Raw genomic sequence first — 57671 nt, 5'->3', positions numbered from 1 at the left:
GGTACGGACTGCGGAACAGCCGCGTCCACCCGTGGCGCTTGGCCTGCACCTCGTCGTGGATGCGCGCGATGTGCTCGTCCAGCCGCTCGTCGTAGTAACGGAATTCCAACAGTTGCGCGTTGGCGATTTCGAGCAGGTCCGGGATGTCCCCGGAGCCCGACGGCTCGTAGACGAAGGCGCTGTTCCAGTCGATGACGACCAGGTCATTCACCGTGTAGCTGAAGCGCATCTGCGTGACGGCCTCGCTCTCCCGACGCGACAGCGGCGTCTGGCCGTTCTCCCCCAGCAGCAGCCGGGCGAGGTCCGCCTCCGCGAGGATGTCCTCCGCGGACGGGTTGCCCTGGATGCTCTCCGCGAAGATGACGGTGTAGCTCTCGTTCTGGTCCCACAGGTGCGGCTCCTGCACCGCGGCGGCGATGGTGTTGCGCACGCCTTCCACCAAATCCAGCGCCAGGTCCTCCAACGCCTGGCTGTCATACAACTCGTCCGCCACGCGGATGAGCTGCTCCAGGGACGTGCCCGGCACCACGGGCACGCGCAGGATGATGGACGCGGCGCCATGGTCGAACAGGCGCGCGGTGGCATCCACCGTGACGGGCCCGTCCTTCAGCGCGAGCGGCCTTCGCCCCAGCTCATACGCGAGCGGCGGATTGGGGAGCTGGAGGTACTGGCCATTCTCGCGCGACAGCTTGAGGCGGCGGGTGTCCTCCGACACGGCCTTGCGCGCCCGCTCCAGGTTGATTTCCTCCGCGATGTCGAAGGTGCGGTAGCAGAGGATGTGGGCCTTCTCGAAGAGCAGGGGAGCCGAGGCAACCATGGTGCGCCCAGCCTAGCCCGCGCGTCCCCACACGAACGCCGCCGAATGGCTGACGCCTGGCGCCTGTCGACGAGCCGTCAGTCCTCGGGCACGGGTGAGGGATGCACCACCGGCTTGCCCGGGCCGGGCCGCGTGTCCGGCACCCCACCGACCTGGTCGGGCGGCGGCGACACAGGCTCTCCCGCCGAACGCCGAGCCTCCCGCCCGTCCTCGGGAAGCCGAGGCTCCTTCCTGGGATGGGTGACTTCATGTTCGGCCATGGCGCGCTCCCTTTGCTCACTCAAGCTAGGGCGCGCCCTGAAGCGAGCGCATGTCCCGCCCACCCGTCAGGCCGATGGGCGGACAGGGTGGCTTCCGACACCTGCCCATCCACCCCGTCACATTGTCGATGTTTCACGCCGGAAGCCTGTCACGCCGGCCCCCCGCCATTCCTCTCAATTGGCCGCACGTCAAGACTGGGGCGCAACGCCTGCCATGACGGCCAGGAGCGCGCTCATGTCGACGGTTTATGAGCCCGGGCCCCGGGGGGCGCCAGCTCCGTGCGCACATCCCACAGCTCTGGGAAGAAGCGCAAATCCAAGGCCTTGCGAAGGAAGGACACCCCGGAGGAGCCCCCGGTGCCCTGCTTGAAGCCGATGATTCGCATCACCGTCATCATGTGCCGGTAGCGCCACAGCTGGAACCGCTCCTCGGTGTCCACCAGCTTCTCGCACATCTCGTACGCATCCCAGTGCGCGTCGGTGTCCTCGTAGATGCGACGGAACACCTCCACGACGGCCGGGCTCTTCTCGTACGGCAGCCGCCAGTCGCGCTGGGCGCGGTCCTCCGGAATCGCATGCCCCATGCGCGCCAGGTACCGCAGGAACTCGTCATAGAGGCTGGGAGACTCCAGCAGCCGCTCCAGCTCGCCATGCACATCCGGCTGGTGGCGGAAGGGACCCAGGGCATTGGGGTCCTTGTTGCCCAGCAGGAACTCCACCGCGCGGTACTGCCAGCTCTGGAAGCCAGACGCGGGCCCGAGCGCATCGCGGAACTCCAGGTACTCATTCGGCGTGAGCGTCTCCAGCACGCTCCACTGCTCGAAGAGCATCCGTTGGATGTTCCCCACGCGGGCGAAAATCTTGAACGAAGGCTCCAGCCGGTCCGCCTGCACATAGCGGATGCACGCGCTCAGCTCGTGGATGAGAAGCTTCATCCACAGCTCGCTCGTCTGGTGCTGGATGATGAAGAGCAGCTCGTCGTGGTGCGGGGGCTGCGAGCGCGGAACCTGCGCCGACAACAGCCGGTCGAGCTGTAGGTACTCACCGTACGTGGTCCTTCCGGCCAGGTCGGTGATGATTCCAGGCTCCAGATCTCGTTTGTTCATGGGCCCGGGCATTCATGCCCCTGCAAGCCCCCGCGGGCAAGACTTCCCGTACGGGCTGCCCCCGAACCCTCTCCCTGCCAGGGAGCACGGTTGACGGAGGTGCGGTCACTGTCTGCCCGGGCCGGGGCCAAACGTGCCGCTGATTTAACCGTTCGCTGCTTGGGCGGCGGCGGCCAGGGCCTTCGACGCGGCGCGGCCACGGGGCAGCTTGATGTCCTCAACGCTGTTGGCGGGCGCGTAGTCGACCCACGCCGACGGGCGGCGGTTGGTCTTCTCCAGCATCCGGAGCTTCTGGTAGTGCGCGGCGCAGTAGCCCTTGGTCCGGCTGGGCTTGCCGCAGTCGACGATGGCGCACTCGCGCGAGCCATCCGCCGCCGCCGGCTTACGGCCGCGACGCTTGCCACCCGCCGACACCGACGCCGCCGCGCTCACCGCGCCACGCGCCGCCGCGGGGGGACGACCCACGGCCTTGCGGCCCGGCTTCGCCGCCGCGACCTGGGCGCCGAACAGCGGCCCCACGACCTCGGCCAGCGGGGCCAGCCGCTCCGCCACGTTGCGCAGTGCATCCAGATCCGCCGTCCCGGACTCCAGGCGGGAGACCACGTCGCGCAGCGGCTTGAGCTGGACCTCGATTTCGTTACGGATCATGTCCCGAAACGCTTTATCCACGGACATTCGTTCAATCCTCGTCTTGGCTAATCTGGTTGTTGAAGGTCTGGAAGGGGGAGTTGATTTGTGATGCTGCTCATACCCATACCTTCCAATTTAGGATTTGTCTAAAGGAAGCGATAAAAGGTGTGACTGAAGGACGTATCACCCCCCCTACCGTACCGGTCGGGGCCCCATTCCAGTGGGGCGGGAACGGCGCTCAGCCGTCCCAGCGAAGGTCTTCCAGCAGGGAGCGGGTCCCCGAAACAAAGGGCCCCTCGGCCAGGGTGCGCAGCTCCTCGCGAGCCAGCGTCAGCTCCACGCGCAGCGTCTGCTGCTCGCGGGGATCCAACGCGGTGGAGAGTCTGGGCAACAGCGAACTCTCTTCTTCTTGGAAATGCGCGACCCAGAGATCCTCGAGCGCATAGAGCCGGGCCTGCCATTCGGCATCGCCCAGGGGCAATTCCTCCAACTCATCCATCAGCTCACGCATGGCCAGATGATCCTCGGCCAGCTGACGGGCACGAGCACGCCCTTCCACCCGAGCCACCAGCGGTTGCAGACAGCGCTCCTCCAGCCAGGTGTGCAGTCGCAACAGCTCCAGCAGCTCGCGCTGCGCGCTCAGAGGCTCCTCCTCCGCGCCGGACACGAGCCGCTCGAAGCGCTCCTCGAGCTCACGGTGCTCCTCCACGAGGATGTCGAACGGGCCTCCCATACCCTCAACCATCTGCATGGTTCGGCAGGCAGACAACCAAAGCTGCGCTTCATCCTCACATTATCGAAACTCAAACGACAGGGCGAGCGAACGTTCGGCGGGGTGAAACAACGTCCCGCAGCCTGCCTCGACTGGCGGCTGAAAGCCCATGGGGCCCGGCGCGAAGCGTTGCCTACTCAAAGCAACCTCCGGGGTGGGCAGGGCGCGTCCCCCCGGGGACGGCGCGTGGGTTTGCGATGACCGACGGCCCGGAAGCGGGGGCCCGTCCGCCCGGCCGGGTTGGATGGCGATGGGCGGGGACGTCTCCATCATGTTTCCTCGTGGAAGCTTCGCTCGCCACCCTGCGGAGGACGGTGTTCCACCTCGCCGAGCGGGGCGCGGCGCTCTCCGCGCTCTACCACCGGGCCCGGCTGGTGGGCACCGAGCACCTGCCGTCGAGCGGCCCCGTGTTGCTGGTGGGAAACCATGGCGTGTGGGGTTACGAAACGCCCGCGTTCTTCCATCTGCTGCACCAGGCCACCGGGCGCCGGGTGCTGGGGTTGGCGGAGCGAGGCTTTTTCCGCATTCCCGTGGTCCGCACGGTGTTGCCCTGGCTGGGTGGCGTGGAGGGGACCCAGGACAATGCGTTGGCGGTGCTGCGCGACGGCGCGCTGGTCGTCTGTTACCCGGGCGGCGCGAGAGAGGTCTTCAAGCGGCCGCGCGGGCGCTATCAGTTGCGCTGGGAGCGGGCGCTGGGCTTCGCGCGGGTGGCCTCCCATGCGGGGGTGCCGGTGGTGCCCTTCGCGGGCTTCGGCGTGGACGACACCTTCCTCTGGCCGCCCGGCGAGGCGCGGCTGGGCGTGCACCTGACGAACGAGGCGAAGTATCGCGTGCCGCTGTTGGTGGGGCTGGGCCCTCTCCCATTTCCGGTGCGCCTCACCTTCGCGCTGGGCAATGCCCACACCCCGCCGCCCTCGGGGGCCTCCGAGCCGCGGCTGCGCGCGTTCCGCGACAGGGTGGCCACCAGCGTGCACCGGCTGCTGGTCAGGGCTCGCCATGCTTGAGACACCTCCGGGCCCGAAGGCCCGGGCTCCCGCGCCGTCGCGCGTCCCGGACGTCGAGGACATTCCCTCTGGCTACGCGCACTTGCATTGCGAGGAGCGCCGGGTGAAAGGCACACCTTCGCGGCTGTTCACCTTTCCCAACGGCGATACGGATGTAGCCCGCACCGTGGTGTGTCTGCCGGGGTTGGGTGCCAGTGGGAGGTCCTTCGCGCCCATGGAGCCGCTGGCCGGACGGTTCCGGTTGTTGCTGTGGACGCCGCCTTTGCACACCCCGGCCACCCACACCCCGCTGCAGTGGAACCTGGCCGTGCTGAACGACCCCGAGGCACGGCTACCGGAGCGCTTCGCGCTCGTGGGTTCCTCCTATGGCAGCCTGCTGTCCATCGCCTTCGCGCTGGCGCACCCGGAGCGGGTGAAGGCGCTGGTGCTGGTGTCTCCGGTGGCCAGCGTGCGCCGGGTGAGGCGGTTGGCGGTGACGCTGTCCACGCTGGTGCGCACGCCGCGCCCGCTGGCGTATCTCTTCGCACCCACGGTGGCGCGAGTGCTCGGCGGCGCGCGGTTGCCCCCGGAGGGGCGCGCGGAAATCGTGCGCGAGGCGCGGCGGTTGACCCCCGTGGAGTTGCTGCGCCGGCTGCGCGACGTGCTGGCCGCGGACTTCCATCCCCGGCTCCATCAACTGCGAGTGCCCACGCTCGTCATCCAAGGTGGCAGGGATTTGCTGGTGCCGCCCCGGGCCGCGCACGACGTGGCGGAGCACATCCCTGGCGCACGGCTGGAGCTGCTCCGCGACGCGAGCCACCTGCCGTACATGAGCCACCCGGAAGCCTTCAACGCCGCCGTCGGCGCGTTCCTCCAGGAGCACGGCGCCGACACTCCGGAGCTCGGGCCATGAGCCGCACCACCGAGCGACTCTCACGCTCTGCTGTTCCTGTCGCGCCCGGAGCACGGTGCCGGAACTCCGAGGCTCGCGCCATGAGCCACACCACCGCGCGATTCTCACGCTCCGCTCTGCGGTTCCTGTCATGCCTGGAGCAAGGCAACGACACTCCAGGGCGCGCGCCATGAGCCACACCGCCGCGCGACTCTCGCGCTCCGCCCTGCTGTTCCTGTCACGCCAGGAAGGGCTGAAGGACCGGGCGACGCGCCTGGGACCACTGCGACGCCTTTCACGGCGCTTCGTCGCGGGCGAGAGTCTGGAAGAGGCGATGGACGCGGTGAAGGCACTCACCTCGCGTGGGCTCTGGGCGTCGTTCGACCATCTCAACGAAGCGGTGCGTGACGCGGCCCAGACGCGGGACGAGGTGCGCGAGTATCGACGGCTGCTGGCGCGCATCGACCAGACGGGCGTGAAGGCCAACGTGTCGCTGAAGCTGACGCAGTGTGGACTGTTGCTCGACCCGGCGCTGGCACTGGAGAACGCGCGCACCGTCGTGGCCGATGCGCGAGCAAGAGACACGTTCGTACGCATCGACATGGAGCACGGCGCGGTGACCCAGGCGACGCTCGACATCGTCCGCCAGTTGCACACGAAGCACGGCGAGCGACACGTGGGCGCGGTGCTGCAGAGCTGCCTGCGGCGCACGGAAACAGACGCCCGCGCACTGTGCGCCGAGCGGGTGCGCATCCGTCTGTGCAAGGGCGCCTATCTGGAGGGGCCGGACATCGCCTTTCCAGACAAGAAGGACGTGGATGCCAGCTTCGTACGGTGCATGAAGGTGCTGCTCGACAGCGGCGTGTATCACGGCATCGCCACGCACGATGAGCGGATGATTGACGCGACCCTGGAGCATGCCGCGCGGCGACAGCTGCCGCGTGAAGCGTTCGAGTTCCAGATGCTCTACGGCATCCGGGAAGACCTCCAGCAACGGCTCTCCGAGCAGGGCCATCCGGTGCGCATCTACGTCCCGTACGGCCCCCACTGGTATCCCTACCTCATGCGCCGCATGGCCGAGCGTCCAGCGAACCTCGCGTTCGTCCTGCGCCACCTCGCGCGGTGAGCCGCGACCCCGGCGCACCGGGCACCCGGGCGTGGGGGAATGGACAAACGTCCCGTCCGCCAGTCCCGAGCGCTCAGGAATCCCTCACCACGCGCGTCTTTGCCTCACAGGAATACCTTGTCGGCCCGCGCGCCCCGCGCAAGCCCAATCCAACCCGGTGACGCTGTCACCCGGAGGGGGAAGCCATGTCCATGCGGTCCATTCACCACGGACTCCGGGTGTGCGCTCGGACCGTGGGTGTCGTCATCCTCGCGACGAGCCTCGCGTGCGCGTCCGGCGGCACGGGCGGCTCGGGACGCGCGGGGACGGACGAGCCTTTCGAGCACGAGGAGGCCCGTCGCCAGGAAGCGCGGGAAGTGGCCCGGCAGGTGGCGGCGCTGGCGGGTGGCGTGCGTGACGTCGGCTCGCGCCTGGAGCTCACGTTCTGGTCGGAGCGCGGCGCCCTCACGCTGGTGGGCTACCAGTCGGTGCAGCGCGGCGGACGGCCGGGACGGGGCATCGACTCGGATGACCTGCGGCGAACAGTGGCCCGGGCGCTGATGTCCACCACGAGTCACTCCGCGGGCGAGGTGGTGCTGCGGCTGCGTCGCGACGCGTCCTCGTGGGCCCTGGAGCCGAGCGCGTCCTTCTCCACCGAGCGGCCTCCCGAGGCCCTTCACCTCGCCGGACGGCGTGAGGCCTCGACGCCCGAGTCGACCTGGATGGCCGCAAGCGTCCAACGCCTGCTCATGCCGGTGCGGGTGCCCGTGGACGGCACGGTGTGGGCGGACGTGTCCGTGCACGTGCGGGACGGCCGCGTGGTGGGTTGGGAGTTGGAGGGCTGGCGCGTGGTGCGAGCGGGCCGAGGGAACACGACGCGGTCGGTGTCACGCCGGGTCGTCGAAGAGGCGGCGGCGGTGCTGCGCCTCTACTCACCAGGCACGGGCTCGCGCACGCTGCACCTGGGCCTGCGGCTCATCCACGAAGGCAACGCGCCGTCCGCGGAGGGATGGGTGGAGGAGACCCGCGTGGGCCGTCCACTCCGTCCGGGCGGGGGCGTCAGCCGCCTCACGCTGCCCTGACGAAGACGACGAAGCCCCGGCGCGCGGCGGGACACAGCCTGCCGCGCGCGGGGCCTCGAAACCGCTAGAAGTAACCGCCCACCGTGGTGCCGACGCTGAACGTCACGTCGACGTCATCACCCAGGCCGAAGGCCAGGCGAGGACCGGCGCCCACGAAGAAGTGGGACGTCACGTGGTACAGGAAGGGCGCGTAGCCCTCCAGGATGACCGTGGAGGCCGAGCCCGTGCCGTCGGGAAGCGACAGGATGTTGTCGCCGACGAACAGCGTGACGATGGCCTTGGGCCACACGGAGACCTTCTCCGTGAGGGAGATGTTGTAGCCCACGCGCGCGTTGATGCCGAAGGCGGCCGCCGTGTCGCCGTCGCCGAACACCACCGCCAGGTTGACGCCGCTACCGATGGAGAGGTTCTCCTTCAGGAAGTAATCCACGCTCGGCGCCAGGTTGAAGAAACCGTACCCCGCGCCCTCCGTCGTGTAGCCCAGGTTCGCCGACGCATCCGAGCTGACGACAATCTGCCCGGCGTTGCCGAAAGCACCGGAACCACCACCCGTCGACTGCGCCAATGCACTCGTCGACACCATCAACCCGGCCGCTACGGCCATGGCCTGCCACTGATTTGCCTTCATGAAGCGTCCCTCCGTTGCGTGTGCCCGCGGTCATTCCCGGGCGCTCGGCGGCCCCTTCTAGTCAATGCGCGCCTGCGCGCATCCTTTTTTCGTTCCCCGTGTGTCATGTACCGCATGAGCGCAACTTGAGAATTCGCTCGGCGGAGCCGTTCCTCGCGCCATCTCCCGAGGAAGAGCGCTCCCGGAGACGCGGCGCGTGAGACATCGCTGAGACATGGGCCCAGGCCTGGACACGGGCGCGCGGCGGGCCCGCGTGGGCCAGGGCTCACGGACGGGAAGGTCGGCCAGGGTGGAGGAGTCAGAGGCCCCAGCCGGCCCTCCCATGCGCGAGGTTCCGTGCCCCGAACGGCCCTGAACCGCTCGGAAGGAGCGCACGGAACGAAGTCACCGGTAGCAAGCCTCACGCCAGACGAACCGCCGGTGAAATCAATCCTTTGTCATTCGTGGAGGGCCGGGAATGAGGAGCGCGGCGCTCGAAGTCGGGACCCGCACGTCCCACAAGCGAACAGACTTGCAATGATTCGCATATCCTCGCGTTGCCGTCTGTCCGTAGGATTCCACCCGGAGCCACGTTCGTGTGGAGCCCGGGGCCGCTGGTGGGACAGCCAGCCCCGCCCGTCAGTGCTCGCGGCGCCGCCCAGGGAAGGACGGGTTGGAGGACATGCCTCGTGTGCGTGCGCCCGCGGTGGCGGGCACCTTCTATTCCTCCAATCCCACCACGTTGATGACGCAGGTAGACGCGTGGCTGGAGCAGGCGCGGGGGCCGGAGGAGGGGCTTCCCGCCGCGCTCATCGTTCCGCATGCCGGGTATGTCTATTCAGGCGCGGTGGCGGCGGCGGCCTACGCCACGTTGTGGGCTCGGCGAGCGGAGCGCACGCGGGTGCTGTTGCTGGGGCCGTGTCACTTCCACAGGCTGCGCGGCCTGGCGTACCCGGAGGTGGACCTGCTGTGTACGCCGCTGGGGGACGTGCGACTGGATGCGGACCTGCTGCGCCGGGCGACCGCGCTGGGACAGGTGAGCGCCTCGACGGAGGCGCACGAGTCGGAGCATGCGCTGGAGGTGCAGCTCCCCTTCCTCCAGCGCGTGTTGAAGCACTTCACGGTGTTGCCGCTGGTGGTGGGGCGCGCGGAAGAGGAGGAGGTCGCCCAGGTGCTGGAGGCGTTGTGGGACGAGGACGTGTTGCTCGTCGTCACGTCGGACCTGTCGCACTACCGGCCGTACGAGGAGGCGCGGCGGGCGGACCATGCGACGGCGGCGCGGGTGCTGGCGCTGGAGGGGCCGTTGGACGCGGGCAGCGCGTGTGGCGCGGAGGCCATCAGCGGGCTGCTGCGGGTGGCGAAGCGGCGGGGGCTGCGGCCCAGGTTGATGGCGCTGCGCAGCTCCGGGGATGCGGCCGGGGCACGGGACGAGGTGATTGGGTACGGCGCCTTCGTCTTCGATGCGGATGCGCCCGCGAGGGGCGCGTCCCGGTAGAAGCGCTCAGTCGTCCCAGGAGAGGGAGTACTCGCTGTCGAGCAGCGATGTCTGGCGGCCCTCGACGCGGATGTCCTGGGCGCCGACGGCCTGGAGGGCACCTTCGAGCATGCCTTCGTTGTAGGCGACGGGGGTGAAGATGCGGCGCATGTGGATGAGGCCGGCGCGGGGCGCGGTCCATTCGACCTGGAGTTCGCCGAAGTCGATGGCCATGCGGTAGGCCTCTGGGAGCATGTTGACGAGGAGCTTTGGATCTCCGCCGACCTGCTGACGGACCTCGGTGCCGAACATGGAGCGGACGAAGGCGAGCGTGCCCTGGACGCCAATCTGGCGCATGGCCTCCTCGACGCCGCCGAGCTGGGGCGCGAGCAGGTTGGCGGAGGCGAAGAACAGCCGCATGAAGGGAGGGACGGGGTAGAGCTCGGTGGGGTCAAGGTCGGGAGGGAAGTCACCGGCGTCGACGATGTGTTTCACCGCCTGCTCACCGCCCAGGAAGCGCACGGTGTCGAGCACGGCGGCGAAGTGCATGCCGCGAATGTGCTCGGAGGACTGCACGAGGGCGAGCCGCGAATCCAGCTCCCGCTGCACTGCCTCTGGCGTGTTCCAAGTGCCGCGTTCCATGAGCCGACCTCCACCGCGAAAAAGCGCGCGGAATGCTCGCACAGCTTCCTCGCGCGCGCGAACTCCTGGAGGTCATCCACACCCTGGCGCGTCCCGTTCCTGGGAATGCGGCCAATGCACTACGTTGGGTGAAATGACGCTCTCGCGCATTCCCGCACGGCTCCGGCGCCTCGCGCCGCGGTGGATTGCCTGGCTCGGTCTGCCACTCGTCATCGCCTGCGCGAGCACACGACGCTACTACCTGCATTCGGAGTTGCCTTCGCTGGACGGTGACACCTTCCTGGCGGTGGCGCCGGGACCCTGGCCCGAGGTGCCCACCGTGCTCGACACGTCGGCGGCCGTTCCGGATGACCTGGTCCTGCCCACCCTCCAGGCGTTGATGGCGCTCCCCAGTTCCATGGACGCCTGCGACGCCCGGACGGGGCGTCCCCGTCCCGATGCGACCGAGTACTGCGTCGCCATCTACCGCACGCCGGACGACTGGCGTGTGTCCTGGCCCATTCGCGATGGGGGAACACCAGCGAGCGCATGCCGACCTCCATTTGGCGGCGTGGATGACGTGGACTTCGGAAGGGACCTGCCCATCTTCGGCTATGCCCACAACCATCCCTGCGGAGCGGAGGTCAGCGCCAAGGACCTCGTCGTCTGGCCCCTGGCGAAGTCGGGCGAGGGACTCTGGGTGATGATGGCGTATGCGACCACGCCGAGCGGCAGACTGGCCCGAGATGCGCGAGGGCAACCCGTTTCGACCTGGGGATGGCTCGCCACGGGCCATCGAAGCGCGCCTCGGTTCTATAAATGGAACCCAGCGGGTGAGGTCTTTCTCTGGGACTCCGCCCGGAAGAAATGGAGCTTCCAGGCCACCTGTCGCCCTCGCCCCTCCAGCGTCATCAGGCCTCACGGCACTCCTCCTGATTGCTCTTCCGCGATGTCCCCATAGGCTGCTCGACGCCACGCCCATGAGCCCTCGCGCCACGTCCCGCCGTCCCGATGCACGTTCATCAGGTGCCACATGCTGAGACTGAATCCCCTGCTCCTGCTGGTGTCCCTGCTGACGGATGGCGGAGCTGCTCCGCCCACGCCCGACGCGGGGAGCCCGGATGCGGGAGTCGTGAGACCTCAGCCCACGACGACGAGGGATGCGGGGCTCTCTCCGACTGCAACGGGCGAACGCCCCATTCAATGGCCAGAGGAGATTCGCCCGCTGGCCACGTTGGATGGCCCCGCCGTGCTCGCCGCGCACACCGCGCTGCAAGAGGCCATGAAGCGCTTTCCGAAGCAGCACACCCAGCAGTGTGCGTTCTCGCCCCGCTCCCTGGAGCTGCGCGTCGGCTTCGAGGCCGGTATCTACTTCGTTCAAGTCGAGCGACGCGTGGACAGGTGCCCTGGCTTCGGCCCCGGCGTCACGCTCGAGTTCGATTGGTTCGAGGTCTACGCCATCGCGCCGGATGGGCGGTTCCTCGAGCGCGCCCCGTATCACCCCTGAACAGGGGCGTTCTCCTTGCGCAGCTTCGCGTCGAGCAGGAAGTTGCCGAAGGGCACCAGCGACGCGCCGAACGCCACCGCCACGCGCACGAAGGACCAGCGCAGCGCGATGGCCGCCTCCATCAACGCGAAGAGGTACAGCACGAACAACAGCCCGTGCGCCATTCCCGTGAAGCGCACCGCCAACGGCATGTCCGCCGCGTACTTCAGCGGCATCGCGATGAACAACAGGCACACGAACGACAGGCCTTCCAACAAGGCCACCGCGCGGAACCGTCCAAGAGGGGTCTTCAACATGGCGCTCTCCCCCTCCTGTCTCCCACCCTCCGACCCTCCCGTCCATGCGTCAGGGTGACGCACCCGGTCGCCCGCCCGCATGGCTTCTTTCCACGTCACCCCTCCCACTAGAATGAACCGGGTGAGGCCGGCAAAGCCCGCCATCACCCGTCGAGGGGGAACACCATGTCAGGCAACGACAAGCTGGAGTCCATCATCCAGGTGCCACGCGCGGACCGGAAGGGCGTGAAGCTGGTGCTGGAGCGGCCCTCCGGTGTCCTCAACACCGTCGCCATGCGCCTGGTCGTCAGCGGGAAGATGCAGGGCCAGGAGCGCCGCCAGCTCCACTCGGACGTCTTCACCGGCGACGGCACCGTCCCCCTGCCCGACGACTTCCTGCCCACCGCCGCCCAGGGGTGGGTGCGCGCCGTGTTCTCCGTCGCGGACCCGACGGGCGCGGGCGCCCGGTTCCTCCAGCGCGCGACGCTCGTCTTCGAAAAAGGCCAGAAGGAAGCCCTCTGGGACGACTTCTCCCTCCAGCAGGGCGCCGTGGCCGACTTCATCACCCTCACCTGGACGGTGGTGGAATGAGGGCGCTCCTCGCGCTGCTCCTCCTCTGCGCCTCCGCCGCGAACGCCCAGGACGGTGGCACTCCGGACGCGGGCACCGTGGAGCTCGACTTCCCCAGCATCCTCCGAGGCGGCTCGGAGACCGCCGCCGGCCTGGACATCGCCACCGCCGGAGAAGTCGTCCACCCCTCCAACCCCTCCGCCCTCGTGGCCAGCCTGCGCGGCGTGGGCGCGGTGCTCGACGGCACCCAGGCGTCCTTCGCGCTCCAGCTCAACCCCTACCTGCTCACCGACGGCTTCGAACGGCTCTACTCGGAGGCCGTCGCCGCGCGGAACGCCTCCGTCCTCACCCGCCTGCTCCAGGACACCGCCCTCACCCTCGGCGTGGGCCAGGACACGCCCTTCCAGGACGCCGTCCCGGAGAAGGGCCGCTTCGCCACCGTGATGGCCGGCCTGTCCGTGGACGTCCTCGGCGAGCGCAGCATCTACGGCTCCACCTACAACACCTGCATCACCCGCGTCCTCGCGGACCCGAGCCTCTACGAGTTCCCCGACAAGCCCCTGCCCGGCGACCATGTGAATCCCGCCGACTTCGAGAAGGCCCTCGCGGACTACCGCCTCGCCATGGAGGCCGCGCGCCAGGCGGGCATCGCGAAGATTCGCCAGGGCCTCCCCGCCTGCACCCGCGAGACACGCCAGGCCTCCAGCGCCCTCTTCTTCTCCGTCGGCGGACGCTGGGTGACACCCGGCCTCAAGTCACATGACGGCGACGGCGTCGCCATCCAGCGCGGCTTCGGCGCGGCCACGCTGGAGCTGTTGAGCAGCGCGGACTCCAACCTCGAGGTCGCCATGCAAGTGCGCGTACTCCAGGAACGTCCGCGCCCGGAGCTCTCCATGGACAGATGGGTCGACGTCGGCCTGTCCTTCGGCGTCGCCTCGCAGCGCTTCCAGCTCAAGCTCGAAGCCACCCAGTCACTGTTGAAACTGGGAAACACGGACACGAAACGCGCCAGCGTCGTGGCCACCACCCGCGTCATGGTGGGCGACCGCTTCACCGTGGGCCTGGGCGTACAGGGCCAGGGCGAGGACATGTCCGATGCCGTCGGCCAGATTCGCCCCAGCCTCGTGCTCGACCTGGCGGAGCTGCCCACCCTCCTCCAGCCCGTCCCGACGCCTCGCTCCTGACGGCGCCGGGCGGTGCGAGGCGATGGCACGCATTCATGGCGCGTGTCTCGAAGTGAGAACTACTCGCCAGGCAGCGTCACCGCGTACCGCGTGAGGTCCTGAGGGGTGTTCACGTTCACCAGCGCGCGCAGCGACGGGTCCACGGCGCGCAGCGCGGACTCGGGCAGCAGTCGCGCGCGGAAGCGGGAGAGGAGCTGACGCAGCGACGGGTCTTCGGACAACGTCGCGCGCCAGACCCGCGCGAGCGCGGCGCGGTACACGGCCAGCAGGGGCTCCACGCGTCCGCCCGCGTCGAAGCACACCGCGTCCACGTCGTCACCGCGCGCGTCGAGCAACACGCGCAGGACATCGGGCGAGATGAAGGGCATGTCACATGCGACCGCCACCACCCAGGGCGTCCGCGCCGCGGAGAGTGCCGCGTGGACGCCGCCGGGCGCGCCCTTGTCCGGCACCACATCCGCGACGGTGCGCAGCGCATAACGGGCGTAGGGCTCCGGTGCGTTGGCGACCAGGAGCACCTCACCGAAGCGGGGCGCCAGCGCGAGCAGTCGCGCCAGCACCGTGCGGCCCTCCACCTCCAGCATGCCCTTGGGCACACCGGACAGTCGTCGTCCCTGGCCTCCCGCGATGATGGCCAGCGTCACGTCCGGATATGTGTTGCCGAGACTGCCGCTGTTGGGGTCCATGGCTCGTGTCTCGCTCTCCCCTGGAACGTCGGCACTTGCCCCCGGCCACGCGCGACGTCACACGTTCCATCCCGAGTGCCGCGAAGCACGCACGAGAGCCCTTCCCCTCAGAATGCCACACCTCGCTCGGAGAGGTGAGCACGCCCCTTCGATTCGAGGTCACTCGCGAAGTGACGCGGCGAGTCCACGCGCTGCCTCTCCGAGCACCGAGGCCCTGCATCGAGGATCCATGTCGAAGCGGTGCATCCCACGCCGCGCCATGCCCGAGCCCACCGCGAAGGACAGCAGGCGAACAGACGGCCCGCAGCCCCGTGGACAACGGACAGGGCCCGCGGCGTAGTCTGCGCGTCCCCGATGCCGCTCACGTCCCTCTCCGCCGCCCGGCAGGCCGCGCTCGAAGCCATTGCTCCCGCGGCTCCCGAGCCCGTGCCCCTGCTCGATGCCCACGGCCGCTTCCTGGCCACGGACGTCCGAGCCTCGCGCTCGCTGCCCGGCTGCGACAACTCCGCCATGGATGGCTGGGCCGTGCGCGCGGAGGAGACTCGCGGCGCCAACCGTGACAGCCCCACGAGGCTGCGCGTCATCGACACCGTCTACGCGGGCGCCCTGCCCGCTCGCGCACTCCAGCCCGGCGAGGCCGCGCGCATCTTCACCGGCGCGCCCATCCCCTCCGGTGCCGATGCCATCGTGCGACAGGAAGCCGCGCGCGCCTCGGACGATGGCCTGGCCGTGGACCTCTTCATCACCGTGCCCCCCGGCCACGACATCCGCCGCACGGGCGAGGAGGTCCGCGCGGGCGCGCCGCTGTTCCGCGCGGGCCAGTGTGTGAATGCCTCCGTGCTCGGCGTGCTCGCGTCCCAGGGCGAGACCACCGTCCGCGTGCGTCCGGCACCACGGGTGGCCGTGCTCGCCACGGGTGACGAGCTCGTGCGCCCCGGTGAGCCCGCGCTCGCGCATCAGGTCTACGAGAGCAACCTGGTCCTGGTCGCGGCGCTCGCGCGCGAAGCGGGCGCCCACGTGCTCCACATGTCCCGGGCCCGCGATGACGAGGACGCCCTGCGCGAGGCCCTGACCGAGCTCGCGCCGCGAGTCGACGTGCTCATCACGACGGGCGGCGCGTCGGTGGGAGACAAGGACCACGTGAAGCGCGTGCTCACCGCGCTGGGCGCGCGCTTCTTCGTCGACGGCGTGGCCCTGAAGCCAGGCAAGCCCGTGGCCGTCGCGCGCCTGGGGGACACCGCCATCGTCGTCCTGCCGGGCAACCCGGGCGCGGCCACCGTCGCCTTCGACCAGCTCGCGAGGCCGCTGCTGCTCAAGCACCAGGGCGTGCTCGAAACGCGCCGCCGCGTCCGCGCGCGCCTGTCCGAGCCCCGTCACAAGCAGGCCGGCCTCACCTACCTCATCACCGCCACGCTGGAGCACGGCGACGAGGGTCTTCGCGCCTGGCTGCGCCCCCAGGGCGCCGGGCAGATTCTCCAGAACGTTCAAGCAGACGGCTGGGCCGTCCTCCCTCCGGGCCGCGCCGACTTCAACGAGAACGACCTCGTCGAGGTGGAGCTGTTCGACCGTCCCCACCACCACCCGGCGGACTCAGCCCCGGACACCGCGCCGTGAGCCATGTGCCCGCTCTCAACGCCGTCGAGCCATTCGACCGCCCCCACCACCACGCGGCGGACTCAGCCCCGGACACCGCGCCGTGAGCCATGTGCCCGCCCTCAACGCCGTCGAGCCATTCGACCGCCCCCACCACGCCGCGGACCTGAAGCCATGAGCCGCGTGCCCGCCCTCAGCATCGTCGGCTGGTCCGGCGCCGGGAAGACGACGCTCCTCACGCGGCTGCTCCCGGAGCTCGCCTCGCGAGGACTGCGCATCGCCGCCGTGAAGCACTCCTCGGACACCCACCCGCTCCACCGGGGAGGCAGCGACACCGCCCGCTTCCAGGAGGCCGGCGCCTGCCTCACCGGCTTCGCCACACCCCAGGGCGTGCAGCTCACCACCGGCACCGCCCCCACGGAGGCCCTTCCGGAGCTGCTCGTCCGGCTCGCGGGCACCCTGGACCTCGCGCTGGTGGAAGGCTGGAAGGACGGTCCGCTCCCCAAGCTGGAGGTGTGGCGCGAGGGATTGGGCCCGCTCCTCGCCTCCTCCCGTCCGGAGGTCTTCGCCCTCGTCACGGACGCGCTCGTGTCGAGCCCCTCCACCGCGCGGCTCCTGTCACCGCTCGACACGCGCGCCATCGCGGACGCCCTCCTCGAACACCTGCGCCCGCCCCGACGCGCGCCACTGCCGCCCCAGGATGCGCGGGGCGTGGCCTCCCGTCCGGTGCGACGCTGGAACGGCGCCACCCTCCTCCCCGCCGAGGACGACACCATCGCCGTCGAGGAGCCGCTCGAGCTGCGCGTCAACGGCGAGGCCCTGGCCACCACCATGCGGACACCCGGACATGACCGGGAGCTGGCCGTGGGCTTCCTGCTGGCCGAGGGCCTCATCCGAAGCGCGGACGACCTGGGCACCCTCTCCCACTGCGGCCGGCCGGGCGAGGAAGGCTGGGGCAATGTGCTCGAGGTCACTCCCGCCCCAGGTGTTGTCATTGACCCTGATCCACTGAAGGCCACCCGCCGGGGCACCCTCACCACCTCCGCATGTGGCGTCTGTGGCCGGCGCAGCGTGGAGGACCTGCTGTCCCGCTGCACCCCGCTCCCGCCCGGCCCCCGGCTTTCCCCAGAAGTCGTGGCCCGCGCCACTGAGCGCCTGCGCGACGTGCAGCGCAACTTCGCGCGGACCGGGGGAGTCCACGCCGCCGCCGCGCTCGATGCCGACGGCCAATTGCTGGCGTCCTTCGAGGATGTGGGCCGCCACAACGCCGTCGACAAGGTCGTGGGCGCCCTCGTCCTGGCCAGGGCCCCGCGCGCAGTCTCCACGCCGCCCGTCGCCCTGACGCGTCAGCCCGTGCTGCTCGCCGTCAGCGGACGCGTCAGCTTTGAAATCGTCCAAAAAGCAGTCATGGCCAGAATCCCAGTCATTGCAGGTGTTTCCGCGGCCAGCACGTTGGCCATCGACCTGGCGCTGCGTTCCCACGTGACGCTGGCGACGTTCGTCCGGAACGGGCGCTTCAACGTCCACACCCACCCGGAACGGCTGGAATCCGCGCAACCCCGCGAAACTCCTGGACCCTGACCCCATGCATCCATCCCACCCACGCGCTCCGTACCGTTCGCGTCAGACCGGCACCGTAGATGCAATGTGTTGGGGGACGTCACCTTCGCGCGGGGAAGCGAAGAGGCGACTCCCGGTGTTCGCTGGGACCCCCTGAGATGCGACGAGAGTCGGATGATCCAAAGATTTCACACCATGTCACGTCTTACTCACAGTGCGGGGGGTTGCAACGCGCCGCACAAGCATGGCAAAAAGCAGTTCTTTCCGACTTGAAGATTTTCAGCCTCAACGGCATCCTCTACCGGAACTGAACACTCAGTGGGCGGGTAGAGGGGGGTGGACACGATGAGCAGCGCAAGTACTGGTGCGGCGGTCGGTGCTCCTGGGTCGGCATCCGCTCAGGGCAATGTGGGGGGCGCGGCGGAAGAGCTGGTTCCCGGGCCCAAGCTGGCGCCCGGCTTCGCGGCGAAGCTGAACCTCACCGTAGACCTGGTCTTGATGTCGGCGGTGCTGACGGCCTCGGCGTGGCTGGACGGGCTGCTGTGGGCCCAGCCCGGCTGGCTGTTGCCCGCGCTGGTCGTCGCGTCCCTCATCGTGTGGATCATCACCGGCACCGCGCTGTGTCTGTACGACTCGCGCTTCGCGGAGCGCAGCAAGCTGGACCACGTGGCCCTCGTGTCGGTGACGACGCTGGCCGTCGTCACGGTGCTGGCCGTGGTGCACCTGGCGCTGCCGGAGACGATGAAGGTCCCCGGCCTTGCCCCGCTGCTCATCCTCTTCTGGCCCGTGGCGTTGCTCCTGCGGCTGTTCGTCTTCCGCTCGGTGGCCTCTCAAGAGCGCCCCACGGACACGGTGGTCATCGTCGGCACGGGCGCCATGGGCCGCTACTCCGGCGAGGACCTGGCTCGCCGCGGCCGTCGGCAGCTCATTGGCTACGTGCGCTTCCACGACGACACGGGCTCCATCGGTGAATTGCCCGCCAAGGTGCTGGGCACGGTGGATGACCTGGAGCACATCCTGCGCAACACCGCCGTGGACGAAGTCTACATCGCCGGCAACACGCTCAAGCAGGGCGAGGCGATGCAGGCGTCCATCAAGCTGGCCGAGCGCTTCGGCGTCCCCTTCGCGCTGCCCGCGCACAGCTTCCGCCTGGACCGCGCGCGTCCGGTGGACAGCCGCGCGGTGGCGGATGGCTTCCTGCACTTCGCGGCGGTGAGCCCCAAGCCGCACCAGATGGCGATGAAGCGCCTGTTCGACATCTGCGTGTCCGCCGTCGCGCTGTGGATGCTGCTGCCGCTGCTCGGCTTCGTGGCGCTCGTGGTGAAGCTCACGTCGAAGGGCCCCATCTTCTTCAAGCAGTACCGCGTCGGGCAGAACGGCAAGCCGTTCTACATGCTCAAGTTCCGCTCCATGGTGGTGAACGCGGAGGAGCTGAAGGAGAAGCTGGCCGCGCAGAACGAGCAGACCGGCCCTGTCTTCAAGATGAAGAACGACCCGCGCATCACCGGCATCGGTCGCTTCATCCGCAAGTTCTCCATCGACGAGCTGCCCCAGTTCATCAACGTGCTGCGCGGCGAGATGAGCATCGTCGGCCCGCGTCCGCCCGTGCCCAACGAGGTGGCCAAATACGAGACGTGGCAGCGCCGCCGGTTGTCGGTGCGCCCGGGCCTCACCTGCATCTGGCAGGTCTCCGGCCGCAACCAGATTTCGTTCGAGGAGTGGATGTACCTGGACATGCAGTACATCGACCACTGGACCCTCACGAGCGACCTGCGCCTCTTGCTCCAGACGGTGCCCGTCGTGATTACGGGGCGCGGGGCCAGCTAGGCTTCCAGGCGGCCTGACTTCCTCGGGGGCGGCATTGACGCGCCGCTCCCGCTCGTCTTCTATGCACACGGGCTGGCCGGCCAATTGCCGGAGCGCCCGCTCCCACCGTGACGACCCACAGCGAATCCTCTCAGCATGACGCCCAGGAGCGTGAACGCTCCCATGAGGCGATGGGCGCGGTGCGCAACGGCCTGCAGCTCGGCGGCTCGCTGCTGGTGACGTATGCCATCGCCTTCGGCATCCGTCCCCTGCTGACGCACTACCTGTCCCCGGAGGCCTTCGGGCGCTTCAACTGGGCGGACAGCTTCTCCGCCATCTTCTTCATCGCGACCAATCTCGGCCTGGAGATGTACATCCGCAAGGAGGTGTCGCGCCGGCCCGAACACGCCAGCGACTTCTTCGGCGCCTCCATGCTGGTGCGGCTGGTGCTCACGGGCGTGTTGATGGGCGCGCTCGCGCTCGTCATGAACTACCGGGACGACCCGCCGGAGATGCGCGCGCTCGTCTACGTCTTCGGCGCCGCGCAGTTGCTCGTCATGTGCAACGCGTCCATGGCGGCGCTGCTGCATGCCAAGGGCAAGGTCGCCGGACTCTCCATCTCCAACGTCGTCACCAAGCTGGTGTGGGGCGGCGGCCTGTTCGCGGTCGGCGTCATGGGCCTGCCCCTGCCGTGGCTCGCGGTGCCCGTCGTCGCGTCGGAGGCCATCAAGCTGGCGGTGGGCTGGCACCTGGCGCGCCAGCACATGGGGCTGGTGTTCCGCGTGGACTTCCCCGCGACATGGCGGGTGTTCAAGGCGGGCCTGCCCTACTTCCTCACCGCCGCGGCGCTCGCGACGAACGGGCGGCTGGACATCATGATTCTGGGGATGCTCGGCAACCACGAGGAGGTCGGCTGGTACAGCGCCGCGTGGAGCATCTCCAACGTCACCTTCGCCCTCAACCCCGTCATGGGCTGGGTGCTCCTGCCGCTGATGTCCCGCGCCGCCGCGCGCTCGGAAGAAGAAGTCAGCGCCATCGCCCGCCGCGCGCTGGAGGGCACGCTCGCCGTCACCGTCCCCATGATGATGCTCATCGTCATGGGCGCGCCCCTGTGGATTGGGCTGCTCGGCAAGGACTACTCGCTGGCCGTCAATCTGTTGCGGCTCCAGTCGCCCCTGTTCGTCCTCGCCTTCGTGACGATGACGTGCGGCGCCTGGCTCACCATGACGAACCGCGAGTGGTGGGTGACGGGCACCAGCATCTTCGGAAGCCTGCTGCTCAACCCGCTGCTCAACCTGATGCTGGTGCCGCGCATGCACGCGGCCTACGGCGACGGCGGCGGCGCGGCGGGCACCGCGATTTCCCTCCTGCTGATGGAGGTGGTCATCACCATCATCATGCTGGGCCGCATGGGCCGCTCCGCGGTGGACCGCCGGCTGCTCGTCAGGGTGGCCAAGACGGCGGTGGTCTGCGTGGCCATCGTCGCGCTGGACAGGACGGTGCTCCTCTCGCTTGAGGACTGGCCCCGGCTGGGCGTGGAGGCCACGCTGTATGTCTTCGGAGTCCTGGCGCTCGGCGCGGTGAAGCCGGGTGAAGTCCTCGCCGTGGTGAAGCTCGCGCGCCGCCGTGGCAACCCCGAACCGGAGCCGGCCGTCATCGCCGTCGCCCCCACTCCCTAGAGGAAACCGTCAGAGCCCATGTCGTCCTCGCCCCGCACCCATCGCCCCGCGCTCCACCTCCCGCCGCGCGTCCTCGCGTGCGCCGTGCTGCTCGTCGTGGCCTCCGCGTGCAGCGGGCTGGGCAAGTACACCTGGGTGGACGAGTACCAGGAGAAGCCGCCCCCGCCCGACGCCAGCTACCGCATCGCCGCAGGCGACTTGCTCAACATCCGCGTGTGGAACCAGGAGTCGCTCACCACGCAGGCGCGCGTGCGCGACGACGGGCGCATCAGCCTGCTGTTCCTGGACGACGTGGAGGCCGCGGGCCACAGCCCCGCCATGCTGTCGCAGCAAATCCAGACGCGGCTGAAGGACTACATCAACCACCCCGTCGTCACCGTGGCGCTGGAGATGGCGCGCCCCATCAAGGTGACCATGGTGGGCGAGGTCAACCGCATCGGCCCGCTGGAAATCGACGTGGGCGCAAGCCTCCTGCAGGCCCTGGCCGGCGCGGGCGGCTTCACCGAGTACGCGCACCAGGACCGCATCTTCGTCATGCGTCACGAGGACGGACAGGGCCCGCTGCGCATCCGCTTCCGCTACCAGGACCTCATCCACGCCGAGGGGCGCGCGCCGACTTTCCGCCTGCGCCCTGGTGACGTGGTGGTGGTGGAGTGAGCGGTGCTGGGGGCGGCGCTCACCGCGATGTGGCTGGAGGTCTCCTCCACCGCCATCACCTACACCGCGTCGGTGCGGGTGGACTCGCGCGTGCGCTCCAACGAGGACCCCGCCGAGGACGCGCCCTCCGTCGCCGGTGACACCGACTTCACGCCGATATTGGGCCTGGAGCGGCGCGAGGGGAACACCACCCTCCAACTGGACTACGCCCCGCGCATCAGCCTGCGCGAAGTCACCGCCCAGGCGCGCACCGAAGTGCAGCACGTGGGCCGCTTCGCCGCCCTCTGGCGTCCCGAGCGCGGCCTTTCCTTCCGGCTGAGCGAGGAGCTGGTGGTGGGCAGCGTCAACCTGCTCACCACGGACGCGCTGCCGGACTTCGACCCGGACCCGATAGACCCGGACGGCCCGCTGCGCCCGCCCGTGGGCGGCGGTCCGCTCCAGCCGCTCCCGGAGACGGACACCGTCCACTTCGTGTCGTCCGCCACCTCGCTCACCGGCGAGACGAGCTGGCTGGGACGGCGCTGGCAGTTGTCCGCCACCACCGGCTTCTCCGTCAGCGGCGGCCTGGACGGCCCGGCCCGGGAAGCCGTCCCCCTCCAGTACGGCCCGCGCCTGGACACGTCGCTGAGCCACGCGCTGTCCTCGCTCAGCGCGCTGACGACATCCGCCGCCGTCACGCACGCGCGCTTCTCCACCGGCGCCAACAACACCGTCGTGACGCTGACGGAGAGCTGGACGCGGCGGATGACGCGAAGGACTTCAGTCGAGGCCGGCGCCGGGGCCAGCATCGTCCGCTCCCTCACCGCGACGGGAGTCGACCCGGACCCCGGCGAGGAAGGCGCGGACGCAGGGCCCCGCACGGAGCTGTTGCCCAACCTCACCCTCGCGGTGGGCCACCGGATTCCCTCTCGCACCGCGGACTTCGACGGAAGGTTGGGGCTGCGAGTGTCTCCCTTCACGGACCGGCTGACGGCGCGCGTCTACCCTCGAGCGGACCTCACCGTGACGGGGACGTGGGCGCTGGGGCCTCGCGTGCGCGTGGCCACCACGGGCGGCACCGCCTTCGCGGTGGGCGGCGCGACAGGCGACCGGCTGGTGTCCGGCGGGGTGACGGCATCCTGGATTCTCAACAGTTGGATGTCGGTGGATGCCGACACACGCGGGACGTGGAGCCGCTCGCCCGAGTTGCCGGCGGCCCGCTTCCAGTGGGCGGCGGCGTTGGGCCTGTCGCTTCGTCAAACTGGTATCCTCTGAGTTCAAGGCCCATGGCGAAGCTCATCCTGATGTCCGTCCTCATCCTCACCATCACCCTCCCCGCGATGGCGGCGAGGGATGAGAATCCGATGAGGGGACTGAAGAAGGCCATCCTGTGGGTGATCCTCTTCAACGCGGCATACACCTACGGCGTCATCGTCTGGGTGCCACGGCTCGGCTTCCACTGAGCGCGACTGAGAAGAAAGGCTGACGACGGATGGAGCCCCAAATGCACACGGTTCTCCTGGTGGAGGACGCGCCCTTCTTTCGGAAGATGCTGGGCGACTACCTGCGTGCCATGGGATTCAAGGACGTGGTGGAGCTGCCCAATGGCCAGGCCGCGCTCAAGCACCTGGCGGGAGCGGCGCGTCCGGACCTCGTGTGTCTGGACCTGACGCTGCCGGATATCTCCGGCTACGACTTGTGCGAGCACATCCGCCGCACCGTGGGCATGGCGGACGTGCCGGTGCTGGTGGTGAGCGCGCGCGACTTGCCGGAGGACAAGGCCCACGCCGAGGAGGCGGGAGCCAACGGCTACCTGGGCAAGCCCTTCACGCAGGATGAGTTCTCCCGTCGGGTGGGCCAGCTCCTGAAGAGCGCCGCGGCGAGGAGGACGTCGTGACGATGCCGGCCCCCGGGCCGCGGGGTCCACAGGCCGTCCCTCCCCGACCGGCGTACACGCCGGAGCGGGCGGAGACGAATGCGCCGTCGGACCTCATCGACTGGGGCTTCGCGATTGACGCGGTCTTCTATGTGAAGAACGCGGTGCTGCGGCACTGGTTCCTGGCGCTGCTGGTGATGGTCGCGGTGTCGGGGCTGGCGGCGGGCGTCAGCAAAATCATGCCGCGCAAGTACCACGTCGAAACGCGGATGCTGACGCAACGCAACTTCATCATCGCCTCGCTGGCGAACCCGGGCCGCTCCATTCCGGTGGACGCGGACCAGCCCACGCGCGCGGCGTGGGAGATGGTGATGAAGACGGACAACATCAAGGCCATCGTCCGGGACGCGAAGCTGGTGGAGTACTGGGAGCTGCAGCGCTCGCCCATGAGCAAGCTGAAGGAGACGCTGCTGCGCAAGCCGCCGCCGCCCATGTCGGACGACGACAAGCGCGATGCGCTCACCGCCATGCTGGAGCAGGCCATGCTCGTCATGGTGGAGGGTGGCACGGGCACCGTCACCATCGGCGTGGACTGGAGCGACCCGCAGCTGGCGCTCAACATCGTGGAAGCGGCGCAGAAGAACTTCCTGGAGATGCGGCAGGCGGCGGAGATGGGTGCGGTGTCGGAGGCCATCACCATCCTCGACAAGCAGGTGATTGACGAGGGCGAGGGAATCAAACAGGCCATCGCCGCGCTGGACGCCACCGTGAAGCGCGTGGAGACGAAGCGCAAGCGCGACGAGGCCAAGGCCGCGACGCGCGGAGGCCGGAACGCGCAGGCGCAGGCGGGGCTGGGCATCAACACCAACCACCTGCTCGCGCAGATGCGGTTCATGGTGCAGACCAAGCGCCGGGCCATCTCCGACGTGGAGGAGTTCCGCGCACGGCGGCTGACGGAGCTGCGCAACCAGTTGGCCGAGCAGCGCGTCATCTACTCGCCGCAGCACCCGCTCATCACGGACCTGGAGCAGCGCATCATCGCGCTGACGGAGGACTCGCCGCAGTTGGTGGCGCTGCGCTCGGAGCTCAACGAGCTCATCAACGAGTACATGCGCAACGGCGGAGACCCGGGCGAGCTGGAGCAGGGGACGACGGGGCCGCTGTTGGGCGCGGCGGCGTTCGGCGGGCCGACGACGGCGGACAACCCGGAGGTGTCGGTGGCGGCGGACCGGGTGCGCATGCTGGTGATGCGGCATCAGGAGAAGATGCGGCGACTGGACCAGGCGAAGACGGAGCTGGAGATTTCGCGCGCGTCGATGAAGCACCGCTTCAGCGTGCTGGCGCCGCCGCAGTTTCCGGAGAAGCCGTCCAAGCCGAAGGTGCAGCTCATCCTCGCCGCGGGCGTGGTGGGTGGCATCGCCATGGGCATCTTCGCGGCGGTGGCGCTGGACATCATCCGTCGGCGCATCCTGGAGAAGTGGCAGGTGGAGCGAATCCTGAAGCTCCCGGTGCTGGCGGAGCTGGAGCGGCGCTGACGCGCGCTCGGGGGAGAGTCTCGTGACGGTGTGGACCTGGGTGGACCTGGCGCTGTGCGTGGCGCTGTTGCCGGTGGTGGTGGCGTGCGGCTACCTGCTGCTCCTGACGCTGCTGTCGTGGCGGCGCGCGGCGCCGGTGCCTCCCGCGCCCACGCGCAAGTTCGACGTGGTGATTCCCTCGCACAACGAGGAGCTGGGCATCGCCCGCACGGTGGCGAACCTGTCCGCGGTGGACTACCCCGCGTCGCTGCGGCGCATCCTCGTCGTGGCGGACAACTGCTCGGACGCCACGGCCGAGAAGGCGCGCGAGGCGGGCGCCACGGTGCTGGAGCGGCACGACACGGAGAAGCGCGGCAAGGGCTATGCGCTCGCGTACGCCTTCGAGTTCAGCCAGAAGGACGGCTTCGCTGACGCCGTCGTCGTGGTGGACGCGGACACGGTGGTGTCTCCCAACCTGCTGCACGCGTACGCGCGGCGGTTGGAGGACGGCGCGCACGCGGCGCAGGCGCACTACGGGGTGATGAACCCGACGGCGTCGTGGCGGACACGGCTGATGACGATTGCGTTGGGCATGTTCCACAAGGTGCGCTCGTCGGGGCGCGAGGCGATGGGCGTCTCCTGCGGCCTGCGCGGCAACGGCATGTGCTTCACGCACGCGGTGTTGCGCGAGGTGCCGCACGACGCCTTCAGCGTGGTGGAGGATTTGGAGTACGGCATCCGCCTGGGCCGCAAGGGCCACCGCGTGCACTACGCCTGGGAGGCGGAGGTGCAGGGGGAGATGGTCTCCGCGGAGAAGCAGAGCCGCTCGCAGCGTCAGCGCTGGGAGGGTGGACGCAGCCAGATGCGCAAGCTGCACGGCTGGCCGCTCCTGAAGGACGCGCTGAAGCAGAAGAGTGGATTGCTGCTCGACTTGTCCATGGACGTTCTGGTGCCGCCCTTGAGCCAGTTGGTGCTCGCGGCGGTGGGCAGCGCGGTGGCGGCGTCGGTGCTGGTGTGGTTGTCGGGTGGCACGGCGGTGTGGGCGTCGGCGCTGGCGGGCTTCGGGCTGATGAGCCTGGGTGCGTACGTGCTGCGCGGCTGGTGGGTGTCCGGCGTGGGGCCTCGCGGCCTGTTGGACCTGGCCTGGGCGCCTGTGTACGTCGTGTGGAAGGTGGGGCTGATGTTGCGCGGCCCCGGCGCGGAGAAGCGCGGCGAGTGGGTGCGCACCTCGCGCGAGGCCGAGCGCCCTTGATGCGTTGATGTGCCGGGCCCTCCGGGGCTCGTGACGTCCGCTTCGTGCGGAAACCATGATGGAGCCTGGAGCCTCGCGTGCGATGCGCGGCGTGGGCCCTCTGGATGATGGCTACCTCTCGAAACACAGGGGTGGGCTCTCGTGAACGCTGTCATTCCTCGGATGCTGTGTGGACTGCTGGCGCTGTTTGCCTCGCAGGCGCTGGCCCAGAGCAGCACCATCACCGGCACGGTCATCGACGCGCAGAGCCGTCAGCCCGTGCCTGAAGTGGAGGTCACCGCGACGTCGCCCAATCTCCAGGGCGAACAGACGGTCCTCACCGATGCCCAGGGCGAATACCTCATCCCCCAGCTCCCTCCCGGCGTGTACACCCTTCGCTACGAGAAGGAGCAGTACAAGCCCTACGCGCGGAGCGACGTGCAACTGCGGCTGAACCGCACCATCCGCGTCAACATCGAACTGCGCCCCGAGTCCCTCGGAGAGACAGTGGAGATTTCCGGCGCCATGCCGACCATCGGCGAGGGCAACTGTCCCACGGGCGTCAACGTGGACCAGCAGTTCATCAAGCGCATCGCCGCTCCCGGTTCGGGCGGCACGTCACGGTCCTTCGAATCCCTGGCCGAGCTGGCCCCGAGTGCCGAGAGCGACCAGTACGGCGTGCCCATCGAGGAGGCGATCACCGTCGTGAGCGCGGCCCCTGTGTACAACCTCTCCCCCGCGATGCCCGGCATGTCGATGACGCTGCGGCTCCATCCCCTTCCGTCGGGGCAGCCCCTCAGGAGACTCCGGCGCGGCGAGCCAATGACTCGCGCGCACTACTTCGACATGTACTTCAAGGGGTACGGGGTGAACCCCACGGTGGAGACGGAGGACGAGCGCTTCTCCACCTTCTCCGTGGACACCGACACCGCCTCGTACACCCTGGCGCGCGCATATCTGGAGCGCTCGGTGCTCCCCAGTGAGGGAGCCGTGCGCGTAGAGGAGTTCGTCAACACGTTCGACCATGCCTATCCGGGCCCCGTCGAGGCCCCCTTCAACGTCCACGTGGAGGGCTTTCCTTCCCCCGCGCGCAAGGGCTACCAGGTGGTGCGCATCGGCGTGAAGGCTCGCGAGGTGAGCGACGCGCAGCGCAAGCCGAGCCACCTCGTCTTCGTCATCGATGTCTCCGGTTCGATGCAGGGAGACCAGCGGCTCGGGCTGGTGAAGCGGGCCCTGCTGTTGCTGGTGAACGAGCTGGACGCGAGAGACCGGGTCTCCATCGTCGTCTACGGCTCCGAGGCGCGGCAGGTGCTGCCTCCCACGAGCGCGGAAGACAAGGAGCGCCTGCTCACCGCCATCGACGGGCTGCACAGTGAGGGCTCCACCAACGCACAGGCCGGCATGGAGCTCGGCTATCGAATCGCCTCCGAGCACCTCCTCGAAGGAGGCACCAACCGCGTCATCCTCTGCTCGGACGGAGTGGCCAACAACGGCATCACCGACGCGGACGGCATCTGGTCGCGAGTGAAGAACTTCGCCGCGCAAGGCATCACCCTGTCCACCGTGGGCTTCGGCATGGGCCACTACAACGACGTGCTCATGGAGCGGCTGGCCCAGGTGGGTGAGGGCAACTACGCCTACGTGGACCGCCTGAAGGAAGCGCATCGCATCTTCGTGAAGAACCTCACGGGGACGCTCCAGGTGGTGGCCAAGGACGTGAAGCTTCAGGTGGAGTTCGACCCGAAGGCCGTCTCGCGTTACCGGCTGCTCGGTTACGAGAACCGGATGCTGTCCAAGGAGCAGTTCCGCGATGACCGCGTGGACGCGGGTGAGGTGGGCGCGGGCCACTCCGTCACCGCGCTCTACGAGGTGAAGCTGAACAAACCCGCGCCGAGCCTGGGCACGCTGCGCATCCGCTACAAGGCGCCGGAGGGTGGGGACTCGAAGGAACTGGAGACCAAGCTGGCTCGCGGTGCGCTCCAGGCCAGCTATGGGGCGGCGGCACCCACCGCACGACTGGCTTATGTGGCGGCGGCCCTGGCGGAGAAGCTGCGGGGTTCCTACTGGACGCGCGCGCTCACGTACGGCGCCCTGGTGGAGCTGTGGGAGGGCCTGGGCGCCCCCCTGAAGGCACGAGAGGACGTGAGCGAACTGGGCGGCCTCATCCAAAGGGCGGCCTCACTGGACCAGCGTCAGGACCTCTTCGAGTCGTTCGCTCCGGTGAAGTCGATGGACTTCGACCACGAACCCTCGGGGCCCCAGGACGTCGGGCTCGAATGAAGGACGTGCCGAAACCATGATGAAGCCTGGAGCCTCGCGTGCGGTGCGAGGCACGGGCGTTCTGGATGATGGCCACCTTTCGAAACGCAGGGGTGGGCTCTCGTGAACGCTGTCATTCCTCGGATGCTGTGTGGCCTGCTGGGGCTCTTCGCCTCGCAGGCGCTGGCCCAGAGCAGCGCCTTGGTCGGCACCGTCATCGACGCACGGAGCCTCGAGCCCCTGGCCGGCGTGGTCGTCACGGTGACGTCGCCCACGTTCCTGGGCGAAATCGCCGTGCTCACCGACGCCCAGGGCACCTATCGCATCCTCGAGCTTTCGCCCGGCATGCACACCCTGGTGTTCCAGAAGGAGCCGTACCAGCCCTTCATGCGCGACAACGTCCAACTGCGACCGAACCGCACCCGCCGCGTCAACATCGCGCTGCCGCTCGTCCCCATCGATGAGCCGTTGGAGGTCATCGGCAAGCCACCCCTCATCGACGCGGGCGCACGGAACACGTGCGTCAACATGAGCGAGGAGTTCGTCAAGTGCACCGACGTCGTCCGGCCGGTCGTGCGGGGCCAGGGCAACGACTCTCGCGCGACCAAGTGCTGGCCCGAGGCCGAGGCCAGGCCCGAGCCCGTGAAGCAGGAGCCCCCCGTCAGCCACGCGCCCCCTCGGTACAACTTCTCCCCCGCCATGCCCGGCATGTCGATGACGCTGCGGCTCCATCCCGTCCCCAGCGTCGAGGTCCCCAGAAGCCCCCGGCGCGGCGCGCCACCGAGCCGCACGCGCCTCCTTCGTCATGCACCTCCGAGGACGTCAGCGAGCCGCGCGACCTCCTCCACGAAGCGGCCTCGGGCCACCTGCGCCAGGACCGCATCGAGTCGTTCGCTCCGGTGAACACTTGGGACCCCGTCAGTTCGGCCGCTCGCTCACGCTGAGGACCGTCACGCGGCCGTCCGGGATGAGCGCCACCCTGTAGACATGGGTATCCGCGCCGAAGCGCACCAGGTACGTGTAGACGCGGTCATCGCCCACCACCTCCCGCTGGGCCAGCACCAGGGGCCCCGCGGCGCCAAGGCGCTCGAGCAGCTCGCGGAAGTGCGGCAGCGCCTCATCGACGAGCCACTTCGGGGCATACGCGAAGCGGGCGCGGTCCACGGTCCCCATCCGGACATCCTCGAGCAACTCCGTGAGCTGGGCGGTGACCTGGGGCTCACCGTCCTCGATGGGCCCAAGCTTCGGCACGGCGAGCGCGGGGTTGACGATGGCGGCGATGCCCTCGACGAATCTCGCAGGGCTGGCTCGATTCGTGTTGGCCAGCACGATGATGGACAGCGAGTCCCCGAGGAAGCGGGAGTAGACGGTGCGGAAACCCTGCCATGCACCGCCATGCTGATGCAGGGGCTTTCCGTTGCGCTCCAGGAGCTGCCAGCCAAACCCATACGGCTGGGTGGCCCCGCTGTTGAGCCGCGCGGGGGACAGGATTTCGCGCCAGCTCTCCTCGCTCAGCAGGGAGCGCTGCTGCACGGCGGCGTCCCACGCCAGCATGTCCTTCAACGAGAAGTAGAGCGACCCATCTCCCGTGGTGTTGAGGGACTGGGAGACCCAGGTCTGGTGCTTCACCTCGCTGCCCACCAGTCGATAGCCGGAGGAGCGGTTGGGAATGACGTCGGCCTCGCTGATGCCGCGCGCCGTCTTCATCCCCGCGGGCTTGAAGACCTTCGTGGCGAGGACTTCGCCGTAGGGCGTCCCCGCGACGCGATTCACCAGGAGCCCCAAAAGGACATAGCCGGAGTTGCTGTAGCTCCACCGCACGCCCGCGGGGAAATCCAGGGGCAGCGCGTAGATGAACCGGGCGAACTCCTCGTCCGTGTAGTCCTTGCGCTCGTCGAGCTGGCCCTCCAGGTCCTGGATGCCGGAGGTGTGATTCAACAGGTGGCGCACGGTGATGGGCGCCCACGAGGCCGGAGCGTCGGGGAAGTACTTCGTGATGGAGTCCGACAGCGAAATCCTGCCGGCCTCCACCTGGGCCATCACCGCCATCGTGGTGAACATCTTCCCCACGGAGCCTGACTGGAACAGCGTGTCCGTCCCCACGGGGACGCGGTGCTCCAGGTTGGCGGAGCCATAGCCCTTCGCCAGGACGACGCGCCCATGCTGCACGACGCCCACCGCGAGCCCCACCACGCCCTGACGCTTCTGCTCCGCGCGAACGAACGCGTCGATGCGCTCACGAAGCGAGCCCTGTGCCGCCGCGGGCCCCGCCGCGAGCAGCCCGACAAGGACGACGACGAACGCCGAGAAGGACCGCGAACCACGTCGCATGAAAGCTCCTGACCCAAGAGGACGCCGCACCAGAGCATCCCCGGCCTCCACTCGTGAAGAGGAAGGACGACACCGGGACAGGTCCTTGCCGCGTGAGAAGCATGTGGAGCGCCCCATGATGAAACGATGACTCAGCAAAGAGGCGCACGTGCGGTTCACGCGGTGCGACTCACGGACGATGGACACCTCTCCAAGCTCCGAGGTGGACGTCATGACGCCAGTCATTCGCGGTGTGCTGTGTGGCCTGTTGCTGCTGTTCGCCCTGCCCGCGCTGGCACGGAAGGCCACGGGCACCCTCATCGGCACGGTCATCGACTCACGCAGCCACAAGTCCCTCGTCGACGTGGAGGTGACCGCGACCTCGCTCCAGCAGTCTGGCTCCTGGTCGGCGAAGACCGACACCTGGGGCAGCTACCGGATGACCACGCTTCCACCGGGCGTCTACACACTGCGCTTCGCGGGCAAGCAGTTCTATCCCAGCATCCGGCACCAGGTCCGCGTCCAGGCAGGGCGAACCCAGCGCGCCGACGCCAGCCTGCTTCCCGATAACTCTCGCGGCGAAGGCATCGAGGTCGTCATCACGCCACCTCCTGGCACACGGCAAATCATCGACGTGGCAAGCACGGCGGCGGGCGTCAACGTGGACCAGGAGTTCATCAAGCGCATCGCCGTCGCTCGGCCTGGAGGCCGGGGTGGACCCTCTCGCTCCCATGAGTCCCTCGCGGGCACGAGCAACAACGAGGAGTACGGAGTCCCCGTCGCGAACCCCGGCCCCATCTCCCCCAACATCCCCAACACCAGCTACGGCATCGGTCCCGCCGGCCTCGTCGAGTCCCGCCGCGCCTACGGCGTCAACGGCCCACCGCCGGGCACGTCCGTCAGCCACGCCTCCGCTCCCACGCCTCCGGCGGCCACGCCCGTTGCCCTCCCCGCTCCAGCGAGCCCGCCGCCCGCGCCCCTCGTCCCGCCGAACGGCGCCCGGTTCCTCGACATGTACTTCAAGGGCCACGGGGTGAACCCCACGGTGAACACGGAGGAGGAGCGCTTCTCCACCTTCTCCGTGGACACGGACACGGCCTCGTACACGCTGACTCGCGCGTACCTGGAGCGCCAGGCCCTCCCCGACGAACAGGCCGTGCGCGTGGAGGAGTTCGTCAACACCTTCGACTACGGCTACGCGGACGCGGAGGACGCGCCGTTCGGCGTCCACGTGGAGGGCTTTCCCTCGCCCGTGCGCAAGGGCTACCAGGTGGTGCGCATCGGCGTGAAGGCGCGCGAGGTGAGCGACGCACAGCGCAAGCCGAGCCACCTCGTCTTCGTCATCGACGTCTCCGGTTCGATGAACATGGAGAACCGGCTCGGGCTGGTGAAGCACGCGCTGCGGATGCTGGTGGAGGAGCTCGATGAGCGGGACTTCGTGTCCATCGTCGTCTACGGCTCCCAGGCTCGCCGGGTGCTGGCGCCCACGAGCGCGACCCAGCAGGCCCGCCTGCTCGAAGCCATCGACGGGCTCTACAGCGAGGGCTCCACCAACGCGCAGGAGGGGCTGGAGCTGGGCTATCAAATCGCCTCCGAGCACCTCATCCCGGGAGGCATCAACCGCGTCATCCTTTGCTCGGACGGCGTGGCCAACGTCGGCGTCTCCGACGCGGATGGCATCTGGGCCAAGGTGAAGGGCTTCGCCGCGCGGGGCATCACCCTGTCCACCGTGGGCTTCGGCATGGGCAACTACAACGACGCGCTGATGGAGCGCCTGTCCCACGTGGGCGAGGGCAACTACGCCTACGTGGATGGCCTGAAGGAAGCGCACCGCATCTTCGTGCAGAACCTCACCGGGACACTGCAGGTGGTGGCCAAGGACGTGAAGCTCCAGGTGGAGTTCGACCCGAAGGACGTCTCCCTGTACCGGTTGCTCGGCTACGAGAACCGGATGCTGACGAAGCAGCAGTTTCGCGATGACCGCGTGGACGCGGGCGAGGTGGGCGCGGGCCACTCAGTCACCGCGCTCTACGAGGTGAAGCTGCGTGAGGGCGCCTCGAACCTGGGCACGCTGCGCATCCGCTACAAGGCGCCGGAGGGTGGGGACTCGAAGGAGCTGGAGATGAAGCTGCCCGTCACCGCGCTGCGGCCCTCCTTCGCCACCGCCGAGTCGACGACGCGTCTGGCCTACGTGGCGGCGGCCTTCGCGGAGAAGCTCCGGGGCTCCTACTGGACGCGGCCCCTGACGTACGACTCGCTGCTGGAGCTGTGGCGGGGCGTGGGCCTGAAGGACCGTCAGGACGTGAGCGAGCTGGGGGACCTCATCCGCAAGGCGGCGGCGCTCGACCAGCGGCAGGACCGCTTCGAGTCGCTCGCCCCCTTGAAGAGCATGGACTACGACCAGGCGCCCTCGGTGCTCTAACTAGCGCTCTCGCGCGCGCAGCTCCAGGTAGCGTCGGATGAGCCTGAGGCGGGCGCGCTCGAACAGCGCCCCGTCGTCGGGCACCGCCCACGCGTGGGGGATGAGCTGCTCGGCGACCTGCATCGCGAACGCCGGGTCGCCCGCGTCACTCACCCGCTGGAGCCACTCGTAATCCTGGAGGCCCTGGCGGATGAGCTTCAACCGGATGGAGGGCAGCGGCACCTCCGTGGTGCCTCCGATGACCGATGTCAGCCCCGGATAGAAGAGCGTGCCGTCCCCGTTGCCGTTGAAGCGGAACTGCGTGGTCCACGCCGTGGAGAGCAGCCCCACCGTCTGGTAGTACAGCTCACCGGTGGCACCCATGCGGAAGGTCAGCCACTGCATGCCCCGCGCCTTCGCCGCCGAGCGGTCCACCATGTACGAGGGCCAGCCCTGCCCCGGCTTGTTCTCCGGCGGCGGCGGCTCGCCCTCCACACAGCCGTGGCTCATGCAACTCTGATACAGCCAGAGTTCGCGGTTCGGCCTGGCGAGGAAGGCGTCGTACTTCGGCCGCTGGTTGCCCTCGTACGGGGGCTGCGTCCCGTCGATGAAGTTCACCAGGACGCTGAGGATGTCGATGTCCTCGATGAGTCCATGCGCCTGGGTCTCCGTCACGGTGGTGGTGAGGAACGTGCGCAGGTCCGGCGCGGCGGCGCGCGTGAGCCGAGCCCGCTCCGTGACGGCCTCCCAGGACGTGCCATAGGGCGGCTCGTCACCCACGTAGTCGAACGAGCGGCTCAGCCAGCCTCGGGTGCGAGCCTCGTGCTCGAACTCCGCGAGGTCCGGCGCGGTGCCGGGCCCCAGGTACTGGAGGCTCGTCATGCGCGCGCCGGGCAGGGGGTTCGGCGCCGAGCCGTCGAGGAACGGGCCCCAGCGCGCGGCGAAGGTGTCGTAGTCGGGCAGGTCCCAGGTGGGCTGCTCGGGGAGGCGGGGGAACGCGCTCGCCAGGGTGAAGCGGTGGGACAGCGCCAGTTGGTGGAACTGCTTCAGCAGGCGCACCTGGGTGTCCACGGGACAGCTCGGGTCGCCGGTGAAGGCGCGGCAGACGTGGGGCGGCCACAGCAGGAAGGCCGTGCGCAGGGAGGGCGTGCTGGACAGCGTGGCCTCCACCACGGTGACTCGGACCTTCACGTACTCGCGCAAGCCCCGGCCCGTCACCTCGACGAGACCGTGGTAGCGCCCGGGGCGCGCATGCTCGGGCACGCGCACATCCACCCAGAGGCCCCGAGCCTCCCGGGCGGGGACGTCGAACGGGAAGGCCGAGCGCTGCTCACCGACGACCTCGTCCACGTCCGGAATCAGCCCGTCCGGCCAGCGCCCTGGCTCCGTGTCCGGCGGGGTGGGCCGGGTGATGTCCAGGAGGGCCTCGCGGTAGAGAAGGATGTCCGCTCCGTCGATGCGACGAAGGCCGTTCCAGAGGGCGGGAAGCCGCGCCCGGACGTCCCGCAGGCCCGAGGTGCCTCCGTACAGGCCCACCTGAAAGGAGAGGTATTCGTTCCGGGCGCCGACCAGCTCCACCTCCCGTTCAACCCGAGGCTGCGTCTGGGGCCGTATCTTCACCATGGAGCTCTCGACCCAGACGGGGCCAGGGCGGGGATGGGCGGCGGAGACCCCGGACAGCACCAGCGACAGGATGAACCCCTGGATGAGCAAGCGCATGGGACGGAAGGCTAGTGAGTCCAGGGCACCCCGGAGGATTCACTCCGGACGGAAGGTCGGCTTTCACACGCTGCGCCCGGGTGTCGGGCCGGGCTGCCCCCGGGTGGATCCACCCCACCGCGTCCTCCTCCGTGACGAAACCATGACCAGGTCAGGAGCCTCTCGGGGAGATCATCCCGAGGAGCTTCCGGATGATGGTGTTCTCTCGACGCTCCGAGGTTGACCGCATGAAGTCCGTCCTTCGTGGGGTGCTGTGTGGACTCATGTGGTGGGTGGCCCCGGCCGCCTGGGCTCAGTCCGAGGACGTCCGCGTCACCGCCACTCGGAACCCGGGACCTGGCACGGACGAGTCGCTGACGGGGTGCGTGGGCGAGGAGGAGAAGGCGCCCCGCTTGGAGGCAGGTGAAGCGAGCCGCACGTCCACGGTGAGGCGGCGCCCGAACCGTCCCGTGGTCGCCCTGGATGCGGCGCGAGCCACCGGGCCCATCGAGACGTTGGAGCCAGGGAGTGTCGCGCCGACCGTCGACGTGGGTTCCATGACAACGGGGGTTCAGGTGGACCAGGAGTTCCTCCGACGCATCGCCGTCACGGGCTCGGAGGTGCGCATCCGTATGGGGGACGAGATGGAGCGGATCTCCGACGTCCCGGAGTTCACCGAGGTAATGAGCCTGCGCAACACGCCCCTCATCAGCCTGCGCGGGTCATGGGCAACGGGGGAGGCTCAGGGCGCGCCCGTCACGCAAGGCGCGGAGGCCGACGAGGGCGAGCGTCGCGTGAGCATGGGACTCCAAGGTCCGCCGCGGGGCTTCCAGTCCCTGGCGGAGCTGGCACCGGGGACTCCCGAGCAGCTCCTGCGCGAAAGCCTGGAGGAGCAGTCCTCGCGGACATCGGTGTCGAGCGTCTCGAAGCGCTGAAGCGAAGAGCGTCGGGCTCAGGGCCCGCGAGGGCATCGGCGGCCATGCTGAAACCGTGATGCAGCGACGAGCCGGGCGTGAGGCTTGTCGCGGGCCAGGTCGAGAACATGGACACCTCACTCGCGAGTCTGAACGAGGTTTCCATGATGAAGCTCATCGCTCCCTATGCGCTGTGCATGCTGGTGTTGCTGGTCGCCGTGCCAGTGCTGTCGCGGGCGGAGACTCCCGAGCACGCGCCTCCGCCCGGGGTGTTCATTGGCACCATCATCGGCGTGAAGAGTCGCAAGCCCGTCGCGGACGTGGCGGTCATCGCGACCTCGCCGAGCTTCAGGGGAGAGCGCGGTGCGGTGACGGATGAGCAGGGCCGCTACCGCCTGCCGATGCTGCCCGCGGGCACGTACACGCTGCGGTTCGAGCACCCCGACTTCAACACCTACTCCCGCTCGGACATCCTGCTGCGCGCCAACCGCACCGTGCGCGTCAAGGTGGAGCTGCTCGAGCTGCCGCCTCCGCCTCCGCCGGCCCCGGTCAGCGTGAAGCAGACCCGGAAGTGACACGGAGGCCCGGGTCATTCCGCACGAAACTCAAAGGGCATTTTAGTTTCGTGCGGGTTCCTGGCCGACCTTGCACGAAACTCAAACGCGACTTTAGTTTCGTGCGGGAGGCGCGCGTCAGTCCGCCAGGGGCATGCCCCAGTCCGGCTTCTCGCGCTCACCCATCACCCAGCGGTACACCTCCAGCACCTGCTCCGCCTTCGCCCTCCAGGTGAAGTATTTGAAGATGCGCTCCCGCGCCCGCTCTCCCATGGGGCGGATGACGGACGGGTCCGCTACCAGCTTCGTCAGCACCTCGCGCACCCGCGCCACGATTTCCTCCGGCGTCCCAATGGGCACCGCGAACCCCGTCGCCGGACTGACGATTTCTCCCGGACCGCCGTAGTCCATCACGATGGGCACCAACCCCAACGCCATCGCCTCGCACACCACCGCGCCGCCGAACTCGCGCACGCTCGGGAAACCGAACACGTGGTTCTTCGACAGCCGCCCCTGCAACTCCTGGTGCTTCACCCACCCGGCGAACGTCACCCCGGACTCGATGCCCTCTCGCGCCGCCTGCGCCTTGAGGTTCGGCATCTCCTGCCCATCGCCGATGTACTCCAGCACCACCTTGCCCTCACGGATGAGCGGCGCCGCCGCCTCCATCAGCATGGCCATGCCCTTGTACGGCACGAAGCGCCCCACGAAGGCCACTCGCAAGGGCAGCTCCACTGGCCCCTCCGACTTCGACGTGCCGAAACGCTTCGTGTCGATGGCGTTCTCCGGCACGTACACCGTCTTGCCCTGCCACGTGTCCGCCACCTGCCCCCGCGTCGCCCGCGAGCCGGTGATGATGGCCGCCGCGCTCTCCCGCGTGGACTTGTAGAAGGGCATCAGCTTGTACGCATCCCGCACGTAGCTCAGCCACTCCTTCTCCCGCCGACGCGCCCCACCAAAACCCTTGGGCCACGGCAACCCGCCGTTGAGCGGCCCCATCACGAACGGCACCCCCGCCGCCTTGCACCGCCGCGCCAGCGTGCTCGGCGTCGTCGGGCTGATGGGCGTGTAGCGATGCACCAGGTCGAACTCCTTCGCCTTGATGCGCGCGCCAAAGCGCTGCCACAGCACCTCCTCGAAGTAGTAGTACGGCAGCACGCTCAACGCCGTCGCCGTCGTCCAGCCCACGCCCGCCGTGCCCCGCAGGAGCTGCCCCACCTTGTCGAGCGGCTTCTCCACCGGCGTGGAGTCCAGCGCGGTGAATCCAGCGCCCTCCAGCACCCCCTGCTTCAGGATGTTCTCCCGGTTGCGCACATGCGTGACGAGGTGCACGTCCGCCACCTCGGCCAACGCACGGTAGAGCGACCAGCCTTCCAGCGGGACACTCACCCAGTCAGGGTTGCACAGCTCGGCAATCAGAAGGACGCGTGGTCTGGGAGCAGGCATACGTGTGCCTTCATCTATCCCAACCGGCCCTCCAGATGTAGCCTCCCCCGCGTCGTGACGTACGCCCCGGACCGGCCTTCCTACCTGCGCTTCGTGGCGCTGCTCGGCACCCTGGTGCTCGCCACCGTGGGCGGGGCCCTGCTGCACCCTGTGGTCGCTTTGGCCCCAGTCCTGGTGGCCGCCGTCCTGTGGCTGGTGGTGAAGGTCCCCGTCCGCTACCCCGTCATGGCCGTCACCTACCTGGTCCTCGCCGTGGACTACGTCCCCGAGCGCCCCCAGTCCGGCTTCTGGCCCTCGCCGCTCCACCCCCTGGGTGAGCTGCTCTTCGCCCAGCTCAGCTACATCACCAAGATTGGAGCGCTGCGCTTCCCCCTGGTCGACGTGCTCATCCTCGGCCTGCTGGGGCTGGCCATGTACCGGCGGGTGACTCGGTCGAAAATCGACCCACCCGCGCTGCCCATGCCCCGGCCCCTCATCGCCGTGGTGACGCTGTCCCTCATCGCCATCCTATTCATGGAGGTGCGCGGCGTCATGCGCGGCGGGGACATCAAGAACTCGCTGTGGCAGTGGCACCAGGCCGCGATGATGCCGTTCATCGTCGCGATGTATCACTATGCGATGCGCGGGCCGGAGGACTGGCCCATCTTCGCGCGCACCGTCATCGCCGCGGGGCTGACCAAGGCCGCCATCAGCGTCTACTTCGGCGCCATCGTCGTGCCCTCCATGGGCGTCTTCGTCGAGTACACCACGTGTCACTCGGACTCGATGACGTTCAACTTCGCGCTGCTGGTGGCGACAATGCGCTTCCTGGAGAAGCCCAAGGGCGCTCACGCGCTGCGCGGGCTGCTCCTCATGTTCTGCATCTTCATGGGCATGATGTACAACGACCGCCGGCTCGCCTACGTCAGCTTCGTGGGCTGCCTCCTGGCCGGCTACCTCATCACCCCATGGCCCGCAATCAAGCGCACCTTCAGCCGGGGCATGGTGCTGCTGGCCCCGCTGCTGGTCGTCTACTTCGCGGTGGGGTGGAACGCGCGCGGCGGCGCCTTCGCGCCCGTGCACAAGGTCCGCTCACTCATCGACGGCGAGGGCGGCGAAGGCAACCTGGACTATCGCGACATCGAGAACCTGGACGTCATCGCGACGTGGACCCAGTTCCCGCTGCTCGGCACCGGCTACGGCCACGAGTTCCTGGAGCCGATTCCGCTGCCCAACATCGCCTTCGTGTTCCCCCAGTACCGCTACCACCCGCACAACTCCCTGCTGGGGTTGTTCGCGTTCGGTGGAATGGTTGGCTACACGGGCGTGTGGATGTACCTGGTCGTCACCCTCTATCTCGCGGTGCGCTCCTACCATCGCTCGCACGTCTCCGAGCACCGCGCCGCAGCCATGGTCATCGTCGGCGCCATCGTCTGCTACATCAATCAGGTGTTCGGAGACATGGGCATCATCTCGTACATCTGCACGTTCATCACCTCGCTGTGCGTGGTGACGTCCGGGAAGCTCGCCGTGGCCACCGGCGCGTGGCCCATGCCGAACAGCGCGCTGGTGCCCACCGCGCCCCTGCTCCCCGAGCCGCCTCCAGGCGCCATCGTCTACGTCAACGCGGACGACCCGGCGCTGGCGAAGCGGAGCTGAAGGGCTACAGCAGCGTGCCGCGCAGGAGCAGCTCCGCGGTGGTGAAGTAGATGACCAGTCCGCTGACGTCCACCAGCGTGGCGACGAAGGGCGCGGAAGCGCTCGCCGGGTCGAAGCCGAGCCGCCTCAACACGAACGGCAGCATCGCCCCGGACAGCGTCCCCCACGTCACCACGCCCAGCACCGACAGGCCCACCGTCAGCGCCACCCGCGACGCGTGCTCGCCGTAGCTGTGGAACAGGTGCTGCCAGAGCAGGATGCGCGCCAGGCCCACCGTGCCGAGCACCGCGCCCAGCACCAGGCCCGACAGCAGCTCCCGCCGCAGCACGCGCCACCAGTCGCGCAGGCGCACGTCCGTCAGCGCGAGCGCGCGGATGATGAGCGTGGTGGCCTGACTGCCCGAGTTGCCTCCCGAGGAGATGATGAGCGGCACGAAGAGGCTGAGCACCACGGCGCGCGCGATTTCGTCCTGGTAGCGGGACATGGCGGTGGCGGTGAGCATCTCCGACACGAAGAGCACCAGCAGCCAGCCGGCGCGCTTTCGCACCATGGCGAAGAAGCCCACGTCGAAGTAGGGCGCGTCGAGCGCCTCCATTCCGCCGACCTTCTGGATGTCCTCGGTGGCCTCCTCCTGGACGACGCTGACGATGTCGTCCACGGTGACGATGCCCCGCATGCGGCCTTGCGCGTCCACCACGGGGATGGCCGACAGGCCGTGCTCCGCGAACAGGCGGCTGACGCCTTCCTGGTGGGTGTCCTCCCGCACGGTGACGGGCTCGGTCCGCATGACATCGCGCACCGTCTTCCCGGGCGCGGCCTGGAAGAGCTGGCGAAGGGAGACCACGCCCAGCAGGTGCTGCTCGGAGTCCAGGACGTAGGCGGAGTAGACGGTCTCCACCTGCTCGCGGGCCTGCCGGCGCAGGTAGCCGAGCGCCTCGTCGATGCTCATCTCCGGCCGCACGCGCACGAAGCGCGGGTTCATCAGGCCGCCCGCGGCGTCCTCGGCGTAGGCCAGGAGCACCTGCACCTCGCGGCGGGAGGTGTCATCCAGCAGGGCGAGACAGGCGGCGTGTTCCTCGACGGGGAGGCTCTGGATGACGTCCGCGGCGTCGTCCGGGGGGAGCACTCGCATCCAGATGCGCCGCTCGCTCGGGGTGAGGGCCTGGAGGAGCCCCGCCTGGTCATTCGAGGAGAGGGAGAGGAAGAAGTCGTCCGCGCTCGACGGCGGCAAAAGCCGGAAGCCCTCGACCCGGTCTCGAGGTGCGAGCACGGGCCACGCGTCGCGCAGCTCGTCCTCGTGGATGGGGTCCGACTCGGGGGCCACGGCTCGCCTCCCTGCGCGCACGGGGCCGGATGCCGGCCTCGCACTGGGGAAGCGTTCAAGCACGGCGCCCGAGGCATGGAAACCTCAAACGCCCGCTGGAGGACACCCGCGAGCACGAGTGTGAACCCGCGCGCACGAGCCGTGACGAGTCCTTCACGGGTTCGGACAGGAACCCGTATCCCCTCCAGGTTGAACGACCTCGACCCGCGGCCCACCTACCGCTTCCGTGCGTCGCGCCCCGTCATCAGCGCGGTGGGCGCCAGCTCGACGGTGAACCCCTCCGCCGTCAACGCCACCGACTCCACGCTCCGCAGCGCGCTGAAGGCGAAGCCCGCCTGCCCCTCGACGGCCAACGCGGCCTGCTCCGAGCCCGGCAGCCCCACGCCCGTCACCGCCAGCCCCGCCGTGCTCCCCACCGCCGCGGTCGCCAGCATCACGAAGACTCGCGCCGCGTTCTCTCCCAGCACGTCCCCGTACGCCTCACCCGCCGCGCTGAGTTCCTCGAACGTGCGCGCCGCATCCACCCTCCGCACCATCACCACCCACGCCTCCAACGCCCGCCACACCGTGTCCACACCCAGGTACGCAATCGCCGTCGCCGTCAGCAACGACGCCAACCCCTTCGACAACGGCTCCGGCAGCGACCACAAGAGCAGGTACATCGCCACCGACGCCGTCAGCGTCGCCCGGACCGCGTGTGGATTCGCCAGGCCCTCCAGCGCCTCGTCCGTCTCCTCCCAGACCCCCTCCATCGCGATGGCCAGCGCCAGCGCGTACCTGCCATCGCTCCCCAACAGCGGCCCCTCCTCCAGCAGCCGGAGACAGTCGCCGCCCTGATGCTCGCGCTCACACCAGCGGCCGTAGTCACGCGTCAGCACCTCGTCCGCGTAGGACTCCAGCAACTGGGGCGCTGACGCATCACCCCCGTCCCCCACCGGGACGAGCCTGCGCCCTTCATACAGATACACCCCGCCACGCTCCGGTACGCCGAAGCGCTGTCGCGCGTCCCTCAAGGGATGCTCGAAGGGCCTCACGTCCCGCGCGAGCTTCGCCACCGCCTCCTCGAAGGCGTCCTCATCCAGCTCCACCGGAGCCGCGTCTTCGTCCTCTCGCGGAGTGTGGACCCGAGGCGAGCCCGTGCCCGTGTCCAGACGGACCACCCGGGTCGACGAGCAACCCGTCACCCCGAGCAACAACAACCACCATACCAATGCCCTACCACGACCCATCGCAGCCCTCCGGCATGGGGCGCCAAACCACCTGAGTGGTCTTCACCCATACCAATGCGCTCCGACATTTCGCGGGGGCAGGACTCGCTCAGCGCGAGGGCATCAACTCAAGGACCTCGGCAGCAGGATGTGGAGGGAGCTGCCCTCGCCCGCGCGGCCCGCCGACTCCGCCCAGATGCGTCCTCCGTGGCGCTCGACGATGCCTCGGGCGATGGCCAGCCCCAGGCCCAACCCGCCGTAGGCCACGCCGTGCGCGCGACCGAAGCGCTCGAAGATGCTCTCCAGCCGGTCCGAGGGAATCCCCAGCCCATGGTCCATCACCTCGACGTGCACCCACCCGGGCTCCGCTCTCGCGACCAGTTGGATGGCCCCTCCGTCCGGCGAATAGCGCAGCGCATTCGACACCAGGTTGCTGAACACCTGGTCCAACCGCTCTCCATCCGCCCGCAGCGACAGGTCCTCCGGCGCAGACACCTCGATGCGCCACCCTTCCGGCAGGGGCTCGAAGTGCTTCGCCACGTCGTGGAGCAGCACGCCCACGTCCACGTCGCTCTCCTCCAGGCACAGCTCTCCACGCTGCAGGCGCCCCACGTCCAGCAGGTTCTCCACCAGCCGCGCCATGCGGCTCACGCTGCGATGGATGCCCGCCAGCGCCCGGTCCACGTTCGGCGTCAGCTCCGCCGCCGCCTTCACCTTCGCCAGGTCCGCGTAGCTGCGCGCGGCCTGGAGCGGCGTGCGCAGCTCGTGCGCCGCCATGGTGAGGAACATGTCCTTCGCCTCGCTCGTCGCCCGCAGGGACTCCACCGCGCGGCGCGCGTCGTCGATGTCCGTCGCCGTCGATATCCACCCGACGAGCCGCCCCACCTCGTCCCGCTCCGGCAGCGTGCGACAGAGGAACCACCGGAACTCTCCGTCCGTCGCGCGGCGCAGCCGGTACTCCTGCTCCTTCGGCCGCCCCGAGCGCTGCAAGGCATTCCAGGTGAGCTGCACGCGCCCCACGTCCTCCGGATGGAAGCAGCGCAGGTTCTCCTCGCGCTGGCGACCCTGCTCGGGTGACAGCCCCGCGTAATCCAGCCATCCCCGGTTGGCGTAGCTGATGGTGCCGTCCGCCAGCAGCGCCCAGACGAACTGGGGCATGCAGTCCAACACCCGGCGGAACCGCTGCTCGCCCTGTCGCTCCAGCACCCGCCGCTCACGCTCCCACAGCGCCGCCTCCTGCAACTGCAAGGCGCGCTGACGCAGGTGGAGCGCGACGAAGGCCTCCGCCTTCCAGCGCAGCACGTCCGGATGGAACGGCTTGACGACGTAGTCCGCCGCCCCCGCCGCATAGCCGTGCACCAGGTTCGACTCGTCGCGCCCGTGCGCGGTGAGGAAGATGATGGGCGTGTAGCGGGTGCGCTCTCGCTGCCGGATGATGCGGGCCGTCTCGAACCCATCCATGCCGGGCATCTGCACATCCAGGAGGATGAGCGCGAAGTCCTCGCGCAAGAGACATCTCAGTGCCTCCCTCCCCGACGACGCCTTCACCAGCCGTTGTCCCATCGGCTCGAGGATGGCCTCCAGCGCGAGCAGGTTCGATGCGTGGTCGTCCACGATGAGGATGCGGGTGCTTTGTGGCTCCACCTGGACGGGAGCGCGAGGGGTGAGCTGCTCGGTGCCTTCCAAGGCCGGTCCTCCCTTCTCTCCCGAGGTCCCCTTCGCTTAATCAGCGCGGCCCCGATGATCAGCCCCCCACGACACCTCGGCCCGCCCAGCCCCTGACGACACAGGGCCCGGACGCCCGGTCGCCCTCCTCACGGAGAAGCACGAGGATTCCACCCGTTCAGCACCAAAGGTATGGAGCCAGGGACGCGGCGGCACGCTCCCCCGTCATGTCGACGGGCGCGTGGCCAGGGTCCGAGCGACTGGGCGGCGATGCGCTGAAGGCCCCGTGGATCCACGGCGCGGCTCGTGGAGGGCGCCCGCATGCCGCCCTTCCCTCCGAGCCACCCCTCGCCGTGCGGACTACACCACCGCGCGCTGGAGCATCAGCGCGAGCATGTCCGCGCTTCTCTCGCTGCTGAACTGCGTCTCCACCTTGCGACGGCCGGCCTCACCCAGGCGCTCGGCTTCCTTCGGATTCCTGGCCACCTGCTCCAGCTTCTCCGCGAGAATCCGAGGCTCCCGCGGCGGCACGAGCAGCCCGTCCACGCCGTCGTCCACCAGCTCCTTCACGCCGCCCGCGCCCGTCACCACCACCGGCGCGCGCATGGCCATCGCCTCCATGATGGCCACGCCCAGCGGCTCCTGGAGGCTCGCCAGCGCGAAGATGTGCGAGCGCTCGATTTCGCCCCGCACCTTGTCCTCGCTCACCGCGCCCAGCAGCGTCACCGCGTCGCCCAGCTTCGTCTCCGCGAGCTTCGCCTCCAGCACCTTGCGGTACGTGGTGCCACCCGCCTCGTCCTCGCCTGCAATCGCGAGCCGCGCGTCGATGCCCTTCGCGCGCAGCATGCCCACCGCGTCGATGAGGTCCGCGTGCCCCTTGCACGGGTTGAGACGGCCGCACGAGAAGATGCGCAGCGGGCCCTCGCCCGTCCACGCCGAGTACGGCACCGTGCGGTTGAACTTGCCCAGCTCCACGCCCATGGGCGCCAGCTCGATGCGCGGAGGCAGGTGCCCCGCCAGCTCCTGGTTCACTTCCCCCAGCAGCTTCTTCGTGATGACGAAGGCGAACTTCGCGTGGCGCCACTTCTCCTTCTGGTTCGGCCCGTAGTCGTCCAGCGGACCATGCAGCGTCATGCTGTACGTCAGCCCCGACAGGAGGTTCGCGAACAGCGCCACGTGCGCCGCGTTGGCACACGAATGCACATGCACGTGCGTCCACCCGCGCTCACGCGCCAGCGCCGCCAGGCGCCCACCCATGACGGCGAAGGCCAGGAGCTGCGCGCGCCCTTTCGCGTCCAAGCCCTCCGCGCGAGCAATGGACGCCAGACAACGGGCCCATCCCGTGGGCATGGCGCGAGCCACCTCCGCCGCCGCCTTGGCCACGCCCAGGGCCCCCGGAGGTGAGAGGTACTCGGTGCGAGCCATCGCCTCCTGCGCCCAACTGTGCGAAATGATGCGCGCGGGCGGAGGACGGGTGGATACCAGCTCCGGCGTCACGCCCTTGCCCGGCAGCGCCTGAAGCTCACGCCAGAAAAAGATGTGGGTCTGTCCGGGAAACTCAGGGATGAGATAGCCAATCTTCTGCACGAACTTTCCATAACACGCCCGCCCCCACGCCCGGGCGGCGGGCCCCGGAATCACCGGGGGCAGGTCGATAGACACCCGCTCCCCCGCCCGCCCGGGCAGGTCGTTGGGCCGACGCCATGCGTTGCGCTATACCGGGCGGCGCTCCATGGCCGATTCCAGCGCACCCTCCACTCCCTCGGACGCCGAGGTTTCCGACGGCACCGTGCCGTCCCCGGCGCTTCAACGGCTGTGGTTCGCCCTGGAGCGCACCGGCTGGGCCTGGCTCACCGTGGTCCCCGCCCACCCGGGCGCCCCCGCGCTGGAGGCCGCCACCGCCATCCTGGAGGCCGGCGCCCCGTACGCGGCCACGCAGAAGATCCACCTGGAAGACGCCACCAGCATCTCCCCCGCGGAGGCGCCCCGCCGCGTGTTGGAGCTGCGCGAGCGCGTCGCCCGGGGTGAGCGCGTCGTGGCCGTCATCGACTCCGTCCTCACCCGTCCCGCAAGCCTCCCCCTGGCGCTCGCCGCCGACGGCGTCCTCCTGTGCGTCACCCTGGGGGAGACCGACTTCGGCTCGGCTCGCAAGACGATGGACTTCATCGGCGCGGAGCGCTTCGTGGGCAGCGTCACCTTCCCCCGGCCGAAGAAGAAGGGCCGGGCCTCGTCGTCCAGGAAGAAGAAGCCATGACGTCTCCTGACGCCCCGTCGCTCCGCCTCAGCGTCGTCGTCGCCACCTACAACCGGCTCCCCCTCATCTCCCGACTGCTGGAGCAGTTCGCCACCCAGACGCTCGCGCCCGAGCGGTTCGAGGTCGTCGTCGTGGATGACGGCTCCAAGGAGCCGGTGAAGGAGCCGCTGCTCGCCCTCACCGCGAAGCTGCCCTATGCCCTGCGCGTGGAGGTGCAAGCCAACGCGGGCGCCGCGGCCGCGCGGCACCGGGGCGTGCTGGCCGCGCGGGGTGAAGTCGTGCTCGTCACCGACGACGACATGCAGGTGGCGAACGACTTCCTGGAGCGGCACCTGGACCACCACCCCGCGGGCTCGCGGCACGTGGTGCTCGGCCGCATCCGGCCGGACCCGTCCATTGGCGACATGCCGCTGTTCGAGCGCTGGTACGCGTACCTCAACCACCGCATGGCGGAGGAGCTCTCCGTCCCCGGCGCCCGCGCGCACGGCAACCACCTGTACACCGGCAACGTGTCCTTCCATCGCGAGGACTACGTGGGCGTGGGCGGCTTCGACAAGTCGCTGGGCCAGTCCGAGGACGTGGAGCTGGGCGTGCGGCTGGAGAAGGCCGGCTGCTCCTTCGTCTTCGCCAGCGACGCGTATGTGTTGCACGGCAGTGACCACGTGTCCTTCGAGCGCTGGCTCAAGCGCGCGCACCGCTACGGCATGTTCGACACGCAGGTGGCGCGCAAGCACCCGGACGTGCGCGGCGTGAATCCGTGGCGGCTCCTGTTCGAGACGAACCCGCTGGCGCGCCCGCTGCTCGCGGCGACCGTGGTGGCCCCGGAGGCCACGCGCCTGTTGACGGGCGCGGTGATGCGCGCGGCGAAGGCGGCGGACAAGCTGGGGCTGGAGAAGGCGGCGTTCGCGGGCACCTCCGTGGTGTACGGCATGGAGTACCTGCGGGGCGCTCGCAACGAGGCGGGTGGATGGACTGGCATCGCCCGCGAGGTCGCGCGTTACCTCCAGGGCGGGGGGAGACGATGAACATCATGAAGTCGAAGCGCTCGATGCTCGGCGCGCTGGTCTCCGATGCACTGGAGCTGGCGAAGGCCGCCAACGGCGACACCGGCGCGAAGTCCATCGCGAAGATGGTGCTCACCAGTGACTCGTACCGCATCACCGCGCTGAACCGCGCCCGCGAGGCCGCGCTCGACTACCACATCCCCCTGGTCAACCACGTGCTGCGCGTGGCGCAGACGGCGGTGATGGGGATTGAGATTGGCAAGGACGTCACGCTGGGCAAGGGCGTGTACTTCGTGCACAGCCTGGGCATCGTGATTGGCGGCGACGCGCGCATCGGCGACCGGGTGCGCTTCTACGGCAACAACACCGTGGGCACCGCCAAGGACAACGGCTACCCGACCATCGAGGACGATGTGTGGATTGGGGCCGGGGCGCGCATCCTCGGGCCGGTGCGCATTGGCGCGCGCTCGCGGATTGGCGCGAATGCCGTGGTGCTCCAGGACGTTCCGCCGGACAGCGTGGCCGTGGGCATTCCCGCCCGCGTCTTCCCACGCAAGGACACCGACGACGTGGTGCTGTGAGGCCCGCCTCACGGCGAGCCCGGGGGAGATGAGTTCATGGAGGACGGCGTGAAGGGTTCGCGGAGGAAGGCCGGCGCGGCCGTGTTGACGTGCGCGCTCGTCGTCGGCGGCACGATGGCGGTGGCCCAGGGACTCCAGGCCCAGGACGGCACCGGCGCCGAGCCCATGGCCAGCGTGTCGCCCAAGGCCGCGGGCAAGGCGAAGAAGGCGTCCGGCGAGGCGAAGAGCACTGCCGGTACCACGGCGGCTTCCGGCGAGGCAAAGAGCACAGCCGGAGCTTCGGCGGAGAAGGCGTCCGGCGAGGCGAAGAACGCGTCCGGCACCACGGAGACCTCCGGCGAGGTGAAGAACGCGTCCGGCACCACGGCGGCTTCCGGAGCGACCGCATCCTCCGCCGCGCTGGAGGCGCTCTATGACGGCGGCCTGGGCACCGGGTGGAAGGACATTGGCTGGGCGCCGCGTGAGCTGCCTCGGGGCGCTCCGGCGCGCATGCGCCTGTTCAACTACGGAGGCTGGATTCTGTACCGCCCGAAGCTGGAGGGCTCATTCGGCGCGCTGTCCCTGCGCCTGAGCGCGCCCGAGTCCTACGGCGAGTTCCTCGAAGTGCGGCTGGACGCGCAGGGCTCCACCTCCTTCCCGCGCATCCCGATTACCTCCGAGCTCCAGGTCCGCAAGGACGGCGAGTGGTCTGAAATCCTCATCCCCATGGAGCTGCTCAACCCGCGCGGCGAGGCGTTCGACCGCGTGGTGCTGCGCGCGTCCAAGGACGTGGGGCGCGACTGGGTGCTCTTCGACAAGGTGTCGCTGGTGCCGCTGCCTCCCGAGGTCGCCGCCGCGCTCGCCGCGGGCGGGGGACGCACCGGCAAGGGCAGCGGGCGCGAGACGAAGCTGACCATCGACTGCACCGCGCCCGGCCATCGCATCAGCCCGCTCATCTACGGCATCGCCATGGATGGCCTGCGCGAGAAGAAGGACCAGCACCAGTACCGCATGGGCGCGACGACGCGCCGCTGGGGCGGCAACCCCACGTCCCGCTACAACTGGAAGCTGGGCGGCGCGTGGAACACGGCCAACGACTGGTTCTTCCAGAACGTGGACATCGGCCTGAGCTACGAGGACTTCATCGCCTCCAACCGGAAGCACGGCATGATGTCCGCCGTCACGGTGCCGCTGATTGGCTGGGTGGCGAAGGACACGACGTCGGTGGGCTTCCCGGTGTCGAAGTTCGGTCCGCAGCGCGGCGAGGACAACGGCTCCGGCAACGGCGTCACGCGCGATGGGACACCGCTGAAGCCGGGTGCGCCGTCTCAGACGAGCACCGAGGCCTCGCCCGAGTTCGTCGCCGAGTGGGTCCGCACCATCCGCGAGCGGGACCTCGCGCGCGGTGGCGAGCGCAACGTCCGGATGTACATCCTGGACAACGAGCCCATGCTCTGGAACTCGACGCATCGGGATGTCTTCCCGGAGCCGCTGACGTACGACGGGCTGTTGTCCCGGACGATTGCGTACGGCACCGCGGTGCGGAAGGCGGACCCGGAGGCGCTCATCGCGGGCCCGGCCGAGTGGGGCTGGACGAACTACCTCTGGTCGGCGGCGGACTTCGCGCCGGGCAAGGCGCCGCACTCGGACCGCCGCGCGCACGGAGATGTGCCGCTGTTGCCGTGGTACCTGCGGCAGCTGCGCGAGCACGAGAAGAAGACGGGCGTGCGCATCCTCGACGTGGTGGACGTGCACTTCTACCCGCAGACGAACGTCGGTGTGGGGTTGGAAGGGAACACGGACCCGGAGACGAACGCGCGCCGCATCCGCTCGACGCGGGGCCTGTGGGACCCGACATACAAGGACGAGTCCTGGATTGCAGAGCCCGTGCGCCTGTTGCCGCGCCTCAAGGAGTGGATCGCGCAGAACTACCCGGGCCGGAGCATCTCCATCGGCGAGTACAACTTCGGCGCGTTCGGCCACATGAGCGGCGGACTGGCGCAGGCCGAGGCTCTGGGTCGCTTCGCGCAGGAGAACATCTACTCCGCGTACTTCTGGCAGTACCCCACGAATGGCAGCCCGGTGTTCTGGGCGTTTCGAGCGTTCAGGGACTTCGACGGGCGCGGTGGGCACTTCCAGGACTACTGGGTGCCGGCGAAGGCGGAGGAGGGCACCAGCGTGTTCGCCTCGCGAGACGAGTCGGGGACGAAGCTGGTGGCGGTGGTGTTGAATTTCGACCCGGACCAGGCCGCGCAGGCTCGGGTCGAGTTGAAGGGTTGTGGGACGCTCGAGGGTGCGCGCGTGCTCGGGTATTCGGGCGCGCCGGGTGGGTTCCTGGAGCAGACGGCTGGAAGCAAGACGGCGGGGACGCTGACGCAGCGGCTGCCGCCCTACTCGATGACAGTGCTTGATTTGACGGTGAAGAAGCCATGAGTGCCGCGACCCCCGAGACTCCGAAGCCGACGCCGTTCACCACGGGCCGCCCGCGCCTGCACATTGGGCAGTTGGCCATCGACCAGCTGACGTTCGAGGACGCCGTGCAGCAGATTGGGCGCCTGGTTGATTTGCACCAGGGCGGCTACGTCTTCACGGCCAACGTGGACCACGTGGTGCTGGCGGAGGACAACGTGCAGTTCCGCGAGGCGTACTCGCGCGCCACGATTTCGGTGGTGGATGGGATGCCGATTGTCTGGGCATCGAAGGCGATGGACGTGACGTTGCCCGAGCGCATCGCCGGCTCGGATTTGATTCTCCCGCTGATGAAGCTGGGGGCGGAGCGCAAGTGGCGGGTGTTCCTGCTCGGCGCGGGCCCTGGCGTGGCGGCGAAGGTGGCGAAGCAGGTGAAGGATACGTACGGCGTGGAGGTGGTGGGGTGGGACTCGCCGATGGTGAAGACGGATGGGGGGGATGCGCAGAACGACCCGATTGTGGCGAAGATTCGGGAGGCGGATCCGCACCTGCTCTTCGTGGCGTTGGGGAGTCCGAAGCAGGAGGTGTGGATTTCGCAGGTGGCCGGGAAGCTGGGGCCCACCGTGGCGATTGGCATCGGGGCGGGGTTCGACTTCATCGCGGGTACGGCGAAGCGCGCGCCGCAGTGGATTTCCAAGGCGGGCTTCGAGTGGCTCTACCGTCTGGTCAATGAACCCAAGCGCCTGTGGCGCCGGTACATCCTGAATGACTCGCGCTTCGCGACGATTCTGGTGCGTGAGTTCTGGCAGCGGACGGGTGGGAAGTCGGAGTAGCCACCAGCCAACGTTGCACCCGGATTGCCCGCGCCATTTCAAATCCTGGCCGCGCAAAGCCAATGCATCGCTGTACCCGTCCCTACAGACTGCTCCTGGATTAAGCTTTCATGCGCATGCGCTCGCAACCCATCACGCTGGTTCTGCTCCTCGCGTCTGTCTGGATCGGCTGCTCCAGCGTGCCTCGGGCACCCCTCCAAGAGGAGTGGAACGAGGCAGAGGTGGAATGCCAGATCCCGGAAGAGGACCAGTGCGTCACCCTGCTCTGCCTGGGTGACACCTGTGGCTTCTACCGCTGTGAGGACACCCCCAGCGAAATCGAGCTGGCGCGCTTTCCACCCTCTCGCCCACCCGCAGCCGCAGCGGCTCCAGGCATGGGGCCTCGACGAAACTGGGGTGGAGGACAGCGACTCCCTCGCGGAGCCCTCATGGTGTTCCCCAACTGGAACGGCGCTCCCGAGCGGCTCGTTCCACCCTCCCGCCAACTCCCACCGGGACGATGGGAACGACACCACATCTTTCCCCAGGAGCCGGCACTCAAGGAGTGGTTCGAGGGACAAGGCGTCAAGATCCACCACTACACCATGCCCATCCCCCGAGACCTCCATCACCGGATTCACAACGAGGGTCCACGAGGAGGACGATGGAACCAGGCGTGGCGAGATTTCAGACGGGACGAACCCAACGCCAGTCCCGAGCAGATCTTCAAGCACGCGGGAGAACTCATCTACCGCTTCCAACTCTTGGGCGGCCCCATCCAGAACTACTATTCCCGTCCAGGAGCGTGAGCACGGATGAGCCGGTTCTTCTGGGTACGTGAGGACGACGATGTCGCCGAGCAGCATGGGGGCCAAGTCCACGGCGCGCACAAGTGGAAGCTGCCTGGAGCGAAGTGCCACACCTGCGGCATCACCTGGAGCGGTGCAGGCCACACGTACCCCTGCGTCGACCTCTCATCGCATCCCGAGCAGCCTGCCTACGAACGAGCCCGCCCCGAGCCCTTCATCGAGTTCGCACGCCTGCGTGAACAGGTACGCCCTCTCGCACCCGCGCGCGCCCCGCTCCCGCCCGGCACAAGATTCGGCCCGCTGGTAGGCACCGCCTCCGGCAACCTGCCTGACTTCGCGTGGCTCATCGACGTGTTGCTCATCCACCGTGACGCACTGGAACGACTCCAGGCCCAACATCCACGCGGGCTGAAGGGCTGCCAGACGGAGCTGCGTTGGCGGAAGACGAATCCACCCGAGCTGCTGGAGCTTCAGGTGGAGCCCCACGGTCGACTCCATCCAGACTGCATCCCCGCCGACGTCCCGCCTCCCTGTCAGACCTGCGGCCGATTCGCCCTCTCTCGGCCCCAAGGCCCCATCCTCGACGCAGCCTCGCTTCCGACCGACATCGACCTGTTCCGCGTCGGCAACTTCGCGACCATGGTCATCGGCACCGAGCGCTTCGTGGAGGCGGTCCACGAGTTGGAGCTGACGGGCCTCACGTTCCGAGAACTGCCCACTCGATGAGGTGATGGGTTCCCGGCTTCCGCCTTGGCCTGGGCTGACGCTTCTTCGCTCAGATGGCCAACATCTGACATTGTCAGGGCCAACACCTCGCACCTCGTTTGGGCGGCGCGGAATCGGCGCCCCGCGCCTCTCAAGACTCCGGGGCGCTCGATGCCTGGAAGGAAGTCCTGGACCACGCCACGCCGAAGTGAGCGGAGCCGCGCTCAGACGCTCATCGACTGCATCATCTCCGAGGGCTTCATCATCGGCATGTCCGAGGAGAATGCCGGCTCCATGCTGTTCGCGGACTGCGTCCGGCCCATCATCTTCTCCATGTCCGGCTGGCGCTGCCCGTCCTCGAAGGTCGACTGCGACTTCTCGTTGGCCTTGGGCTGCTCCTTGCCAAATGGCCGAGGCTGCCCCGCCCGCTCCGCCGCGTCGTTCGCCTTCTTCTTCGCCTCATCCGCGCGACGCGTGGACTCGGACGCCTTCGCGGAAGCGGACTCGAGCTTCTTCTGCGCGTTGGCCAACTTCACCAGGGCGGTCTGCTCGTCCGCCTGCGCCTCCGCGAGCGCCTTCGCCGAGGCCTCCTGCTGCTTCGGCGTCTGCCCCGGAGCATTCGCCTTCATCTCCGCCTCCACCCGCGTCTTCGAAGCCTCGTCGAGCGCCTTCTCCGCGGCCTCGGCCTGCTTGCGCGCGTTCTTCTCCGCCTCCTTCGCCGCCTTCGCCGCCCGAACCTCCGCCTCCGCCTTCTTGCGTGCATCATCCGCGCGCTGCGCGTCATCCGCCTTCGGGCCCTGCTGGCGCATCGTCGAACGGCCATCCACCTTGGTCAGCGAATTCACGGGTCACTTCCTTCCAAGTGCGATGAGGGACAGACACCCCTTCTTCGCCAGAAGCGCCCACACGGTTACATCGGGAATTACTTTTCCGGGGCCCGACACACATCCGGGCCCCCGTCCCCCACGTCACGGCAGGCTCAGCTTGAGCCCGTAGGGGATGGTCCTGTCCTTCACGCCACCAGGGTCCACCTTTACCTGGTCATCCCGAACCAGCGTGGCCGAGTCCGAGCCGTCGAACGACACCGCGTCATCCACCCCCAGCTTCACCAGCGAGTCGCGAATCTCCGCGAGCGTCTTGCCCGGCTTCGACCCGTCGTCCTGCGCGACGACATACGTGGTGCCCGTGTCCCGGTCGTAACCGACGACGACCTTTCCACTGTTCGCACCCCGCTCGTTCTGGTCCTTGAAGCCCTCGTTGTTCCGCTGCGTCAGGTCGGACGCATAAGCCCCCGGGTCTCCCGTGAGCGGCGCCGACGAGGACGTCCCGGGCTTGTACTGATTCCCGTCCCCATACGGCGTGTTGTTGATGATGAGCGGCACCGCCCCGCCAAACGCCACCTTCGAATCCGCCGGCGGATCTCCCTGCCCGAACTTCAGGCCACTCGACGTCCACGCCGCATAGAACCGGTCCGGTGACGACTCACCCCCAAGCACCTTCCCGTTCTCAATCACCTTGCCCACCGGACTGCTCCCGGAGGAAGGGACGCCATAGAAGCTGGTGTTGATGATGGTGTCGCTGCCTGGCTGGCGCCCCTCCTCCTGCGCCAGCTTGGAGAAGGGCTTCGCCGCCTCCGGCCTCGCCCAGCTCCCCAACACGTTGTCGACGATGCTGCCCCCATGCTCGACAACGGATGGCGTGGCGTTCTTCATCGCCACCACGTGGAGGCCATCGGCCTCGAACTCCACCGGCTGTCTTGGGTTCGCGTTGATGCGCTCCGTCACCGCCGCGGACAGCCGCTTCCCGTCCGCCTCCGTCGTCGGCAGCTTCAGCTCCTGCGTCCGCGCCGAGTTCTGGGCCTCGCGCAGCAACACGTCCGACGTGGCCGCCGAGCGGCGCAACGTGATGTCCCCATTGCCCGGCAACGCGTAGCCGTCCGTCTTCTCGCCGGGTAGCTCCGGATAGGACGCGTCGTCCACCACGTTCACCTGGACACCGCGCGCATCCAGGTCCGCGAGCGCCTTCTGGCCCTCCGGCGTGGCGCCCAGCTCCTGTCGCAGTCGGTCGACAGACTCCTTGTTCGCCTCGTCCTTCAGCCGCTGCGTCGTCGCGGTGTGTTCGGCGCGAAGCTCCTGGCGCAGGCCCCCTGGGACGTCCCTCAAGTCCAGGCCCTTCTTCACGTGCGCGTCGTAGCGGTCCCACGCCTCCTTCTCCGGCGTGCTCACGTCCGCGACCATCATCGACTGGAGTTCGGGAGACAGCTTCGCCTTGTCCAGCTCCGCGGCGCGCGCGGGTGAACCGGGCGGCGTGTCGAAGATGCGCTTCGCATCCGTCGCCGACACCGTCCCCGCCTCCGTGTATTGCGGCTGCGCCTTCTTGTACGCGTCCAACGACTCGTACGACTTGTTCGTCGTCGGGTCCAACACCTGCTCGCCCTGGCGCACCACCACGTGCCCCGTCTGGCCCTCCGTCCCCGGCCGCTGGTCCTTCAGGAAGACCATCTCCGAGCGCGCGAGCAACTCCGGCGACGCCTTGTCCACCCAGTCCGCCGCCGTATCCAGGCAGTTGACCTTGCCGTCCTTCGCGTCCTCCGTGAGCAGCGACGACGCCTCCGAGCTCCCCGGGGGCGCAGGCACATGGCCCAGCAGCTTGTCGCGCAGCACGTTGCGCGAGGCGTCCTCGAAGCTCGACACACTGCTCCGCACCGGATTGGACGTGGCGCCCGAGAGGCGCTGCGCGTCATACGGAGGCGGCAGGCCCTGGACACCCGCCTGCGTGTTCGCCTCACGCATCGCGCCCTGCGCACGCTGGGCGGAGCGCGCGGCATGCTCCTCCGCGGCCCGCTGCGACTCCTCGGCCCGAGCCGTCCGCTGCGCGGCGAGCTTCTCCGCCCGCTGCGCCTCCACGGCCTCCTTCCTGGAGTCCTTCGCCTCTGTCGGAGTCTGCCCCGGCGCCTCGGCCTGGGACTTCGCCTTCGCCGCCTCCGCGCGCGCCTTCTCCTGCGCGCGACGAGCGGCCTCCGCGGCACGACGCGACTCCTCGGCGGCACGACGCGCGGCCTCCGCCGCCTTCCTCGCCGCCTCCGCGCGACGCCGAGCCTCTTCCGCACGCCGGGCCGCATCCGCCTCGGCGGTCCCCGTCGACGACGTCGTCGGTGAGCCACCTCGAATCGCTGCCGTGCCCCCCATGCGTCACTTCCTCCCGGAAAGTCGAAGCCCGTCTCCTCATTTTCGATTCGGTGATTTCGGGGTTTCCCAGCGCACGCTGAACCCAGCGCGTCTGTTCCCCGCTCGACACCTCCAGGGGTTGCCGCAGGACATTGGTGGGTGTCCGCTCGGGGGTTTCCACGGGGTCGTGACACGCCTCATGAGCAGACGAGCGCAAGCGACCCGGGGGAACCGCGTAGGGTTCGTGTGACGCGGCATTTCACGCGAGTCCCTCCAGGAACCCCTTCCATGAACCCAAGACCTTCGTCCCGCCTCCTCACCGTGGCCCTCTCGGGCCTCACGGCCCTGGGCCTCCTCACCGCCGCGGACACCCGCAAGCCCGCGACGCAGTGGCTGGCCCGGCCCACCGAGGCCGCCCGCATCGCTCGCGTGGAGCAGGGCCTGCCCGCGGTAACCCTCCCCGGCGAGGCGCCACGTCAGCTCTCGCTGCCTCAGTGGATGGAGCTGTATGGCATCCCTGGCGTGAGCATCGCCGTGTTCGACCAGGGCTCGCTCATCTGGGCCAAGGGGTACGGAGTGAAGCAGGTGGGCGGCACCGACGCCGTCACCGTCGACACGCTCTTCCAGGCCGCGTCCATCAGCAAGCCCGTGGCGGCGCTCGCCGCGATGCACCACGCGGAGAAGCGCAAGTGGTCGCTCGACGCGGACATCAACGACACGCTCATCTCCTGGAAGCTGCCCGACAACGAGTTCACCAAGGAGCAGAAGGTGACGCTGCGCCGGCTGCTCTCGCACAGCGCGGGGACGACGGTGAGCGGCTTCCCCGGCTACTCGGTCACCGGGCCCGTGCCCACGACCCAGCAGGTGCTCGATGGTGAGAAGCCCGCGAACACGTCCGCCGTGCGCGTGGACACCGTGCCCGGCACGCTGACGCGCTACAGCGGCGGAGGCACCACCATCGTCCAGCAGATGCTGGTGGATCAGCTCAAGAAGCCCTTCCCCCAAATCATGAAGGAGACCGTGCTCGCGCCGCTCGGCATGAAGCACAGCACCTACGAGCAGCCGCTGCCCAAGCACCTGGCGCCCATGGCGGCCAGCGGCACGTACTCCGGGGGCAAGAGCGTCGAGGGCCGCTGGCATGTCTACCCGGAGATGGCCCCCGCCGGATTGTGGACGACGCCGTCGGACCTCGCCCGCGTCGCGCTGGAGATGTCCAAGGCGACGAAGGGGCAGTCCCGCCGCGTGGTGTCCCAGGCGATGGCGAAGCAGATGCTCACCCGCCAATCGGAGAGGTTCGGCATCGGCTTCGAGCGTCCTTCGGACCAGGACTGGTTCGGCCATGGCGGCTCGAACGAGGGCTACCGCTGCTTCCTCATGGCCTTCGAGTCGGGCAGCGGCGTGGCCATCATGACCAACTCGGATGCGGGCTCGCGCCTCTTCGAGCCCATCATCGCGAGCGTCATGGCCGAGTACGGCTGGAAGGGCTACACGCTCGCTCCCGACAGTCCCTTCACCACGGTGGACCTGCTGACGCGATTGAAGGGCGCCGATGCCGCCATCACCTGGTTCAAGGCCCGCAAGAGCGCCGCCACACCCGAGGACAAGCAGCTGTCCCCCGCCGTCCTCAACGACATCGCCTACTCGCTCCTGCGCTCGGGCAAGGTCCCCGACGCCGTGAAGATGTTCGAGGCCAACGTCGAGCTCTACCCCGAGGACTCCAACGCCCACGACAGCCTGGGTGAGGGCTACGCCGAGGCCGGGCGGAAGGACGAGGCCATCTTCCGCTACAAGAAGTCGCTGGAGTTGGACCCCAAGAACAACAACGCCGTGATGATGCTGGAGAAGCTCGGCGCGGCCTCGAAGTAGCGGGTCTCCCCTGGGGAGGATTGTTTCCCGCGTGGAAACAGTCCTCTGCCCAGCGCCCCATTTTTCACGGACGCGCAGGTCTCTACTGTTCCTCTTGTCAGCAACGCACACCGCGGCAGACGCGGTGAACCCAAGAGGGAGTACGCCATGAGCGCCACCGTCCAGAAGACCCAGACCCAGCCCGACACCATCGTCCTCGTCC

At 68.9% G+C, this 57671-nt stretch carries 50 protein-coding genes and 1 pseudogene (1 of these 51 running past the window's edge); 33 read left to right on the top strand and 18 right to left on the bottom strand.

Going from position 1 to position 57671, the window contains the following annotated elements; all coding sequences use genetic code 11:
- The 5 genes from HUA78_RS40630 to HUA78_RS40610 form a co-directional block, all read right to left on the bottom strand.
- Window positions 1-817, bottom strand: partial view of a hypothetical protein gene (locus HUA78_RS40630; protein WP_174478654.1) — the 5' portion only. 305 nt of this gene lie to the left of the window's left edge; the window shows 817 of its 1122 coding nt (coding positions 1-817); its start codon is at window positions 815-817; the stop codon falls past the left edge of the window.
- A 77-nt stretch (window positions 818-894) separates the two neighbouring features.
- Window positions 895-1077: a hypothetical protein gene (locus HUA78_RS40625; protein WP_141647940.1), complete on the bottom strand. Its 183-nt coding sequence runs from the start codon at window positions 1075-1077 to the stop codon at window positions 895-897.
- A gap of 233 nt (window positions 1078-1310) precedes the next feature.
- A complete protein-coding gene (locus tag HUA78_RS40620; protein ID WP_174456175.1) occupies window positions 1311-2195 on the bottom strand; it encodes a tryptophan 2,3-dioxygenase in 885 nt (294 codons plus the stop codon).
- A gap of 132 nt (window positions 2196-2327) precedes the next feature.
- Window positions 2328-2858: a cell wall protein gene (locus HUA78_RS40615; RefSeq protein WP_141647938.1), complete on the bottom strand. Its 531-nt coding sequence runs from the start codon at window positions 2856-2858 to the stop codon at window positions 2328-2330.
- A gap of 193 nt (window positions 2859-3051) precedes the next feature.
- Window positions 3052-3564, bottom strand: coding sequence for a hemerythrin domain-containing protein (locus HUA78_RS40610; protein ID WP_254624169.1), 513 nt, complete (start codon window positions 3562-3564; stop codon window positions 3052-3054).
- A gap of 302 nt (window positions 3565-3866) precedes the next feature.
- Between HUA78_RS40610 and HUA78_RS40605 the strand changes: the two genes are divergently transcribed.
- The 4 genes from HUA78_RS40605 (at window position 3867) to HUA78_RS40590 (ending at window position 7647) form a co-directional block, all read left to right on the top strand.
- Window positions 3867-4589, top strand: coding sequence for a lysophospholipid acyltransferase family protein (locus HUA78_RS40605; protein WP_174467823.1), 723 nt, complete (start codon window positions 3867-3869; stop codon window positions 4587-4589).
- Window positions 4582-5481 (top strand): alpha/beta fold hydrolase, encoded by a 900-nt coding sequence (locus HUA78_RS40600; protein ID WP_174460420.1) that lies wholly within the window; start codon window positions 4582-4584, stop codon window positions 5479-5481. Before HUA78_RS40605 ends, HUA78_RS40600 begins: the two co-directional genes overlap by 8 nt.
- 169 nt (window positions 5482-5650) lie before the next feature.
- Complete coding sequence (locus tag HUA78_RS40595; protein WP_174478653.1) at window positions 5651-6586, top strand: proline dehydrogenase family protein; 936 nt, start codon at window positions 5651-5653, stop codon at window positions 6584-6586.
- Between the two features lie 185 nt (window positions 6587-6771).
- Complete coding sequence (locus HUA78_RS40590; RefSeq protein ID WP_141647934.1) at window positions 6772-7647, top strand: hypothetical protein; 876 nt, start codon at window positions 6772-6774, stop codon at window positions 7645-7647.
- Between the two features lie 64 nt (window positions 7648-7711).
- Here HUA78_RS40590 and HUA78_RS40585 read toward each other — a convergent pair whose 3' ends face one another.
- Window positions 7712-8275, bottom strand: a complete 564-nt coding sequence (locus tag HUA78_RS40585) for a hypothetical protein (RefSeq protein WP_141647933.1) — start codon at window positions 8273-8275, stop codon at window positions 7712-7714.
- A gap of 661 nt (window positions 8276-8936) precedes the next feature.
- On the opposite strand from HUA78_RS40585, the gene amrB reads away from it, so the two are divergent.
- Window positions 8937-9749: an AmmeMemoRadiSam system protein B gene (gene amrB / locus HUA78_RS40580; protein WP_174478652.1), complete on the top strand. Its 813-nt coding sequence runs from the start codon at window positions 8937-8939 to the stop codon at window positions 9747-9749.
- Between the two features lie 6 nt (window positions 9750-9755).
- Here the strand turns inward: amrB and HUA78_RS40575 are convergent, their stop codons facing one another.
- Window positions 9756-10370 carry a TIGR02265 family protein gene (locus HUA78_RS40575; RefSeq protein ID WP_141647931.1) on the bottom strand — a complete coding sequence of 205 codons (615 nt, stop codon included), beginning with the start codon at window positions 10368-10370 and terminating at the stop codon, window positions 9756-9758.
- 133 nt (window positions 10371-10503) lie between these two features.
- On the opposite strand from HUA78_RS40575, the gene HUA78_RS40570 reads away from it, so the two are divergent.
- Together HUA78_RS40570 and HUA78_RS46960 are read left to right on the top strand one after the other, a co-directional pair.
- A complete protein-coding gene (locus tag HUA78_RS40570) occupies window positions 10504-11310 on the top strand; it encodes a hypothetical protein (protein ID WP_174478651.1) in 807 nt (268 codons plus the stop codon).
- A gap of 72 nt (window positions 11311-11382) precedes the next feature.
- Window positions 11383-11856, top strand: coding sequence for a hypothetical protein (locus tag HUA78_RS46960; RefSeq protein ID WP_254614011.1), 474 nt, complete (start codon window positions 11383-11385; stop codon window positions 11854-11856).
- Here HUA78_RS46960 and HUA78_RS40560 read toward each other — a convergent pair.
- Window positions 11847-12152, bottom strand: a complete 306-nt coding sequence (locus tag HUA78_RS40560) for a DUF3817 domain-containing protein (RefSeq protein WP_174456167.1) — start codon at window positions 12150-12152, stop codon at window positions 11847-11849. The genes HUA78_RS46960 and HUA78_RS40560 overlap by 10 nt on opposite strands.
- 165 nt (window positions 12153-12317) lie before the next feature.
- Between HUA78_RS40560 and HUA78_RS40555 the strand changes: the two genes are divergently transcribed.
- Together HUA78_RS40555 and HUA78_RS40550 are read left to right on the top strand one after the other, a co-directional pair.
- Window positions 12318-12722, top strand: a complete 405-nt coding sequence (locus HUA78_RS40555) for a hypothetical protein (protein WP_174460416.1) — start codon at window positions 12318-12320, stop codon at window positions 12720-12722.
- Window positions 12719-13885 (top strand): hypothetical protein, encoded by a 1167-nt coding sequence (locus tag HUA78_RS40550; RefSeq protein ID WP_174478650.1) that lies wholly within the window; start codon window positions 12719-12721, stop codon window positions 13883-13885. The genes HUA78_RS40555 and HUA78_RS40550 overlap by 4 nt, the downstream gene beginning before the upstream one ends.
- A 59-nt stretch (window positions 13886-13944) precedes the next feature.
- Here HUA78_RS40550 and HUA78_RS40545 read toward each other — a convergent pair whose 3' ends face one another.
- Window positions 13945-14571, bottom strand: a complete 627-nt coding sequence (locus HUA78_RS40545; RefSeq protein ID WP_174460414.1) for a molybdenum cofactor guanylyltransferase — start codon at window positions 14569-14571, stop codon at window positions 13945-13947.
- A 354-nt stretch (window positions 14572-14925) separates the two neighbouring features.
- On the opposite strand from HUA78_RS40545, the gene glp reads away from it, so the two are divergent.
- From glp to HUA78_RS40485, 12 genes are all read left to right on the top strand, one after another.
- On the top strand, window positions 14926-16185 hold the full coding sequence (glp, locus tag HUA78_RS40540; protein ID WP_174478649.1) for a gephyrin-like molybdotransferase Glp: 1260 nt from the start codon (window positions 14926-14928) through the stop codon (window positions 16183-16185).
- Between the two features lie 153 nt (window positions 16186-16338).
- On the top strand, window positions 16339-17745 hold the full coding sequence (gene mobB, locus HUA78_RS40535) for a molybdopterin-guanine dinucleotide biosynthesis protein B (RefSeq protein WP_174478648.1): 1407 nt from the start codon (window positions 16339-16341) through the stop codon (window positions 17743-17745).
- A 315-nt stretch (window positions 17746-18060) separates the two neighbouring features.
- On the top strand, window positions 18061-19551 hold the full coding sequence (epsZ, locus tag HUA78_RS40530; protein ID WP_174478647.1) for an exopolysaccharide biosynthesis polyisoprenyl-phosphate hexose-1-phosphate transferase EpsZ: 1491 nt from the start codon (window positions 18061-18063) through the stop codon (window positions 19549-19551).
- Between the two features lie 107 nt (window positions 19552-19658).
- A complete protein-coding gene (gene wzx, locus HUA78_RS40525) occupies window positions 19659-21209 on the top strand; it encodes an exopolysaccharide biosynthesis flippase (RefSeq protein ID WP_371745782.1) in 1551 nt (516 codons plus the stop codon).
- Window positions 21210-21227: 18 nt separating this feature from the next.
- Window positions 21228-21866: an exopolysaccharide export protein EpsY gene (epsY, locus tag HUA78_RS40520; protein ID WP_174456161.1), complete on the top strand. Its 639-nt coding sequence runs from the start codon at window positions 21228-21230 to the stop codon at window positions 21864-21866.
- Window positions 21867-21869: 3 nt separating this feature from the next.
- Window positions 21870-23120, top strand: coding sequence for an exopolysaccharide export protein EpsX (gene epsX, locus HUA78_RS40515; RefSeq protein ID WP_174460410.1), 1251 nt, complete (start codon window positions 21870-21872; stop codon window positions 23118-23120).
- A gap of 11 nt (window positions 23121-23131) precedes the next feature.
- Entirely contained in the window at window positions 23132-23308 is a 177-nt protein-coding gene (locus HUA78_RS40510) for a hypothetical protein (RefSeq protein WP_174456159.1), read from the top strand.
- A 29-nt stretch (window positions 23309-23337) separates the two neighbouring features.
- The gene (gene epsW / locus HUA78_RS40505) at window positions 23338-23742 is read left to right on the top strand and encodes an exopolysaccharide biosynthesis response regulator EpsW (RefSeq protein WP_141647184.1); all 405 of its coding nucleotides are present in this window, start codon (window positions 23338-23340) and stop codon (window positions 23740-23742) included.
- A 2-nt stretch (window positions 23743-23744) separates the two neighbouring features.
- Window positions 23745-25256: a PCP family exopolysaccharide biosynthesis protein EpsV gene (gene epsV / locus HUA78_RS40500; protein ID WP_217439474.1), complete on the top strand. Its 1512-nt coding sequence runs from the start codon at window positions 23745-23747 to the stop codon at window positions 25254-25256.
- A 22-nt stretch (window positions 25257-25278) separates the two neighbouring features.
- Window positions 25279-26487, top strand: coding sequence for an exopolysaccharide biosynthesis GT2 family glycosyltransferase EpsU (gene epsU, locus HUA78_RS40495; RefSeq protein ID WP_174478646.1), 1209 nt, complete (start codon window positions 25279-25281; stop codon window positions 26485-26487).
- 141 nt (window positions 26488-26628) lie between these two features.
- Window positions 26629-28746, top strand: coding sequence for a von Willebrand factor type A domain-containing protein (locus HUA78_RS40490; RefSeq protein WP_174478645.1), 2118 nt, complete (start codon window positions 26629-26631; stop codon window positions 28744-28746).
- A 102-nt stretch (window positions 28747-28848) separates the two neighbouring features.
- Window positions 28849-29628 (top strand): carboxypeptidase-like regulatory domain-containing protein, encoded by a 780-nt coding sequence (locus tag HUA78_RS40485; protein ID WP_174478644.1) that lies wholly within the window; start codon window positions 28849-28851, stop codon window positions 29626-29628.
- A 15-nt stretch (window positions 29629-29643) separates the two neighbouring features.
- On the opposite strand, the gene HUA78_RS40480 is transcribed toward HUA78_RS40485, so the two are convergent.
- Window positions 29644-31056: a serine hydrolase gene (locus HUA78_RS40480; protein WP_174478643.1), complete on the bottom strand. Its 1413-nt coding sequence runs from the start codon at window positions 31054-31056 to the stop codon at window positions 29644-29646.
- 211 nt (window positions 31057-31267) lie between these two features.
- Between HUA78_RS40480 and HUA78_RS40475 the strand changes: the two genes are divergently transcribed.
- Window positions 31268-33457: a von Willebrand factor type A domain-containing protein gene (locus tag HUA78_RS40475; RefSeq protein WP_174478642.1), complete on the top strand. Its 2190-nt coding sequence runs from the start codon at window positions 31268-31270 to the stop codon at window positions 33455-33457.
- Here HUA78_RS40475 and HUA78_RS40470 read toward each other — a convergent pair whose 3' ends face one another.
- A complete protein-coding gene (locus HUA78_RS40470; RefSeq protein ID WP_174478641.1) occupies window positions 33458-35155 on the bottom strand; it encodes a DUF4091 domain-containing protein in 1698 nt (565 codons plus the stop codon).
- A 227-nt stretch (window positions 35156-35382) separates the two neighbouring features.
- On the opposite strand from HUA78_RS40470, the gene HUA78_RS40465 reads away from it, so the two are divergent.
- Together HUA78_RS40465 and HUA78_RS40460 are read left to right on the top strand one after the other, a co-directional pair.
- Window positions 35383-36069, top strand: a complete 687-nt coding sequence (locus tag HUA78_RS40465; protein WP_174478640.1) for a hypothetical protein — start codon at window positions 35383-35385, stop codon at window positions 36067-36069.
- Between the two features lie 143 nt (window positions 36070-36212).
- Window positions 36213-36623 (top strand): carboxypeptidase-like regulatory domain-containing protein, encoded by a 411-nt coding sequence (locus HUA78_RS40460; protein ID WP_246137745.1) that lies wholly within the window; start codon window positions 36213-36215, stop codon window positions 36621-36623.
- Between the two features lie 117 nt (window positions 36624-36740).
- On the opposite strand, the gene epsH is transcribed toward HUA78_RS40460, so the two are convergent.
- A complete protein-coding gene (gene epsH, locus HUA78_RS40455; protein ID WP_174478639.1) occupies window positions 36741-38048 on the bottom strand; it encodes an exopolysaccharide biosynthesis glycosyltransferase EpsH in 1308 nt (435 codons plus the stop codon).
- Between the two features lie 54 nt (window positions 38049-38102).
- Between epsH and wzy the strand changes: the two genes are divergently transcribed.
- The gene (gene wzy / locus HUA78_RS40450; protein ID WP_246137746.1) at window positions 38103-39686 is read left to right on the top strand and encodes an exopolysaccharide repeat unit polymerase; all 1584 of its coding nucleotides are present in this window, start codon (window positions 38103-38105) and stop codon (window positions 39684-39686) included.
- A gap of 4 nt (window positions 39687-39690) precedes the next feature.
- Here wzy and mgtE read toward each other — a convergent pair whose 3' ends face one another.
- The 4 genes and pseudogenes from mgtE to epsE form a co-directional block, all read right to left on the bottom strand.
- The gene (gene mgtE, locus HUA78_RS40445; RefSeq protein WP_174460404.1) at window positions 39691-41010 is read right to left on the bottom strand and encodes a magnesium transporter; all 1320 of its coding nucleotides are present in this window, start codon (window positions 41008-41010) and stop codon (window positions 39691-39693) included.
- Window positions 41011-41255: 245 nt separating this feature from the next.
- Window positions 41256-42239, bottom strand: a pseudogene (locus HUA78_RS40440) (hypothetical protein); the annotation flags it as partial.
- A 102-nt stretch (window positions 42240-42341) separates the two neighbouring features.
- Window positions 42342-43904 carry a response regulator EpsF gene (gene epsF, locus HUA78_RS40435; RefSeq protein WP_174460403.1) on the bottom strand — a complete coding sequence of 521 codons (1563 nt, stop codon included), beginning with the start codon at window positions 43902-43904 and terminating at the stop codon, window positions 42342-42344.
- A gap of 339 nt (window positions 43905-44243) precedes the next feature.
- Window positions 44244-45545, bottom strand: a complete 1302-nt coding sequence (epsE, locus tag HUA78_RS40430) for an exopolysaccharide biosynthesis GT4 family glycosyltransferase EpsE (RefSeq protein ID WP_371745781.1) — start codon at window positions 45543-45545, stop codon at window positions 44244-44246.
- Window positions 45546-45615: 70 nt separating this feature from the next.
- Between epsE and HUA78_RS40425 the strand changes: the two genes are divergently transcribed.
- The 7 genes from HUA78_RS40425 (at window position 45616) to HUA78_RS40395 (ending at window position 52457) form a co-directional block, all read left to right on the top strand.
- A complete protein-coding gene (locus HUA78_RS40425) occupies window positions 45616-46137 on the top strand; it encodes a hypothetical protein (protein ID WP_254614008.1) in 522 nt (173 codons plus the stop codon).
- Window positions 46134-47162 (top strand): exopolysaccharide biosynthesis glycosyltransferase EpsD, encoded by a 1029-nt coding sequence (gene epsD, locus HUA78_RS40420; protein ID WP_141642495.1) that lies wholly within the window; start codon window positions 46134-46136, stop codon window positions 47160-47162. Before HUA78_RS40425 ends, epsD begins: the two co-directional genes overlap by 4 nt.
- A 5-nt stretch (window positions 47163-47167) precedes the next feature.
- Window positions 47168-47722, top strand: a complete 555-nt coding sequence (epsC, locus tag HUA78_RS40415; RefSeq protein WP_254624167.1) for a serine O-acetyltransferase EpsC — start codon at window positions 47168-47170, stop codon at window positions 47720-47722.
- A 36-nt stretch (window positions 47723-47758) separates the two neighbouring features.
- A complete protein-coding gene (gene epsB, locus HUA78_RS40410) occupies window positions 47759-50134 on the top strand; it encodes a GH44 family glycoside hydrolase EpsB (protein WP_254624166.1) in 2376 nt (791 codons plus the stop codon).
- The gene (gene epsA / locus HUA78_RS40405) at window positions 50131-50943 is read left to right on the top strand and encodes an exopolysaccharide biosynthesis glycosyltransferase EpsA (RefSeq protein WP_141642493.1); all 813 of its coding nucleotides are present in this window, start codon (window positions 50131-50133) and stop codon (window positions 50941-50943) included. Before epsB ends, epsA begins: the two co-directional genes overlap by 4 nt.
- 116 nt (window positions 50944-51059) lie before the next feature.
- Window positions 51060-51731, top strand: coding sequence for a TIGR02269 family lipoprotein (locus tag HUA78_RS40400; RefSeq protein ID WP_174478638.1), 672 nt, complete (start codon window positions 51060-51062; stop codon window positions 51729-51731).
- A 6-nt stretch (window positions 51732-51737) separates the two neighbouring features.
- Window positions 51738-52457, top strand: coding sequence for a double-CXXCG motif protein (locus HUA78_RS40395; protein ID WP_174478637.1), 720 nt, complete (start codon window positions 51738-51740; stop codon window positions 52455-52457).
- A gap of 203 nt (window positions 52458-52660) precedes the next feature.
- Here HUA78_RS40395 and HUA78_RS40390 read toward each other — a convergent pair whose 3' ends face one another.
- Window positions 52661-53281: a hypothetical protein gene (locus tag HUA78_RS40390; protein ID WP_174467902.1), complete on the bottom strand. Its 621-nt coding sequence runs from the start codon at window positions 53279-53281 to the stop codon at window positions 52661-52663.
- Between the two features lie 123 nt (window positions 53282-53404).
- Window positions 53405-55624: a phosphodiester glycosidase family protein gene (locus HUA78_RS40385; protein ID WP_174478636.1), complete on the bottom strand. Its 2220-nt coding sequence runs from the start codon at window positions 55622-55624 to the stop codon at window positions 53405-53407.
- 267 nt (window positions 55625-55891) lie between these two features.
- Between HUA78_RS40385 and HUA78_RS40380 the strand changes: the two genes are divergently transcribed.
- Window positions 55892-57469: a serine hydrolase gene (locus HUA78_RS40380; protein ID WP_174478635.1), complete on the top strand. Its 1578-nt coding sequence runs from the start codon at window positions 55892-55894 to the stop codon at window positions 57467-57469.
- Window positions 57470-57671 lie beyond the last annotated feature (202 nt).

Origin of the sequence: Myxococcus sp. CA033, assembly GCF_013336625.1 — a bacterium.
In the GTDB taxonomy this organism is placed as follows: domain Bacteria; phylum Myxococcota; class Myxococcia; order Myxococcales; family Myxococcaceae; genus Myxococcus; species Myxococcus llanfairpwllgwyngyllgogerychwyrndrobwllllantysiliogogogochensis.
Note: the sequence above shows the minus strand (reverse complement) of the source record. Positions and strands in the feature narration are given on the sequence as shown.

Bases quoted from the DNA above. Each gene is read 5' to 3' on its own strand.
- HUA78_RS40625 (WP_141647940.1), bottom strand. From the start codon at position 1,077: ATGGCCGAACATGAAGTCACCCATCCCAGGAAGGAGCCTCGGCTTCCC.
- HUA78_RS40620 (WP_174456175.1), bottom strand. From the start codon at position 2,195: ATGCCCGGGCCCATGAACAAACGAGATCTGGAGCCTGGAATCATCACC.
- HUA78_RS40615 (WP_141647938.1), bottom strand. From the start codon at position 2,858: ATGTCCGTGGATAAAGCGTTTCGGGACATGATCCGTAACGAAATCGAG.
- HUA78_RS40610 (WP_254624169.1), bottom strand. From the start codon at position 3,564: ATGCAGATGGTTGAGGGTATGGGAGGCCCGTTCGACATCCTCGTGGAG.
- HUA78_RS40600 (WP_174460420.1), top strand. From the start codon at position 4,582: ATGCTTGAGACACCTCCGGGCCCGAAGGCCCGGGCTCCCGCGCCGTCG.
- HUA78_RS40595 (WP_174478653.1), top strand. From the start codon at position 5,651: ATGAGCCACACCGCCGCGCGACTCTCGCGCTCCGCCCTGCTGTTCCTG.
- HUA78_RS40590 (WP_141647934.1), top strand. From the start codon at position 6,772: ATGTCCATGCGGTCCATTCACCACGGACTCCGGGTGTGCGCTCGGACC.
- HUA78_RS40585 (WP_141647933.1), bottom strand. From the start codon at position 8,275: ATGAAGGCAAATCAGTGGCAGGCCATGGCCGTAGCGGCCGGGTTGATG.
- amrB (WP_174478652.1), top strand. From the start codon at position 8,937: ATGCCTCGTGTGCGTGCGCCCGCGGTGGCGGGCACCTTCTATTCCTCC.
- HUA78_RS40575 (WP_141647931.1), bottom strand. From the start codon at position 10,370: ATGGAACGCGGCACTTGGAACACGCCAGAGGCAGTGCAGCGGGAGCTG.
- HUA78_RS40570 (WP_174478651.1), top strand. From the start codon at position 10,504: ATGACGCTCTCGCGCATTCCCGCACGGCTCCGGCGCCTCGCGCCGCGG.
- HUA78_RS46960 (WP_254614011.1), top strand. From the start codon at position 11,383: ATGCTGAGACTGAATCCCCTGCTCCTGCTGGTGTCCCTGCTGACGGAT.
- HUA78_RS40560 (WP_174456167.1), bottom strand. From the start codon at position 12,152: ATGTTGAAGACCCCTCTTGGACGGTTCCGCGCGGTGGCCTTGTTGGAA.
- HUA78_RS40555 (WP_174460416.1), top strand. From the start codon at position 12,318: ATGTCAGGCAACGACAAGCTGGAGTCCATCATCCAGGTGCCACGCGCG.
- HUA78_RS40550 (WP_174478650.1), top strand. From the start codon at position 12,719: ATGAGGGCGCTCCTCGCGCTGCTCCTCCTCTGCGCCTCCGCCGCGAAC.
- HUA78_RS40545 (WP_174460414.1), bottom strand. From the start codon at position 14,571: ATGGACCCCAACAGCGGCAGTCTCGGCAACACATATCCGGACGTGACG.
- glp (WP_174478649.1), top strand. From the start codon at position 14,926: ATGCCGCTCACGTCCCTCTCCGCCGCCCGGCAGGCCGCGCTCGAAGCC.
- mobB (WP_174478648.1), top strand. From the start codon at position 16,339: ATGAGCCGCGTGCCCGCCCTCAGCATCGTCGGCTGGTCCGGCGCCGGG.
- epsY (WP_174456161.1), top strand. From the start codon at position 21,228: ATGTCGTCCTCGCCCCGCACCCATCGCCCCGCGCTCCACCTCCCGCCG.
- HUA78_RS40510 (WP_174456159.1), top strand. From the start codon at position 23,132: ATGGCGAAGCTCATCCTGATGTCCGTCCTCATCCTCACCATCACCCTC.
- epsW (WP_141647184.1), top strand. From the start codon at position 23,338: ATGGAGCCCCAAATGCACACGGTTCTCCTGGTGGAGGACGCGCCCTTC.
- epsV (WP_217439474.1), top strand. From the start codon at position 23,745: ATGCCGGCCCCCGGGCCGCGGGGTCCACAGGCCGTCCCTCCCCGACCG.
- HUA78_RS40480 (WP_174478643.1), bottom strand. From the start codon at position 31,056: ATGCGACGTGGTTCGCGGTCCTTCTCGGCGTTCGTCGTCGTCCTTGTC.
- HUA78_RS40475 (WP_174478642.1), top strand. From the start codon at position 31,268: ATGACGCCAGTCATTCGCGGTGTGCTGTGTGGCCTGTTGCTGCTGTTC.
- HUA78_RS40470 (WP_174478641.1), bottom strand. From the start codon at position 35,155: ATGCGCTTGCTCATCCAGGGGTTCATCCTGTCGCTGGTGCTGTCCGGG.
- HUA78_RS40465 (WP_174478640.1), top strand. From the start codon at position 35,383: ATGAAGTCCGTCCTTCGTGGGGTGCTGTGTGGACTCATGTGGTGGGTG.
- HUA78_RS40460 (WP_246137745.1), top strand. From the start codon at position 36,213: ATGATGAAGCTCATCGCTCCCTATGCGCTGTGCATGCTGGTGTTGCTG.
- epsH (WP_174478639.1), bottom strand. From the start codon at position 38,048: ATGCCTGCTCCCAGACCACGCGTCCTTCTGATTGCCGAGCTGTGCAAC.
- HUA78_RS40425 (WP_254614008.1), top strand. From the start codon at position 45,616: ATGGCCGATTCCAGCGCACCCTCCACTCCCTCGGACGCCGAGGTTTCC.
- epsD (WP_141642495.1), top strand. From the start codon at position 46,134: ATGACGTCTCCTGACGCCCCGTCGCTCCGCCTCAGCGTCGTCGTCGCC.
- epsC (WP_254624167.1), top strand. From the start codon at position 47,168: ATGAAGTCGAAGCGCTCGATGCTCGGCGCGCTGGTCTCCGATGCACTG.
- epsB (WP_254624166.1), top strand. From the start codon at position 47,759: ATGGAGGACGGCGTGAAGGGTTCGCGGAGGAAGGCCGGCGCGGCCGTG.
- epsA (WP_141642493.1), top strand. From the start codon at position 50,131: ATGAGTGCCGCGACCCCCGAGACTCCGAAGCCGACGCCGTTCACCACG.
- HUA78_RS40400 (WP_174478638.1), top strand. From the start codon at position 51,060: ATGCGCTCGCAACCCATCACGCTGGTTCTGCTCCTCGCGTCTGTCTGG.
- HUA78_RS40395 (WP_174478637.1), top strand. From the start codon at position 51,738: ATGAGCCGGTTCTTCTGGGTACGTGAGGACGACGATGTCGCCGAGCAG.
- HUA78_RS40385 (WP_174478636.1), bottom strand. From the start codon at position 55,624: ATGGGGGGCACGGCAGCGATTCGAGGTGGCTCACCGACGACGTCGTCG.
- HUA78_RS40380 (WP_174478635.1), top strand. From the start codon at position 55,892: ATGAACCCAAGACCTTCGTCCCGCCTCCTCACCGTGGCCCTCTCGGGC.